This is a genomic window from Shimia sp. R9_2 (assembly GCF_017743735.1).
Taxonomy (GTDB): Bacteria; Pseudomonadota; Alphaproteobacteria; order Rhodobacterales; family Rhodobacteraceae; genus Shimia.
Genome location: NZ_JAGHRO010000010.1, coordinates 1 through 57,671, shown reverse-complemented (window position 1 = coordinate 57,671; position 57,671 = coordinate 1). Strand labels below are relative to the sequence as shown.

Annotated in this window: 49 protein-coding genes and 1 riboswitch (1 of these 50 running past the window's edge); of the genes, 26 read left to right on the top strand and 23 right to left on the bottom strand. The window is 54.0% G+C overall.

Annotated features, from left to right (window positions below; all coding sequences use genetic code 11):
- Positions 1-863, top strand: partial view of an ATP-binding protein gene (locus tag J7400_RS18600; RefSeq protein WP_209065602.1) — the 3' portion only. 514 nt of this gene lie to the left of the window's left edge; the window shows 863 of its 1,377 coding nt (coding positions 515-1,377); its start codon lies beyond the left edge, outside the window; it ends in the stop codon at positions 861-863.
- Between the two features lie 63 nt (positions 864-926).
- On the opposite strand, the gene J7400_RS18595 is transcribed toward J7400_RS18600, so the two are convergent.
- The 3 genes from J7400_RS18595 to J7400_RS18585 all read right to left on the bottom strand — a co-directional run bounded on the left by J7400_RS18595 (position 927) and on the right by J7400_RS18585 (position 4,038).
- Complete coding sequence (locus tag J7400_RS18595; protein ID WP_209065601.1) at positions 927-2,510, bottom strand: trimethylamine methyltransferase family protein; 1,584 nt, start codon at positions 2,508-2,510, stop codon at positions 927-929.
- Positions 2,511-2,674: 164 nt separating this feature from the next.
- Positions 2,675-3,466, bottom strand: coding sequence for a tryptophan synthase subunit alpha (gene trpA / locus J7400_RS18590; protein WP_209065600.1), 792 nt, complete (start codon positions 3,464-3,466; stop codon positions 2,675-2,677).
- Positions 3,467-3,552: 86 nt separating this feature from the next.
- Positions 3,553-4,038 carry an acyloxyacyl hydrolase gene (locus J7400_RS18585; protein WP_209065599.1) on the bottom strand — a complete coding sequence of 162 codons (486 nt, stop codon included), beginning with the start codon at positions 4,036-4,038 and terminating at the stop codon, positions 3,553-3,555.
- Positions 4,039-4,374: 336 nt separating this feature from the next.
- Here J7400_RS18585 and ychF point away from each other — a divergent pair, with 336 nt between their 5' ends.
- The 15 genes from ychF (at position 4,375) to J7400_RS18515 (ending at position 20,815) form a co-directional block, all read left to right on the top strand.
- Positions 4,375-5,472: a redox-regulated ATPase YchF gene (gene ychF / locus J7400_RS18580; RefSeq protein WP_209065598.1), complete on the top strand. Its 1,098-nt coding sequence runs from the start codon at positions 4,375-4,377 to the stop codon at positions 5,470-5,472.
- A 472-nt stretch (positions 5,473-5,944) separates the two neighbouring features.
- Entirely contained in the window at positions 5,945-7,225 is a 1,281-nt protein-coding gene (gene urtA / locus J7400_RS18575; protein WP_209065597.1) for an urea ABC transporter substrate-binding protein, read from the top strand.
- 64 nt (positions 7,226-7,289) lie between these two features.
- Positions 7,290-9,257, top strand: coding sequence for an urea ABC transporter permease subunit UrtB (urtB, locus tag J7400_RS18570; RefSeq protein WP_209065596.1), 1,968 nt, complete (start codon positions 7,290-7,292; stop codon positions 9,255-9,257).
- 3 nt (positions 9,258-9,260) lie between these two features.
- On the top strand, positions 9,261-10,442 hold the full coding sequence (gene urtC, locus J7400_RS18565; RefSeq protein ID WP_209065595.1) for an urea ABC transporter permease subunit UrtC: 1,182 nt from the start codon (positions 9,261-9,263) through the stop codon (positions 10,440-10,442).
- Entirely contained in the window at positions 10,439-11,179 is a 741-nt protein-coding gene (urtD, locus tag J7400_RS18560; RefSeq protein WP_209065594.1) for an urea ABC transporter ATP-binding protein UrtD, read from the top strand. The genes urtC and urtD overlap by 4 nt, the downstream gene beginning before the upstream one ends.
- 1 nt (position 11,180) lies before the next feature.
- Positions 11,181-11,876 carry an urea ABC transporter ATP-binding subunit UrtE gene (gene urtE / locus J7400_RS18555; RefSeq protein ID WP_209065593.1) on the top strand — a complete coding sequence of 232 codons (696 nt, stop codon included), beginning with the start codon at positions 11,181-11,183 and terminating at the stop codon, positions 11,874-11,876.
- A gap of 201 nt (positions 11,877-12,077) precedes the next feature.
- A complete protein-coding gene (locus J7400_RS18550; protein ID WP_247738913.1) occupies positions 12,078-12,974 on the top strand; it encodes a Gfo/Idh/MocA family oxidoreductase in 897 nt (298 codons plus the stop codon).
- A gap of 62 nt (positions 12,975-13,036) precedes the next feature.
- Positions 13,037-13,153, top strand: a complete 117-nt coding sequence (locus J7400_RS21435) for a hypothetical protein (RefSeq protein ID WP_348540214.1) — start codon at positions 13,037-13,039, stop codon at positions 13,151-13,153.
- Positions 13,154-13,277: 124 nt separating this feature from the next.
- A complete protein-coding gene (locus tag J7400_RS18545) occupies positions 13,278-14,303 on the top strand; it encodes a LacI family DNA-binding transcriptional regulator (RefSeq protein ID WP_209065592.1) in 1,026 nt (341 codons plus the stop codon).
- A 90-nt stretch (positions 14,304-14,393) separates the two neighbouring features.
- The gene (locus tag J7400_RS18540) at positions 14,394-15,710 is read left to right on the top strand and encodes a sugar ABC transporter substrate-binding protein (protein ID WP_209065591.1); all 1,317 of its coding nucleotides are present in this window, start codon (positions 14,394-14,396) and stop codon (positions 15,708-15,710) included.
- 109 nt (positions 15,711-15,819) lie between these two features.
- Positions 15,820-16,698 (top strand): sugar ABC transporter permease, encoded by an 879-nt coding sequence (locus J7400_RS18535; protein ID WP_209065590.1) that lies wholly within the window; start codon positions 15,820-15,822, stop codon positions 16,696-16,698.
- Positions 16,699-16,710: 12 nt separating this feature from the next.
- Positions 16,711-17,541, top strand: coding sequence for a carbohydrate ABC transporter permease (locus tag J7400_RS18530; protein WP_209065589.1), 831 nt, complete (start codon positions 16,711-16,713; stop codon positions 17,539-17,541).
- Between the two features lie 12 nt (positions 17,542-17,553).
- Complete coding sequence (locus tag J7400_RS18525; protein WP_209065588.1) at positions 17,554-18,558, top strand: ABC transporter ATP-binding protein; 1,005 nt, start codon at positions 17,554-17,556, stop codon at positions 18,556-18,558.
- Positions 18,555-19,328, top strand: a complete 774-nt coding sequence (locus J7400_RS18520) for an L-iditol 2-dehydrogenase (protein ID WP_348540209.1) — start codon at positions 18,555-18,557, stop codon at positions 19,326-19,328. The genes J7400_RS18525 and J7400_RS18520 overlap by 4 nt, the downstream gene beginning before the upstream one ends.
- A complete protein-coding gene (locus J7400_RS18515) occupies positions 19,328-20,815 on the top strand; it encodes a mannitol dehydrogenase family protein (protein WP_209065586.1) in 1,488 nt (495 codons plus the stop codon). Before J7400_RS18520 ends, J7400_RS18515 begins: the two co-directional genes overlap by 1 nt.
- A gap of 38 nt (positions 20,816-20,853) precedes the next feature.
- Here J7400_RS18515 and J7400_RS18510 read toward each other — a convergent pair whose 3' ends face one another.
- Positions 20,854-21,819 (bottom strand): sterol desaturase family protein, encoded by a 966-nt coding sequence (locus tag J7400_RS18510; RefSeq protein WP_209065585.1) that lies wholly within the window; start codon positions 21,817-21,819, stop codon positions 20,854-20,856.
- 44 nt (positions 21,820-21,863) lie between these two features.
- Entirely contained in the window at positions 21,864-23,264 is a 1,401-nt protein-coding gene (locus J7400_RS18505; RefSeq protein ID WP_209065584.1) for a DUF4856 domain-containing protein, read from the bottom strand.
- A gap of 382 nt (positions 23,265-23,646) precedes the next feature.
- Between J7400_RS18505 and J7400_RS21360 the strand changes: the two genes are divergently transcribed.
- Positions 23,647-25,743: a Hint domain-containing protein gene (locus J7400_RS21360; protein WP_280638029.1), complete on the top strand. Its 2,097-nt coding sequence runs from the start codon at positions 23,647-23,649 to the stop codon at positions 25,741-25,743.
- 126 nt (positions 25,744-25,869) lie between these two features.
- Here the strand turns inward: J7400_RS21360 and J7400_RS18495 are convergent, their stop codons facing one another.
- Positions 25,870-26,988, bottom strand: a complete 1,119-nt coding sequence (locus J7400_RS18495) for an aminotransferase (protein WP_209065582.1) — start codon at positions 26,986-26,988, stop codon at positions 25,870-25,872.
- A gap of 227 nt (positions 26,989-27,215) precedes the next feature.
- On the opposite strand from J7400_RS18495, the gene J7400_RS18490 reads away from it, so the two are divergent.
- Positions 27,216-28,694 (top strand): DNA polymerase Y family protein, encoded by a 1,479-nt coding sequence (locus J7400_RS18490; protein WP_209065581.1) that lies wholly within the window; start codon positions 27,216-27,218, stop codon positions 28,692-28,694.
- 59 nt (positions 28,695-28,753) lie between these two features.
- Positions 28,754-32,071 carry an error-prone DNA polymerase gene (locus J7400_RS18485; protein ID WP_247738917.1) on the top strand — a complete coding sequence of 1,106 codons (3,318 nt, stop codon included), beginning with the start codon at positions 28,754-28,756 and terminating at the stop codon, positions 32,069-32,071.
- Between the two features lie 89 nt (positions 32,072-32,160).
- Here J7400_RS18485 and J7400_RS18480 read toward each other — a convergent pair whose 3' ends face one another.
- The 7 genes from J7400_RS18480 to J7400_RS18450 all read right to left on the bottom strand — a co-directional run bounded on the left by J7400_RS18480 (position 32,161) and on the right by J7400_RS18450 (position 39,627).
- On the bottom strand, positions 32,161-33,525 hold the full coding sequence (locus tag J7400_RS18480; protein WP_209065579.1) for an ArsB/NhaD family transporter: 1,365 nt from the start codon (positions 33,523-33,525) through the stop codon (positions 32,161-32,163).
- Positions 33,526-33,582: 57 nt separating this feature from the next.
- Positions 33,583-34,068 carry a CBS domain-containing protein gene (locus tag J7400_RS18475; RefSeq protein WP_209065578.1) on the bottom strand — a complete coding sequence of 162 codons (486 nt, stop codon included), beginning with the start codon at positions 34,066-34,068 and terminating at the stop codon, positions 33,583-33,585.
- 333 nt (positions 34,069-34,401) lie between these two features.
- On the bottom strand, positions 34,402-35,421 hold the full coding sequence (locus tag J7400_RS18470) for an endonuclease/exonuclease/phosphatase family protein (protein WP_209065577.1): 1,020 nt from the start codon (positions 35,419-35,421) through the stop codon (positions 34,402-34,404).
- Positions 35,418-36,458, bottom strand: coding sequence for a sn-glycerol-3-phosphate ABC transporter ATP-binding protein UgpC (gene ugpC / locus J7400_RS18465; protein WP_209065576.1), 1,041 nt, complete (start codon positions 36,456-36,458; stop codon positions 35,418-35,420). Before ugpC ends, J7400_RS18470 begins: the two co-directional genes overlap by 4 nt.
- 11 nt (positions 36,459-36,469) lie before the next feature.
- Positions 36,470-37,366, bottom strand: coding sequence for an ABC transporter permease subunit (locus tag J7400_RS18460; RefSeq protein WP_209065575.1), 897 nt, complete (start codon positions 37,364-37,366; stop codon positions 36,470-36,472).
- Between the two features lie 11 nt (positions 37,367-37,377).
- Complete coding sequence (locus J7400_RS18455; RefSeq protein ID WP_209065574.1) at positions 37,378-38,259, bottom strand: ABC transporter permease subunit; 882 nt, start codon at positions 38,257-38,259, stop codon at positions 37,378-37,380.
- 72 nt (positions 38,260-38,331) lie between these two features.
- The gene (locus J7400_RS18450) at positions 38,332-39,627 is read right to left on the bottom strand and encodes an extracellular solute-binding protein (protein WP_209065573.1); all 1,296 of its coding nucleotides are present in this window, start codon (positions 39,625-39,627) and stop codon (positions 38,332-38,334) included.
- Positions 39,628-39,868: 241 nt separating this feature from the next.
- On the opposite strand from J7400_RS18450, the gene J7400_RS18445 reads away from it, so the two are divergent.
- The 6 genes from J7400_RS18445 to J7400_RS18420 all read left to right on the top strand — a co-directional run bounded on the left by J7400_RS18445 (position 39,869) and on the right by J7400_RS18420 (position 44,738).
- A complete protein-coding gene (locus tag J7400_RS18445; protein ID WP_209065572.1) occupies positions 39,869-40,882 on the top strand; it encodes a substrate-binding domain-containing protein in 1,014 nt (337 codons plus the stop codon).
- A 107-nt stretch (positions 40,883-40,989) separates the two neighbouring features.
- Positions 40,990-41,190, top strand: a riboswitch (cobalamin riboswitch).
- A 131-nt stretch (positions 41,191-41,321) separates the two neighbouring features.
- Complete coding sequence (locus tag J7400_RS18440) at positions 41,322-42,107, top strand: DUF4198 domain-containing protein (RefSeq protein WP_209065571.1); 786 nt, start codon at positions 41,322-41,324, stop codon at positions 42,105-42,107.
- A gap of 6 nt (positions 42,108-42,113) precedes the next feature.
- Complete coding sequence (cbiM, locus tag J7400_RS18435; RefSeq protein WP_209065570.1) at positions 42,114-42,725, top strand: cobalt transporter CbiM; 612 nt, start codon at positions 42,114-42,116, stop codon at positions 42,723-42,725.
- Positions 42,722-43,303, top strand: coding sequence for a cobalt ABC transporter permease (locus tag J7400_RS18430; RefSeq protein ID WP_209065569.1), 582 nt, complete (start codon positions 42,722-42,724; stop codon positions 43,301-43,303). Before cbiM ends, J7400_RS18430 begins: the two co-directional genes overlap by 4 nt.
- Positions 43,303-44,085, top strand: coding sequence for a cobalt ECF transporter T component CbiQ (gene cbiQ, locus J7400_RS18425; RefSeq protein WP_209065568.1), 783 nt, complete (start codon positions 43,303-43,305; stop codon positions 44,083-44,085). Before J7400_RS18430 ends, cbiQ begins: the two co-directional genes overlap by 1 nt.
- Positions 44,082-44,738, top strand: coding sequence for an ABC transporter ATP-binding protein (locus J7400_RS18420; protein WP_209065567.1), 657 nt, complete (start codon positions 44,082-44,084; stop codon positions 44,736-44,738). Before cbiQ ends, J7400_RS18420 begins: the two co-directional genes overlap by 4 nt.
- Positions 44,739-44,766: 28 nt before the next feature.
- On the opposite strand, the gene J7400_RS18415 is transcribed toward J7400_RS18420, so the two are convergent.
- From J7400_RS18415 to J7400_RS18370, 10 genes are all read right to left on the bottom strand, one after another.
- Positions 44,767-45,825, bottom strand: coding sequence for a 3-carboxy-cis,cis-muconate cycloisomerase (locus J7400_RS18415; RefSeq protein WP_209065566.1), 1,059 nt, complete (start codon positions 45,823-45,825; stop codon positions 44,767-44,769).
- Positions 45,826-45,854: 29 nt separating this feature from the next.
- Positions 45,855-46,691 (bottom strand): 3-keto-5-aminohexanoate cleavage protein, encoded by an 837-nt coding sequence (locus J7400_RS18410; protein ID WP_209065565.1) that lies wholly within the window; start codon positions 46,689-46,691, stop codon positions 45,855-45,857.
- 34 nt (positions 46,692-46,725) lie between these two features.
- Complete coding sequence (gene pcaG, locus J7400_RS18405) at positions 46,726-47,340, bottom strand: protocatechuate 3,4-dioxygenase subunit alpha (RefSeq protein WP_209065564.1); 615 nt, start codon at positions 47,338-47,340, stop codon at positions 46,726-46,728.
- Positions 47,340-48,068 carry a protocatechuate 3,4-dioxygenase subunit beta gene (pcaH, locus tag J7400_RS18400; RefSeq protein WP_209065563.1) on the bottom strand — a complete coding sequence of 243 codons (729 nt, stop codon included), beginning with the start codon at positions 48,066-48,068 and terminating at the stop codon, positions 47,340-47,342. The genes pcaG and pcaH overlap by 1 nt, the downstream gene beginning before the upstream one ends.
- An 18-nt stretch (positions 48,069-48,086) precedes the next feature.
- Positions 48,087-48,491, bottom strand: a complete 405-nt coding sequence (pcaC, locus tag J7400_RS18395) for a 4-carboxymuconolactone decarboxylase (RefSeq protein ID WP_209065562.1) — start codon at positions 48,489-48,491, stop codon at positions 48,087-48,089.
- Positions 48,492-48,535: 44 nt separating this feature from the next.
- The gene (pobA, locus tag J7400_RS18390) at positions 48,536-49,705 is read right to left on the bottom strand and encodes a 4-hydroxybenzoate 3-monooxygenase (RefSeq protein ID WP_209065561.1); all 1,170 of its coding nucleotides are present in this window, start codon (positions 49,703-49,705) and stop codon (positions 48,536-48,538) included.
- Positions 49,706-49,786: 81 nt separating this feature from the next.
- The gene (locus J7400_RS18385; protein WP_209065560.1) at positions 49,787-51,100 is read right to left on the bottom strand and encodes a TRAP transporter large permease; all 1,314 of its coding nucleotides are present in this window, start codon (positions 51,098-51,100) and stop codon (positions 49,787-49,789) included.
- On the bottom strand, positions 51,097-51,681 hold the full coding sequence (locus J7400_RS18380; RefSeq protein ID WP_209065559.1) for a TRAP transporter small permease: 585 nt from the start codon (positions 51,679-51,681) through the stop codon (positions 51,097-51,099). Before J7400_RS18380 ends, J7400_RS18385 begins: the two co-directional genes overlap by 4 nt.
- Before the next feature lie 57 nt (positions 51,682-51,738).
- A complete protein-coding gene (locus tag J7400_RS18375; RefSeq protein ID WP_209065558.1) occupies positions 51,739-52,791 on the bottom strand; it encodes a TRAP transporter substrate-binding protein in 1,053 nt (350 codons plus the stop codon).
- Positions 52,792-53,027: 236 nt separating this feature from the next.
- Positions 53,028-55,673: a molybdopterin-dependent oxidoreductase gene (locus tag J7400_RS18370; RefSeq protein ID WP_209065557.1), complete on the bottom strand. Its 2,646-nt coding sequence runs from the start codon at positions 55,671-55,673 to the stop codon at positions 53,028-53,030.
- 557 nt (positions 55,674-56,230) lie between these two features.
- On the opposite strand from J7400_RS18370, the gene J7400_RS18365 reads away from it, so the two are divergent.
- Positions 56,231-57,671, top strand: a 1,441-nt coding sequence (locus tag J7400_RS18365; protein WP_209065556.1) for a family 16 glycosylhydrolase, incomplete at its 3' end; no start/stop codon positions are given.

Here is a 57,671-nt window from a genome sequence, read left to right as displayed (position 1 = left end):
AGGGGCTGGCCTTTCATGTCAGCCTGTCTGAAGCGGCCCAGGCGACAATACGTGCAGACCCAATGCGGCTTCAGCAGGTGGCAGGCAATCTTCTGTCAAACGCTATTAAGTTTACGGACATTGGGAGTGTGTCGTTGCATATAGATCTGCGAGAGACTTTGGCTGGAGGATCTGTTCTGGTTCTGCGGGTCAAGGACACTGGGCGGGGCATTTCAAGATCGCAACAGCCGAGACTGTTTCAGAGGTTCAGCCAAGCCAATGCAAGCATAACGCGCATGCATGGTGGGACCGGTCTGGGTCTCGCGATATCCCGGCATATTTGCGAGCTGACTGGTGGGTCCATCAAGTTGCGAAGCGAGGAGGGCCAGGGAGCGGAGTTTCAGGCGAATCTTCTTGTTGAGAAAGCCCAGTCACACGACGATGCGCCCGGTCACATCGCAGAAGGCGATCAAGCTGCCAGTTTGGCAGGGCTTCGCATACTTGCGGCTGAGGACAATCGTACAAATCAAATAGTTCTAAAACACATGCTCAAAAAGGCAGGTCCACCCAAACTCACCATTGTCGACGACGGAGAAAAAGCCGTGCAGGAATGGCAGCGCGGGCGGTATGATATGATCCTAATGGACATCAACATGCCGGTCATGGATGGCATGGAGGCGACGCGGCGTATACGGGAACTGGAGCATGAAAACATGCTTGAGCCCATCCCGATCATTGCTGTCAGTGCCAATGCAATGGTGCATCAGGTGGCCGGCTACCTCAATGGCGGCATGACGGGGCATGTGCCCAAGCCCATTAGCCGGGATAAACTTGTTGGCGCCATGAAAACCGCACTCGCAAAATGCCAGCGCGGGTTAGATTAACCACCCGCTGGATCGCGGGCACCGCGTTCGCGTAGGGGAGTCGGCTTGGGGCAAGAGAGGCGCCTAGATGGTCTCGACCTTACCTGAGTAAACTTCGACGATATGCTTGTCCGCCATCTGTGTGAGCTCGCTGATCTCTGTCATTTGATCGCGCGACAACAGTGGCGCTTCGGGGGCTTTTTCTATTGCGGAAAGGGCTTTGTCGCGAGCGAACTCAAAGGCTGCCTTGCGATCGCCAGCTTCATAATCGTCGCGGCCAATGCGTTGGAACACTTCGGGGGTAAACTGTTCTCGACAGCCCAAAACCGTATGGTCACTGTCCAGAAAATGCCCGCCAACGGGGACCTTCAGCATCTCATCAAAATTAAGCGCGGCATCCGAGATGTCGGGGACACGCAACAGGCGTCGTGCCATCGCACCGATTTCATTGTCCAGCACCGCCTGAACTGGGCAAAATACGGCAGCGCACTCAAGCTGACCGATCCCCCCCAAGATGTCTGCGCCGGACAGGGCTGCGGTTTGCATCAACATGGCCCGCTCCGCCATGGATTGGTGGTCTGAATCTGGTGTGTCGGACCCTGAGCCATAGGTGTGCGCCATCAGCCCGAAGCCATGCTTCACGAGTTGGATTGACAGAGATGCTGCTTGCATCGCTTCCACAGAAGATTGCAGGGCGCTTCCGGTGAGCATATCAAGCGCAATCATTAGCGGGGTTGCAATGATTGGCAAGCCTGGTGAAAGCACATGTGCCATGGTGATCATGCCGACAACTTCCGCAACTGCCACAATAGCCAACGCAGCCGGTGAAAGGGGCGCGGTACCGCCAGCACTTGGCAGCGAGCAGGCGTGAACGGGCAAACCATATTTGCCGCAAGCTATGATCACCTCCGTGTCCATGTACTTGAACTCAAGTGGCGAGAATGAACAGGTGATCGTGCTGGTTGACGGGTTGGCGCGCAGGGCCTCCTCTCCTCCTGCCGCAATGGCTGCGATCTTCAGCAGGTAGTCGATATTTTCCTTCTGGTAAGGTTGCATCCAAACGTGCTTTTGAGTGCGCGCGGTGATGGTTGCATAGGAGTGAATGTCCGCTGTGACCTCTGGAACGCCATGCACAAAAGGGTGGGCAATAAATCCAACCTGATTGAGAGTGTTGGCCACCGCTGTGATTTCTTTAACCGCGGTGAGATCCATATTGCGATAGCTCGCGTCTCGTGGATCGACATACCCGTGGGCTCCCGTGCCAGTACGTAGAATGAAACCCTGATCCATGCGAGGTACAGTGAGATCAAACGATCTGTCCTTGCCCGCAAGGCGACAGGATTTTGGCGTCGCAGCCAAAGCTTCTTGCACCATTTCGCGCGGCATTCGCAGGCGTCCGGCTTCGCGGCCTTCTAGCGCGCCAGCTTTCACAAGAGTCTCTCGTGCCAGCGGATGCACAATCATGACGCCGTATTCTGAAAGAAGATCAAGAACCCGCTCTTTCAGCGTCTCCATGCGATCGCTGTCGAGAAAACCAAAGCCCGCGCGAGGTCCGATGGTGTGCTCCAAGCTGAACGCATCCGCAGAGGCCCTGCTGACAGGTGGGGACTTACGGCCGCGGCGCTTGCGCGTTTTGGGGGTGGGGGATGTGTTTTGGTCGACGGGCATGTGTTCCTCCTTCGGGTCTGTAGCGTCAGGACCGTTAGGGCACACACCGATTTAGCTCACTGCCTGCTGACTTGAGCAAAACCAGAATAGCGGGGGCTTAGGCCCCCACCAAGATTTTTGTTGCGTCAATTGAGGCCTGAAAACTTGCGGCCTGGAAGGGTGGATTAAGCGCGATGAGCCCCATCCGCCAGAGATTTTACAAACTCCAGCACTTCGGTTGTGGATTTGCCTGCGCCAATTTGGCTGACAATGGCCGAGCCAACCACAGCACCATCTGCCACTGTGGCGATATTCTGTGCTTTTTCTGGTGTGTTGATACCAAAGCCAACGATGACGGGAAGATCCGTGCTGGCTTTGATGCGCGTCACCTCGGGGCCCACATCAGTGGCCTCTGCTTCTGCGGCACCGGTAATGCCGGTAATGGAGACATAGTACACAAATCCGGATGTGTTTTGCAGCACTTTAGGGAGGCGCTTGTCGTCTGTCGTCGGGGTTGCCAGGCGGATAAAATTCATCCCTGCTGCCTGTGCGGGAATGCAAAGCTCACCGTCTTCTTCCGGCGGAAGGTCAACAACGATCAGCCCGTCAATCCCCGCAGCTTTGGCATCGGTAAGAAACGCCTCAACGCCGCGAGAATAAATAGGGTTGTAGTAACCCATCAATACGATTGGCGTGGTGTCATCGGTCTTGCGAAACTCAGCCGCCAGATCGAGCGTCTTCTGGAGTGTCATGCCGCCATCAAGCGCGCGCTGACCTGCCAACTGAATGGTTGGCCCGTCTGCCATAGGATCCGTGAAGGGCAGGCCCAGCTCAATGATGTCAACACCAGCGCCCGGTAGCCCTTTCACGATTTCCAAAGAGGTATCGTAGTCTGGGTCTCCAGCCATCACATAGGCCACAAAGGCCTTTTTGCCTGCGGCATTCAGCTCAGCGAATTTGGCGTCGATACGAGTCATCGGCGGATCCTTGTTTTTCGGTCACCTTCATGTGCCGGAAGGTGCGTGGGAAATCAATCCCACGCAAGACCGTTCGCAAGGTCGCCCTAAAAATTGTAGTGGTAACGCAAGCTCAGCGTATTCACACCGGGATTGTCATCCCCAAGGCCGCCATTGGATTTGTGCTGAAGCGCAAGTGAGATAGCGGCTATGTCAGTGACCTTGCGTCCAACCGCAAGCAAGCTGCGGAATTCCAATGTATTGCCGAGGTCATTGCGCCGGTCGCCATCGGTATAAAGGCCAGGCATAAAGCTGAATTCAGCGAACCACTTTTCGTTGAAGTCATAGACGCTGGAAATACCAGCCCCTAGAAAAGCGTCACCCTCTTCATCCACCGTCAAGACGCCGCCAGCGGCAAGTGTCCATCGACCGAAATCTCTAAAGGGGTCAAAGTGATATTCAATGTCGAGTTCGACCGTATCGTTCCCGGCGCCGTCGGAGAAATCTGCGTATCCCAATCCAACGACAAGTTGCTGCGAAGCCACTGGAGTGGCGATTAAAATTGCAGCGGCTATTGGTGCCAGAAGTTTCATGTGCGTGTCTTTCCGTCTAAAGAGTCGCCTCCTGTCTTCCCCAAGGTCACCTGTGCGAGAATTCATCTCAGAGGTCAAATTGAAAAAGCATCGCATCACGTGGACTTGAAGTTGTGTGATGCCTGCTGGCTAAGTGTTTCATTTCTAAGCGTAAGCATCAGTTCACTTGGTGTCGTTGCGGGTCGAGAGCTCGAAAGGAGGCTCCTGAAGCGCCCGTTGAAAGCGCGCCATTTTTGTCCAGAAGTCGTTATTTTGAAGGGCTGCTATGTCACGTGGCTTGCGTCACCGCGGGACTCTGCCTATGAGCAGCACAAACAAGAGATCAGGAGACCGGATATGGGTTTCAAAATGGGCATCGTTGGATTGCCGAATGTTGGCAAATCCACGCTTTTTAACGCGCTGACCAAAACCGCAGCTGCGCAGGCGGCAAACTTTCCGTTCTGCACCATCGAGCCCAATGTGGGCGAAGTGGGTGTGCCGGATGCGCGCCTTGATAAACTGGCAGCCATTGCGCAATCCAAACAGATTATCCCGACCCGCATGACTTTTGTGGACATTGCTGGCCTGGTGAAAGGCGCCTCCAAGGGGGAAGGCCTTGGCAACCAGTTTTTGGCCAACATCCGCGAAACCGACGCGATTGCGCATGTGCTGCGCTGTTTTGAAGACGGCGACGTGACCCACGTGGATGGCCGCGTTGATCCAGTGGCGGATGCAGAAACCATTGAGACCGAGCTGATGCTTGCCGATCTGGAAAGCATTGAGAAGCGCCGCGCCAATCTAGTGCGCAAGCTCAAGGGCAATGACAAAGAGGCTCAGCAGCAGGACCGCCTGCTGCAAATGGCACAGGAAGCGCTGGAAAACAGCCAACCCGCCCGCGTGGTTGAGGTTGACGACGAAGACGCCAAAGCCTGGAAGACGCTGCAGCTTCTGACCACCAAGCCGATCCTGTATGTCTGCAACGTGGGCGAAAGCGAAGCCGCAGAAGGCAACGCCCATTCCGCAGCCGTGGCAGAGATGGCCGCCAAACAGGGCAACAGCCATGTGATCATTTCCGCGCAGATCGAAGAAGAGATCAGCCAGCTTGAAGATGAAGAAGCGGCCATGTTCCTTGAGGAGATGGGGCTAGAGGAGGCCGGTCTGGACCGCCTCATTCGTGCTGGCTACGAACTCTTGCAGCTGGAAACCTATTTCACAGTCGGGCCCAAAGAGGCGCGCGCCTGGACCATTCGCCGAGGTACCATGGCACCGCAGGCGGCCGGGGTGATCCATGGTGATTTTGAAAAGGGATTCATTCGCGCGGAAACCATCGCGTACGAGGATTATATCAACTGCGACGGTGAAAGTGGCGCCAAGGAGGCCGGCAAAATGCGGGCCGAGGGCAAAGGTTATGAAGTGAAAGACGGAGACGTCATGCACTTCCTGTTTAACACCTGATTGCGACCGCCCCATTCAATACGAAGATTGGCCCGTAGATTTCTACGGGCCTTTTTTTGTGGATGAACGATTTATTGACCGGCCTAAGGTTCGAGCAGAGATTGACCGGGAGTGATGAAGAATTAGCGTCCTTACGTCAGTTATGCTGTCAAAACACGCATAAGATGTGCGGTGTGCCACTTGGCGCGATCATTTTTTGTGCTTTCCGCGGATGTTTGCTCAATTATTGATCAACATCACTGGAATTTTTGCCTCTCACCCGCGTGAAAATTGCCAACACGCCGCGCGTGTCAAAGGGTGATGTCGCCAACCGCAGGACGGGATGTCTTAAGAAAGCGGAGGGTGTGTGACGGCCCACGAATTGGACCTCGGTAAAGCCGCCACACGGATGCAACAAAAGTTGCGGGATCAGGTAATGGAAACGCGCGCTTGAGCGCAAGCGTTTCTGTGCCATCCCCGCAGGGAGAAATTTATGACCTTTCTGAAATCCACGCTCGCCGGATCTCTGGTTTTTGCTTCGCTCGCAGGTGCAGCGATGGCGGCGGAAGACACCATTAAAGTTGGCGTGCTGCACTCGCTGTCCGGCACCATGGCAATCTCGGAAACCACGCTGAAAGACACCATGCTGATGCTGATTGATCAGCAAAACGCCAAAGGCGGTCTGCTGGGCAAGCAGCTGGAAGCGGTCGTGGTAGATCCTGCGTCTGATTGGCCGCTGTTTGCGGAAAAAGCCCGCGAACTGCTGACCGTGCACGAAGTTGACGTGATCTTTGGCAACTGGACGTCCGTGTCCCGCAAATCTGTGCTGCCAGTGATCGAAGAGCTGAATGGCTTGCTGTTCTACCCGGTCCAATATGAGGGCGAAGAGAGCTCCAAAAACGTCTTCTATACCGGCGCAGCTCCAAACCAGCAGGCGATCCCGGCAACCGACTACTTCCTCGAAGAGCTGGGCGTTGAAAAGTTCGCGCTCTTGGGCACCGACTATGTGTATCCGCGTACCACCAACAATATCCTTGAGTCTTATCTGAAAGACAAAGGCATCGCGGACGACGACATCTTCGTGAACTACACTCCTTTTGGTCACTCTGACTGGTCCAAAATTGTGGCAGACGTCGTGGCGCTGGGTGCGGACGGCAAGAAGGTGGGCGTGATTTCCACTATCAATGGCGATGCGAACATTGGCTTCTACAAGGAGCTGGCAGCAGCTGGCATTTCTGCCGATGACATCCCTGTGGTGGCCTTCTCCGTTGGCGAGGAGGAACTGGCGGGTCTGGACACCTCCAACCTCGTTGGCCATCTCGCGGCGTGGAACTATTTCCAGTCCGCTGACTCTGAGGTGAACGCGGAGTTCGTGGAAACCTGGAAAGCCACCATGGGCGAAGAACGCGTGACCAACGACCCAATGGAAGCCCACTATATCGGCTTTAACATGTGGGTAAACGCGGCAACCGAAGCGGGTTCCACCGAAGTGGATGCTGTGCGCGCGGAAATGTATGGTCAAGAATTCCCGAACCTGACCGGCGGCACCGCCGTGATGTTGCCAAACCACCACTTGGCGAAGCCGGTTCTGATCGGTGAAATTCAGGAAGACGGTCAGTTTGACATCATTTCCCAGACCGCAGAAGTGCCGGGCGACGCGTGGACAGACTTCCTGCCAGAATCCGCAGTTCTGGTGTCTGACTGGAAAGAGCTGGATTGCGGTATGTACAACACCGAAACCAAAACCTGTGTTCAGACCCTGTCCAACTACTAAGGTTTGACCTTTTGGGGCGCGCGACGACCCGCGCGCCCTTAACCACTCGCGCGGACTTCCTCACATGAGACAACTTTTTTTGGCGGGCCTTGCCTTCTTGGCCGCTTGCCTGATTTCGCCCGGCTTGGGGCAGGCGCAAGACGCCTTGATCCAACCCATACTACAAGAGCATCAGGCGCTTATTGTGAAGAGCTCGCGCAAGACCATTGGCCCGGCAATCAATGCCGTGGCCAGCTCTGGTTTGCCACAGGCACAGACCGTACTTGAGGTTTGGGCCGCCAAAAATATGTGGCAGCGTAAATCAGATGGCCTGTTTTTCATTGGTGAGAAAATTGACAGCAAGATCTACACGCTGACGGATTTTGACAGCGGCGAGCTGCTCGGTGAATTTCTCAAGTCGGACCTCAAACAGCTTAAGCCTAATAGCGGCATTCGCGCGCTGATCGGCACGGCATTGGTGCAGTTCCAGCTGAGCGATCCCGATATTGAGGCTCGCCGCGCGGCACTCCTGTCGATCGAGCGCGATCCAGAAGCCAGTTTGCTTGCGCCGCTGCGCGCCTCGATTGAAGGGGAAACGGACGCTGCGCTTAAGGCACAGAAGCAACGTCTCGAACGGTTGCTGACCATTGGCTATGATGAAGACGAGGCCGCGCGTTTGGCCGCCATTTCCGATATGTCGGGTGATCTGGGCGTGGATGTGCGCGCAACGCTCAATCCGCTGCTCACAACCAAGCGCGATGTGGTTGTAGGTGCTGCGCCAGAGGGCGCGAACATCGCTGCGCTTCTGAGACCGGGGCAGGGGGAGTTTGATCGCCTCGCTGCCTATGACATGCTTGTCGCCAAAGACCTCGCGCCCGCACGCATCAGCAAGGATGACATCCGCACCCAGCTTGCCGCCCATATCGACGGCGCGCGCGTTGGCGGTGTGCCGGTGGCGCAGCTCAACACCGATGCCAACCGTCTCGCGGCTTACAATGCGCTCGCAGAGGCAGGCACTGTACCCGCCTTTGTCTCTGACACCGCAATTGAGGCAGCACTTGCCGCGCACACTTTCTTTGATGTCTATCTGGAACCGTCCAAGGCAGTGACCGATGCCGCCACGGAAGCGTTAAAAGACATAAAGCTGAAGGTGGGCCTCAATCAGATGCTCGATTTGACACTGGATGCAGTGTCGCTCGCATCGATCTACTTCCTCGCAGCCATTGGCCTCGCCATCACATTCGGCGTGATGGGCGTGATCAACATGGCACATGGCGAATTCATCATGATGGGCGCCTACACCGGTTTCGTGGTACAGCAGATCATTCCCGATCATACGGTTTCCATTATCGTAGCGATCCCAACCGCCTTTGCGGTGACCTTTGCCGCAGGTGTTGCAATGGAGCGGCTGGTCATTCGCTGGCTGCAGGCCCGCCCTTTGGAGACCTTGCTGGCCACATTTGGTATTTCGATTGCCCTTCAGCAGCTTGCAAAGAACATCTTCGGCACGCAGGCACGTCCACTTACGGCACCGGGCTGGCTGGACGGTGCTTGGGTCATGAACGATGTGGTGTCGATCTCCTATATCCGGATTGCGATTTTCATCCTCGCCCTTATCTTTTTCGCGGCCTTTCTATACATCATGAAACGTACACGCTTGGGGCTTGAGACCCGTGCAGTGACCCAGAATCCGCGTATGGCGGCCTCTATGGGCATCAATCCCGATCGCGTGAACATGCTGACCTTTGGGCTGGGTTCCGGGATCGCGGGCATCGCCGGCGTCGCCATCGGCCTGTTTGCCAAAGTAACCTCCGAGCTTGGCAGCGACTATATCGTGCAAAGCTTTATGACTGTTGTTGTAGGCGGTGTGGGCAATATCTGGGGCACACTTGCGGGCGCAACCATGATTGGCTTCCTGCAAAAAGGCATCGAGTGGATGAACCCATCCAACACACTTGCTGCGCAGACTTACATGATCATCTTCATCATCATCTTCATCCAATTCCGACCAAGGGGCATCATAGCCCTCAAAGGTCGCGCGGCGGGGGACTAAACCATGCAGCGTAGTTTCATTGCCAAAAACCCATCCGTTCTGATTTTCCTGTCGATCCTAGCGCTGTTCACGCTGCTTGTGACTGTGATGTCTGAGGGTTTTGGAGTGGGGGGCATCTCCACCAGCTTCATCAAGACGCTGGGCAAGACGCTTTGCCTGTGCCTCATCGCCCTCGCGTTGGATTTGATCTGGGGGTACACAGGTATTCTAAGTCTCGGACATTTCGCTTTCTTTGGCCTCGGCGGCTATATGATTGGTATGTGGCTGATGTATGAGCGGACCCGTTTGATTGTGGTCGACAGCCTCACTAGCACCGAAATCCCTCCCACAGACGGCGAAGTTATCGATGCCATCGGCAACCAGATTTTCGGCGTTGTCGGGTCCAGCGAGTTCCCTTTGATCTGGGCTTTTGCAGACAGCCTTTCGATCCAGCTGATACTTGTGCTGCTGGTGCCGGGCGTGCTCGCGTTGATCTTTGGTTGGTTGGCATTCCGCAGCCGGGTGACAGGGGTGTATCTGTCGATCCTGACCCAGGCCATGACACTCGCACTTGCGCTCTATCTGTTTCAAAACGACAGCGGCCTGCGTGGCAATAATGGTCTTTCCGGATTGCAAAACCTGCCCGGTGTGACCGCCTCACAAGACCATGTGTCGCTATGGTTTTTCTGGGCATCTGCGGCAGCTTTGGGGGCAGGCTACGTGTTGTGTGCTTGGCTGGTAAGCGGAAAATTTGGATCTGTCATTCGCGGTATCCGCGACAACGAAGCCCGTGCGCGATTCCTCGGGTACTCTGTGGAAACCTACAAGCTGGTGATTTTCACGCTTACGGCCTGCATCGCAGCAGTCGCGGGCGCGCTGTATTATCCGCAAGCAGGCATCATTAACCCTGCAGAAATTGCACCAATCGCTTCGATCTATCTTGCGGTTTGGGTCGCTATCGGCGGACGTGGACGGCTCTATGGCGCTGTCATTGGTGCGGCTTTTGTGAGCCTGCTGTCCACATGGTTCACTGGCGGGCAAGCTCCGGACATTAACCTTGGGTTTTACACCATCAAATGGGTCGATTGGTGGCTGGTTTTGCTGGGTCTCTCTTTTGTTCTCGTGACGCTATTTGCACCCAAAGGCATTGGCGGCCTTTTTGACATCGTTGTTGAGCGCCGCGCCGCAAAGGAGGCAAACCAATGAGCACACTTCTTGAAGTTTCCGGCGTCTCGGTTACCTTTGATGGCTTTCGCGCAATCAATAATCTGTCGTTCCAGATTGGCGAGGCTGAAATGCGCGCGGTGATTGGCCCCAATGGCGCGGGCAAAACCACGTTCATGGACATCGTGACCGGCAAAACCAGACCGGATGAAGGTCGGGTGATCTGGGGAGAGAAGTCGATTAGCCTTCTTGGCATGAATGAAGCCCGGATCGCACAGGAAGGCATTGGGCGCAAATTTCAAAAACCCACGGTTTTTGAGGAACAGACGGTACAGGAAAACCTGCTGATGGCGCTTAAAAAGCCCCGGGGCTGGTTTTCAGTGCTCACCTATCGACCGAGCGACGCTGATCTCGCCAAAGTCGATGCACTGGCAGGGGAAATCGGTCTGCGTGATCAGCTGACGCGGACTTCTGGCGAATTGAGTCATGGGCAAAAACAATGGCTGGAAATCGGTATGTTGCTTGCGCAAGAGCCACGCTTGTTGCTGGTTGATGAGCCGGCTGCAGGGATGACGCCTGCAGAGCGTGAGCACACCACCGATATCTTGGTGGAAGCCGCTAAGACCCGAGCGGTCGTGGTTGTTGAGCATGACATGGAGTTTGTCCGCCGTCTCAATTGCAAAGTGACGGTTTTGCATGAAGGCGCTGTTCTGGCTGAGGGCAGCCTTGACCATGTGACCTCCGATCAAAACGTGATCGACGTCTATCTGGAGCGCTAAGATGCTGACACTAAAAGATATCACTCTGCACTATGGCCACTCTCAAATCCTGAACGGGATTTCCATGGAGGCTCAAAAGGGTGAGGTGACCTGTGTTATGGGCACCAATGGCGTGGGCAAAACCAGTTTGATCAAGGCCATCTCAGGCACCCATCCGCGTTCTGGTGGGTCGCTCTCGCTTGATGGCGAAACCCTTCCATCTCTACCCGCGCAGAGGCTTGCGCACAAAGGCGTCGCTTACGTTCCACAAGGGCGTGAGATATTTCCTCTGCTGACAGTGCGGGAGAATATGGAAACCGGATTTAATTGTCTGCCGAAGGGGGAGAGGGCTGTTCCGGAAGAGATGTTTGAGCTCTTTCCGGTACTCAAAGAAATGCAGGGACGTCGTGGTGGGGATCTATCTGGCGGCCAACAGCAGCAGCTTGCCATTGCGCGGGCACTGATCACAAAACCCAAACTCCTGCTGCTGGACGAACCGACAGAGGGTATTCAGCCAAATATCATTCAGCAGATTGGCGAAGTGATCAAACTCCTGCGTGACAAAAGTGAAATGGCCATTGTTCTAGTGGAGCAATATTTCGATTTTGCCTACGAGCTGGCGGATCGCTTTGTGGTTCTGCGGCGCGGGGAGGTGATGCTTTCAGGCGCCAAAGAGGAGTTGAACCGTAAGGAATTGCTGAGCAGCGTTTCCGTTTGAGGCAGGTTCGAGGTCAGAAAATTACTGCAGTTGGTTGCCAAATCGAGAGCTAGGCGTTGCTGTACTGGGCCGTTGGGGAATGTTTGCCAGATACTGGCAGGGCTTGAAGAGCCAGATTCTATTGATTTGCCAGATATCGCTTCTTAACATTGGCAGCGCTCTACTAATGGGGAGCAATATTTGCCTTGATTAGGAGCTGCCTTGGCGAAATCTCAGCCAACAAACGGGCAAAAGGCCCGAATAGCAATTGCAGGTTTTGGTTTGGTTGGGCGCCGCCATGCTGCGGCGAACGGGTTCAGCCGGTCGGCAACTCTTGTGTCGGTGGTCGATCCTCGTAAAGACGTGGCGGCGGAAGTTACGTCATTTGGGGCGCGATATTATCAAAACTTGGCGGATCTCATGTCTGACGACAAACCAGATGGGATCATTTTATCGACGCCCACCAAGTTGCACGTTGAACAAGCAATTGAATGTGTCAAAGCGGGCGTGCCTGTACTGATAGAAAAGCCACTTTCAGACGACCGCGAAGCAGCTGCAAAACTTGTAGCGGACGCAAAAAGGGCAGGCGTCGCGGTATTGGTCGGCCATCACCGGCGGTTCAACCCCATCATCCGGCAGGCCAAAAACCTTATCGCGCAAGGCAAAATCGGGGAGCTGCGCGCTGTGCATGCCACTTGTTGGTTCTACAAGCCGGATGACTATTTCGAAGAAGCCCCTTGGCGAAAGCAAAACGGGGCTGGACCAATTTCTGTCAACTTGGTGCACGACATAGATTTGTTGCGTTACCTTTGTGGTGAAATTGAATGCGTTCAGGCTCAAACCGCCCCTTCCAAGAGAGGCTTTGAAAACGAAGATCTAGCTAGCGCAATATTGAGATTTAAGCAGGGCGCGCTGGGAACGCTGAGTGTGTCGGACAGTGTCGTGTCACCATGGAGCTGGGAACTGACTGCAAAAGAATACCCGATTTATCCCGCGACTGATCAAAGCACCTACCTTTTGGGGGAAGTGAGGGAGCACTATCTGTCCCGGATTTGCGCCTTTGGCGGCATGAGGGACATGCTGACTGGTGGTCACCTATATCGGCAACGTACTATCTGACCGAAGCCTCTGACCCGCTAGTCAATCAATTGGATCATTTTGTCGAAGTCATCGCAGAAGGTGTGACGCCGCTCGTTTCTGGAGAAGAAGGTCTGCTGAGTCTACACGTGGTAGATGCCATTCAAAATGCCGCACGTTCTGGAAAAGCGGTGACGTTGAGAACCTCTAAAGCCCTGTGACGCCGGTTTTGGTGAGTGCGAACAACAGCACATTTTGGCAAATTAAAAATTTCCGCGCGCAAAATAATTTGATGCATCTGGAAATTTTTGTATCTTACCTGTCAAAGAATTTGGAGTGTAATTCATGGCAGGCGAGAAAGTTCGAAACATGGAAGAATTCGCACGCATGAGCGGGATTTCTCGGCCGACGCTTTCGAAGTTCTTTAATGATCCAACCAGTGTCAGAGCAAGTACGCGCTCCCGGATTGAGGCGGCGCTAGAGCAGTTTGATTATCGCCCGAATATCTATGCGATGAACCAGAACCGTAAGCTCACAAAGAACATCGGGATCGTGGTGCCATTGCTTTCAGATCCCTATTTTGCCGAAATTGCGCGCAATCTTGAACAGCGCTGCATCGCGGCTGGCTACCGCCCGACATTGTTCAGCTCGCACGGCGATACGGCGCTTGAAGTTGAGGTGTTGCAAACCTTACGCTCATTGAAACCTGCGGGTGTGTTGCTGGCACCATTGGGGCGGGCATCCGACAATAAGGCGTTAGAGGCGTTTTGCGCTGAGGTCCCGACGCTCATTTTTGACAGCAGTGTCGAGGAAATAGGACTCTCCTTTGTCGGATCAGACAATGTGCAATTCACCACGCACATCACGGATTATTTGTGCCGGACGGGTGAGCCGCCCTGTTTCTTTGAAATGAAGACCCCAGCCAACCCAAATGCGCACCGTCGTCGCCAGGCTTATATCGCGGCTATGGAGAGCTTTGGCCATACACCCGAAGTGGTGTCTGTCGAAGGAGAGGGGTGGGGCTTTGAGGAGATTGGACGGCTCGGAGGCCATGAAGCGCTCACAAACAAATGGTTTTCGACAAACACTATTCTCTGCAGCAACGACCGCCTTGCCATTGGTCTTTTGACTGCATGTTACGAGCAGGGCGTGCGTGTCGGAAGAGGACAGGACTGTGCGATTCGGGTCGCTGGCCAGGACGGTCATCCCCATTCTCGCTATACCTGCCCGCCGCTCACCACAATTTCTCACAACTATGATGCGGTGTCTCAAACGGCTGCAATTGCTTTGTTTTTGGCCATAGAAGGCCAGCTATCTCCCTGGAAAAGCACGCGTTTGGAAGGGCAGCTCATACTGCGAGATTCAGCTTGAGAGCTAAATTTTACGCGCGTAAAAAATTTATTGACGCCGCGTCGCGTTGAGGGCTAGCCTGTTTCCACATCCAAACAGGGAGGAAACCGGATGTCCTTTAAAAGCACACTTTGTGCTGCGACCGCGCTTTCGCTGATCACAGCAAGCAGCGCTTTCGCAGACGGCCACTCCAAAACGATCACAATCGCCACCGTTAACAATGGCGATATGATCCGCATGCAGGGCTATACAGACGAATTCACCAAAGCGACCGGTATCGACGTCGAGTGGGTGACGCTCGAGGAAAACGTCCTGCGTCAGCGCGTAACAACGGATATCACCACCAAAGGTGGGGCTTTCGACATCATGACAATCGGCATGTATGAGACCCCGATTTGGGGCGAGAACGGTTGGCTCGTCGCACTGGATGATCTTTCCGAAGAATATGATGTTGACGACATCCTGCCTGCGATGGCGGGCGGTCTTTCCCACAACGGTACGCTCTATGCCGCACCATTTTATGGCGAAAGCTCCATGATCATGTACCGCACAGATCTGATGGAAAAAGCCGGGCTGGACATGCCTGAAGCGCCAACTTGGGAGTTTATCGCTGAAGCCGCGGCTGCAATGACCGATCGGGACAACGAAATCAACGGGATCTGTCTGCGCGGTAAAGCGGGCTGGGGCGAAGGCGGAGCGTTCATCACCGCGATGTCCAATTCCTTTGGTGCCCGTTGGTTTGACGAAGACTGGAATGCCCAGTTCGACACTGAAGCTTGGGCCAACACGCTGAATTTTTACAAAACCATGATGGATGCGGCGGGCCCAACTGGCTACGCAACCAACGGTTTCAACGAAAACCTGTCGTTGTTTCAACAAGGCAAGTGCGGAATGTGGATCGATGCGACGGTCGCCGCAAGCTTTGTGACGAACCCAAAAGACTCGACCGTTGCGGACAGTGTGGGTTTTGCGCTCGCACCGGATACGGGCCTCGGCAAACGGTCCAACTGGCTCTGGGCTTGGGCGCTCGCCATTCCGGCTGGTACACAACAACAAGCAGAAGCCAAACAATTCATCGAATGGGCAACCTCAAAGAGCTACATTGAATTGGTTGCGGCCAACGAAGGCTGGGCGAATGTACCGCCGGGCGCACGTACATCTCTGTACGAAAACCCGAACTACCAATCGGTGCCTTTTGCCAAAATGACGCTGGACTCCATTCTTTCTGCCGATCCGAACGACTCCACGGTTGATCCCAGCCCGTACGTTGGCATTCAATTTGCCGCAATTCCGGAGTTTGCGGGCATCGCGACTGAAGTGAGCCAAGAGTTCTCTGCGGCTTATGCTGGCCAGCAGAGCATTGCCGTCGCGCTTGAAAAAGCACAGGCACTCACAAACGATGCGATGGAAGCTGCGGGTTACCGTTAAGCTCCCCATTCAGGTGGCAGCTCACAGCTGCCCCTGATCTCTCTCATCAATTGCCTAACATTTGCTAAGGTCACAGGCGAAATCATCGCCAACAGGAGAGGTCCATCCAATGTCCACCAAAGCCTCCAGATCTGCTGCCCGCGTGATGATGGCGCCAGCGGTTGTCCTGCTTCTGGGGTGGATGCTCGTGCCCTTGATCATGACGCTGTGGTTTTCCTTTACAAAATATCTACCTTTGAGAGGCGATAGCATCCAACGTGGGTTGGATTGGGTCGGCTTTGCCAATTACGGCCGCTTTCTCTCTTCCAGTTCATTTTGGCCTGCGGTGCAAACCACGCTTGTGATGGTGGGCGGCGTCCTGCTTATCACAGTTGCCTTGGGCATACTGCTTGCGTTGCTTCTGGATCAGCCGATCTGGGGGCAGGGCGTGGTCCGCATTCTAGTTATTGCGCCTTTCTTTGTCATGCCAACGGTCTCCGCATTGGTATGGAAAAACATGCTGATGGACCCTGTGAATGGCATTTTTGCACATTTATGGCGGTTCTTCGGAGCAGAGCCTGTGGCGTGGCTCCAAGATGTTTCGCTTGGCTCTATCATCCTCATTGTTTCGTGGCAGTGGTTGCCCTTCGCAACGCTCATTTTGCTCACCGCGATTCAATCGTTGGACCGGGAGCAGCTTGAAGCAGCCGAAATGGATGGTGCTCCCACCTTGAAGCGCTTTTGGCACATCATCCTGCCGCATCTGGCTCGGGCGATCACGATCGTGATACTCATCCAGACAATCTTCCTACTGTCTATCTTTGCGGAAATCTTTGTTACCACCGGTGGGGCCTTTGGAACTCGCACGCTGACCTATCTGATCTTTCAGCGCGTCATTGACAGTCAAAATATCGGCCTTGGCTCTGCCGGTGGTGTTTACGCAATCATTCTTGCCAATCTCGTTGCGATCTTCCTGATGCGCATCGTCGGCAAAAATCTCGACGCTTAAGAGGGGCGCAACATGGCACGCTCTGTAACACCGCACCGCAAGATCGTCACCACAGCTGCTGCTTGGGCTGTTGCGCTGATCATCTTCTTCCCGATCTATTGGACAATTTTGACAAGTTTCAAAACGGAAGCCCAAGCCATCAACGATCCTCCGCTTTTCTTTGCATTTGACTGGACGCTGGAAAACTATGCCATTGTGCAAGAGCGTTCTGACTACATGAAATTCCTTTGGAATTCGGTGATTATCGCTGGCGGCTCTACCATTCTGGGCATTCTGATCGCGATCCCTGCTGCTTGGTCCATGGCGTTCGTGCCCTCCAGGCGCACCAAGGATATCCTGCTCTGGATGCTGTCTACGAAGATGCTACCTGCGGTGGGTGTTCTATACCCGATTTCGCTCATCTTTGTGGAATTCAACCTTTTGGACACTCGAGGCGGTCTTATGGTCGTGCTGATGCTGATCAATCTGCCGATCATTGTCTGGATGCTCTACACATATTTCAAGGAAATCCCCGGTGAGATACTGGAAGCGGCCCGTATGGACGGTGCCACGCTGAAAGAAGAACTGCTCTATGTGCTCACACCGATGGCTGTGCCTGGCATCGCATCGACCCTTCTTCTGAACTTTATCTTAGCTTGGAATGAAGCCTTCTGGACCCTCAATCTCACCGCAGCAAATGCGGCTCCGCTCACGGCATTTATTGCGAGTTATTCCAGCCCCGAAGGTCTATTTTTTGCGAAGTTAAGCGCGGCGTCCACGATGGCGATTGCCCCCATCCTCATTCTTGGCTGGTTTAGCCAGAAACAACTCGTCCGCGGCCTCACATTCGGCGCTGTTAAATAAGGAAGCTAATACATGGGACAAATTCAACTCAAGCAAGTCTCCAAAAGCTTCGGCAGCACCGAGGTGATCCCGCCACTCGATCTGACCATCCAGGATGGAGAATTCACCGTTTTCGTTGGCCCTTCTGGCTGCGGTAAATCCACTTTGCTGCGTCTGATCGCCGGACTTGAGGATATCACCAGTGGACATATCGATATTGACGGAGAAGACGCAACTGGCGTGGTGCCTGCCAAGCGCGGTCTTGCGATGGTCTTTCAGTCGTACGCGCTTTATCCGCATATGACGGTGCGCAAGAACATCGCCTTCCCATTGCGGATGGCGAAACTTGAAAAGGCGGAAATCGACAAGCGCGTAGAAGCGGCTGCTTCGGTCCTGAACCTTAGTGATTATTTGGACCGCCGCCCCGGCCAGCTTTCCGGTGGTCAGCGCCAGCGTGTCGCAATTGGCCGAGCCATCGTGCGCGAGCCGGCCGCATTCCTCTTTGATGAGCCGCTTTCAAACCTGGACGCAGCGCTGCGTGTGGGTATGCGGTTGGAAATCAGCGAGCTGCATGAGCGTCTGAAAACTACCATGATCTATGTGACGCATGATCAGGTTGAAGCAATGACGATGGCCGACAAGATTGTGGTGCTTCAGGCAGGCGTTATCGAACAAGTCGGTTCTCCGCTTGAGCTCTACCGAACCCCCCGCAATACCTTTGTGGCAGGCTTCATTGGCTCGCCGAAAATGAACCTTCTTACGGGCAGTGAAGCGCAAAAACTCAACGCTCATACCATTGGCATCCGCCCCGAGCATATCGATGTGGTCGAAACGGATGGCCAATGGCAAGGCACCGTTGGTGTCGCAGAGCATCTGGGCTCGGATACGTTTTTCCACATCCACAATACGGGATTGGCGGAAACACTGACGGTGCGCGCTATCGGGGATGTCAGCCTTAGACATGGCGACACCATTCATCTTAACCCGCGCGCCGAAGAGATTCACCGCTTTGGTGCTGATGGACTGCGGATTGTGTGATGAGACTTTCTGGGAAAAACGCTTTGATTACCGGGGCTGGGCGGGGCATCGGATTGGCATTTGCAAAAGCATATGTCGATGAAGGTGCTCGCGTGGCCATTGCAGATATCGACGTAAATTTGGCGGAAGCGGTAGCCCAGTCCATTGGCGATGCTGCGATCCCCGTTGAGATGGATGTTTCAGAACAGGCGAGCATTGACGCGGCGGTTGCTGCGACAATTGAAGCCTTTGGCAAGATTGACATACTGATAAACAATGCCGCGATCTTTAGCGCAGCGCCCATCTGCGACATTACCCGAGCAGATTATTCTCGTGTGTTTGACATCAATGTTGCCGGCACATTGTTCACGCTTCAGGCTGTGGCACGCCATATGATCGAAAACGGTGTGAAGGGCCGTATTATCAATATGGCCAGTCAAGCCGGGCGCCGCGGTGAAAGCCTAGTGGGGGTCTACTGTGCGAGCAAAGCCGCGGTGATTTCTCTGACGCAATCTGCTGGCCTGAATTTGATAGAACACGGCATCAACGTGAATGCGATCGCACCTGGTGTGGTCGATGGCGAGCATTGGGTGGGCGTAGATGCTCTTTTCGCCAAATACGAAGGTAAGCCTCTCGGACAAAAGAAGAAAGAAGTTGGGGATGCGGTGCCATTTGGCCGGATGGGAACTGCTGAAGATCTTTGTGGCATGGCTGTCTTCCTAGCCAGCGAAGAGGCAAACTACGTTGTTGCGCAGACTTACAATGTTGATGGCGGGAATTGGATGAGTTGATGAAGACACCGGCTTCAAAAACGCCCGCAGTTGATTTGACCAATGGTGCGCTTGGACGCCTGCCTGCCAACGTCATCACCCCAACCTATGACCGGAGCGCGATCACGCCCGGGATTGTTCATATCGGGCTTGGAAATTTCCACAGAGCGCATCAGTCTTGGTATTTGCACCGCCTGATGCAGCAAGGGCTTGCCATGGATTGGGGTATCATCGGGGCAGGTGTTCGGTCAAATGATGCAGAGATGCGAAAAAATCTGCTGGCACAAGACTGTCTGAGCACACTGATTGAGTTGGATCCCGAAAGTTCAGCCATCGAGGTCGTTGGACCTATGATTGACTTTGTGGAAGTGGCCCCAACCAACGGACCGCTAATCAAAGCAATGAGTGACGCGCGCATCCGTATTGTATCGCTCACCGTCACTGAAGGGGGATATTATCAATCTGAGGACGGCGCTCTGAATACAGCGCATCCTGATATCATGCACGATGTTGCACACCCAGATCAGCCAAAGACAGCGTTCGGAGCCATAGTTGCCGCCTATCGCGCCCGCTATTTAGCCGGGATGCTCCCGTTTACCGGGCAGAGTTGTGACAATCTCCAAAACAACGGTGATGTTTTACGCAGCACAGTCGTTGGGTTGGCAAGGCTGTCTGATCCGGATCTCGCAGATTGGATCGACAAAAACGCGGCATTTCCCAATGCGATGGTCGATTGCATCGTGCCAGCTACCGGCGACGCCGAGAGGGCAATGACACGGAGCATTGGCATTAATGATGCCGCTCCTGTTACGCATGAAAACTTTCGTCAATGGGTACTTCAGGATGAGTTTTGCGCTGGCCGCCCGCCTTGGGAGCAGGCCGGTGTCACCATCACCGAGGATGTTCATGCCTATGAACGCATGAAAATCCGCATGCTCAATGCCGGGCACCAGATGCTTGCCAATGTTGGGGAAGTGCTGAACCTTTCGACAATCTCGGATTGCATGGCGCACCCAGAAATCTCCGCATTTTTTTACAAAGTACAGGCACAAGAGGTGCTGCCGCATGTTGAGGGGGTTGATGGGATGACACCCTCAGACTACCTTTCTCTGATTGAGGCTCGCTTCGCAAACCCTAAAATAAAAGACACAACACGACGGGTCGCCTTTGATGGGTCCTCACGTCATCCCGGGTTCGTGCTTCCGACTGTGAGAGATGCTGCGGCGGCTGGCGGTTCTATTTCAGGCCTTGCTCTGGTCGAAGCGCTTTGGGCGCGTATGTGTCTGGGAGCCCGCGAAAACGGCGAGACCATCTCACCAAACGATCCCAATTGGGACCGGCTTACAGAAATGGCGCAAAGAAGCAAAGCCGACCCATCGACATGGCTTAGCATGCATGAGATTTATGGAGATCTGTCGAAGAACAAGGCTTTTTCTGAGGCATTTACGCATTGGCACGCGTTGATTTTTCAGTCGGGCAGCCTAGCTGCTCTCAAGGCTTATGTTTAATCCTTGCAAGCCTCATTCTGTCATTGATACCGAGTGTCTCAACGCACTTTCAGCAACCGTTGTCCACGTTTTTTGAGGTAGCGCCAGATGTCTGAAAATGGTCGAAAGTAGATATCGATCAGATCTGTTGCGCTGGCCTCTTTTTCCGGAAGACCAAAAGTGAGATCCTCATCTTTCTCTGAGAGATGTAGTGAGCCAAACAGCCAGTCCCAGATAGCCAGTGCTGCCCCGAAATTCTTGTCGAAATGTCTTCCGGCTGTGGAGTGGTGCAGCTGATGCTGTGCAGGGGATATCAACAGGCGCTCAAGCCACGGCCAATAGCTGATGTTGATATGCGAATGGCGCAGGTTTGATCCCGTGACGTGGAACAGGAACACCAGCACGTTGACGCCTACAACCGTATAGAGATCCACAGTATTGCCGAAACCGAAGATAAACACTGGCAATACAAGCCCCTGCGCAAAAGCGCTTCGCAATGCATAAAGCACACCTTCAAATGGGTGCACGCGATAAACGGTGATTGGGGTGAGCGTTTCGGCGGAATGGTGCACTTTGTGGATGGCCCAGAGTGGTGGCCATCTGTGCATCCAGCGGTGCAGCCAGTATTTGGTCAAGTCATCGACCATAAACAGCGCGGTGGAGAACGCAGCAACCACGAGCGGTTTGTTTGCGTCTTCAAATAGACCCGGCACAACGAAGCTTTGACGGTGCAGCGCAAAGTATATTGCTGTTGCGATGGCCAGCTGCGTAATGAGCAGCGGAGAAACAAACAGCGTAAAGACGCGGTTGATGAAGAAAATCTGGTAGTCCGCCAAAGCGGATTTCGAGAAGAAAACCTTTCGATCAAACACGCGGGCAACGGCGCCTCGGAACGATTGGCGTTTGACAAAAAGTAGCCAAAGGAAAGCGATCAGCAGAGACAGCCCAAGGTAGCCGACAAAAATCCGTTTTTTCGGGTCGGCAAAATCAGCAAAGAAGGGCGTAAGTGTCTGTATCCAATCCATTGAGTTAGAACGGGCGGCACCTCTCAGGTGCCGCCCTGATAAGTTTAGTCAGTTTCAGCGCTGTCCGCAGAGTTCAGCTTGCCTGCCAGTGTTTCCAGATCGGCAAGCGCATCATTGGCGCGGGATTTCAGGCCAAAGGTGTCAGCTAGAAGCTTCTGGGTTTCAAGCATCTGCAGCTGGTAGTCGCTCCAGGTTTTGCGACGCTCACGCACAAAGTTCCCGTCCGCATCGACACCGGTCACATAGGTGTTGTCCAGCGTCACCGGACCAAAACCGATCAGTTTGTTCAGCTCGGTTGCAGTCGCACCCAGATTGTTTTTGCCGGTTTGCAGAGCCATGGCAAAACCTTTCAGCTCACCCCAGTGCTTGACATAGTTGCGATAGGCTTTGGCCAGCTCTTCGCCTTCCAGTTCACCCATCTTGCCGATGTCTTTGTAGACCGAACCCGCATATTTGAATGTGGCTTCCGCCAGCACTTTTTCCCAGTTGCTCTCGATGACTTCCGCATAGCCTTTCAGCTGCGCACGTTGATCATCGGTGAGCGCTTCGCCATTTGCATCCGCGATCAGCTGACGACCGTCGACGAAGGCTTGCATGATGGTGTGCATGTAGTTGGTGGACTTGGTGCCGCCTTTGTCTGCGCCGGCAGCGTAGTAAGCCGGGCCAAATACGTGCTCGGATTTCAGGTCAACCACACCGTCGCCATTGGCGTCTGCAGCAGTCAGGTCTTTCTGCTTGGCAATGCTGTAGGCCTGCTCTGGGCTCAGGCTCAGAGTGTGCGCGGGGCCACCCCAATAGCCAAAGGCCTCATCCCAAGAGTGCTCTTTACCGGTGTAGTAAGCGCCGTCTTTGTAAGGTTTGTTGTTTGGCTTGTTGTCGGCATCAAGCTTTTCGTCGAGATAGTTGTCGACCGCCTGATTATACATCATGGCGCCCATGGTGTATTTGGAGATCACCTGGCCCCAGTCATAGCCGTTCTCAGCGTCAAAGCCACCGTTTGATTGCGCGGCGTGTTTGATCATGTGCAGCATGGCTTCTTTGCCGCTCACATTGCCGGGCCACGCAGGCATCGCACCGTCGTAGAATTTGCCGGAGATGTTCTTGCCTTTGGAGATCGCGTTTACGGTTGCTTGTTTGACCGGGTAGCCATCTTTGGATGCGGGCGCCATGATTTCAAGGTCTGCGTCAGAGCCGTTGAAATATGCCAGCAGCATGGCTTCTACGTCAGCTGCATTTGCGCCGCCGTTGCCTTTGCCCGCTGCTTTTTTGAGGCTGTCGTGCAGCGCGTGACGTGCGATTTGGCCGGAATAGGAAACAGAGTTGGTCTTGTCGCCTTCATAGCCCTTTACGGTCACCGGAAACGGGCCATAGGTATCGGCACTCGCAATGCTTGCCGCCGCACACACTGCAAGCGCAGTGGTCAATTTCAAAGTCGTTTTGAACATTCGCGTTCCCTCCAATAAACCCGACAAAGTCTGTCGGGTAAAATCCTGAGCGAACTAATCAATTAAAAGTTTTGAGGTGTCAAGCGCTTGTCGCGCTGTTGATCTTCACGAATTTGGAGTGCGCTATCTAGCTGCTCAAGAGTGTCTTTTCAATGAATGGCACCTTGATCATTTTGCGCGCTACCGAGGGCATGGTGCGTTTTAGAAAAAATTTCGCCAATTAATTGTTTTTCAAACTTTTTAAGACTGCGACCAAATTAGGCCGCATTTAACGGTCAGAAATTAGCTCTGCTGTTCGGCTGGATTGCTTAGGTGATTCAGCCGTTTCAAGGACTTTAGGTGAGACATATGCCGTACTTGTCATATGTCTTGGAGTGGGCTGATGCCAAGAGAGACATTCACGTTTGACAGCAGCAATGAAGGCTGGCGTGTCTATGATAACAATTCCGACTCTTTCATTGGAGGGGCCCGGTTCAACTCCTTCTTTGGCGGCGCCCAACACGGTGACAACGAAACGGGTCCGTCTCCCTGGTTGACCACGCCAACCGATTTCGGAGGCGACAACAGCGCCCTCGTTGGCGGCACAGTCGATTTCTCCTACCGCAATGCAGACGCGCAGCCCTTTACGGCTGACGCTCCGATCAGCAGCATTGATGTGATGCTGGTGGCGAATGACGGAACCAAGCTTTTTGCCTCTGTTTCGTTCCAGCCCGAAACTGGCACGCTTGTAAAAAATGTTTCGTTTAATTTGGATTCTGCGACCTTCAAGACCGAGTCGGGCGGCAGTGTCACATCTGCACAGTTTGAAGCCGTGATGAGCGATCTTGCGTTCTTTGGAATCAATGCGGATGCGCGTAGCCTTTCTGAAAACACCCTCATTGATAATGTGCGTTTTGATGCTCCTCCGGATGGCACCGTTGATGGTGAACAGACCGGCGAGGACATGGGCCTTGGGTATAATGATGAAACCGGCGCCGAAGACGGCGGGGGAGATATCATTACCACTGGCGATGACCGGATCGAAGGCAACGGTGGCAATGACACAATCAATGGGGACAAAGGCAACGACACAATTGATGGCGGCACCGGTGACGACACTATCATAGGTGGGGATGGCGCAGATTACCTGTCCGGCGGCGAAGGTAACGATTTTATCGATGCCTTTGGTGGCAGTCAAAGCGGGTTTGAACGCGGCGGAACCGGAGGGAAAAACGCTGACACCATTTTTGGTGGCGCAGGTAATGACACAATTCGCGGGGGCTTTGGGCGCGGTGAAGTCATCGACGGTGGCGCGGATAATGACACGCTGACGTTTGAGTTCATGGGGACCGCGTCTTTTGTGAATGTTGATCTTTCCCAAGGGACTTACACCTCGGGAACCGGAGATTACGGCACGATTGCAAACGTCGAAAACATTCGCGGGACCTTTGGCAACGATAAAATCACCGGAGATAGCAATGACAACGTGCTGCACGGCGGTGGCAATCTGGGGCAGGGCAATGACGTCTTGTCTGGTGGAGCTGGCAAAGACACGCTGATTGGCGGACAGGGCAATGACACCCTCAGCGGCGGGGCAGGGGATGACACCTTTGCCCTCACAGATCTTGGCGAGCACGACGTTGTCACCGACTTTGACATGAGTGATGACGATGGCGATGGCTTCACCAACGACCAGCTCGACGTCTCGCTGCTTACCAACGCGAACTCCGATCCAGTCAAAACCACCGATGTGGTGGTTGGGGATGACGGTAATGGCAACGCACTGCTAACGTTTCCCAATGGTGAAACCGTCTTGTTGCGCGGCGTTACGCCGGATCAGCTGGACAATGGGATCAAGTTGAACTCAATCGGCATTCCTTGTTTCACCAAAGGCACGTTAATCTTGACCCCAAACGGTGAAGTGCCAATTGAAAGCCTCCGCGCCGGAGATCTCGTGATGACACGCGATCGCGGTGCACAGCCGATCAAATGGATCACGTATACCCATTTGGACCGGCAGACTTTGGAGGCCAATCCGGAATGGCGTTCCGTACGTTTGCCTGAAGGGTATCTCGGCAATCACAGTCCGCTTTTTGTCTCCCCGCAGCACTGCATGCTGATGCCAGATATTGCTGGCAACCCGGACGAAGCATTTGTGCGGGCAAAGCATTTGGCGCAAGCGCCAGGGCCTGTGCGGGTGGCGAACGGACGGCGTCAGGAGACGTATTTCCACATGCTCTTTGAGCACCATGAGGTCGTTTATGGCAATGGCGCAGCGAGCGAGAGTTTTTATCCGGGGCCAATGGCCCGCGCGATGCTTTCACCTGAGAGTCTGCGGTCTTTGGAGGACGTAATCCCAGCGATCCGCCGTCAGCCGGTGGAGTGTGCGTATGGCGCACGGGCGCGAAAATTGGTGTCCAAGAAAGACGTTTTGCGCCACCTCAAACGGCGGCAGAAAGTCGCAAAGAACACCCCGCGCTGCGTGGCTAATGCGGCTTGATCTCGGTTGAGTTTGGATACGGCTTTGATGTATGTGATAAGTCGCCTTAATGACATAACACTAATTATGCCCGAAATCTCCAAGAACTTACCTCAAGCTCGCAGATAACCTGTCTTCGCCTCGGCCTCACTGACGCGCAAGGAAGTTAGAAATCTTTTCCAATCCTTCACAAAGCACATTCGTGTTGTTGGCGAAGCCAAGTCGAACGTAACCTTCCATATTCAATGCGGATCCCGGTGTAAGCATAACCCCGCAATCTTCCAGCAACGCAACGCAGAACGCGCGAGATGTCATTGGCAGGTCGTACTTCAGAAGCGCTGTGGTACCAGATTGCGGTTTTACCCAGTTCATGCGTGGTTCCTTCGCGATCCAGCGCTCTACAATCGCAATGTTCTCTCGCGTGATCGCATGGCTGCGTTCCAGCACCGCATGCCTGTTTTCCAACGCGATACTGGCAAAATGATCGTCCAGCATGCCCACAGAGATGGTGTCGTAGTCCCGGTGGATGGCGATTCCGTGGATCAAAGCCTCTGGCCCTGCGACCCAACCCAATCTTAACCCTGCTAGAGAATAAGCCTTCGACATGCTCGCTGTGCTGATACCCTTTTCATAGAGGTCCGCGATGGATGCGGTTGTGCCATCCCCAGCTTGATCTGTCCCGCGATAGACTTCGTCGCAAAGTATCCAAGCATCTGCTTCGCGCGCGATCTCCACGATCTGCAGGAGCATGTTGCGATCAATCAGGGCGCCCGTTGGATTGTTCGGATTGTTTAGCGCGATCAGTTTTGTATCCGGTGTCACCGCTGCACGCAAAAGATCCAGATTGGGCAGCCAGTCATCTTCTTCTCTGAGCTGCACAACCTGTAGATCCGCGCCAATGCTGGCGGGTATCGAGTAATGCTGCTGATAAGTTGGCACGACGGCCACCACCCTATCGCCTTGCGATACCAGAGCTTTATGCACGAGCATGTTCGCACCAATGGTGCCATGGGTCGTGATGATGTTGGCGGGCGTTTGCTGTGCGTAGGTGTGCGCTATGGCTTGCCTCAGGCGTGGAGACCCTTCGATGTCGCCATATGTCATCTTCATTGACAGTAGATCGGACAAATCGGTGTTGTTTTTGCCTGAAATTTGCAAGAGTTCTTCGATTGTCAAGCTTTCCACGCAGGTTTCAGCGAGGTTCAGGCCGCATTTTGTTTCCCACTCGTTCATCCATTGCTCTACGCCAAATGGTTCAATGTACATGGGATGATCTCTCTGTGTTTCGTGGGCCTGTCCCACACGCATACAGCCTAGAGCGGGCGGCATCCAAGTGGTTTGTTTACATTCGTGCATCGAATAATGGTGGGCGTATGTTCCCTCACCCGCCATTCGCCTTCGGCGCAAGTTGCTTCTGTTAGCCACGTGCCATGACTCGACTCCATATAGGAGATCGACTATTTAGAACAAATAGAGAACATTTGGTGTCTGGCATGTTCGATGGGATACAGCGTCGCATTGTTTCATTATGGTTCCCCAGGTTGGCTAGTGACCGGGTTCTGCGTCGGCACCCGGTCGACGGCCCCTTTGCGCTGACGTTGAATCAGCAGAATTCCAACCGGATTTATTGCCTAAATGCAGCCGCGTCAGATCACGGATTGCATCAGGGCATGGCCTATGCAGATGCGCGGGCATTCTGCCCGGATCTACAAAGTCATGTGGCGGATCCCGAACAGGATCAGCGGTTCCTGCATCTGCTGTGTCGGTGGGCCACACGCTATTGCCCATGGGTTGGCTTGGAAGGTCGCGATGGCTTGGTGATGGACATCACAGGGTCAGCACATCTTTTTGGCGGCGAAGAGGCCCTGCTGGCGGACATACGTGCACGCTTGATGCGTGCCGGGCTGTCTGTTTGCATAGGTCTCGCAGACACCCGCGGTGCCGCTTGGGCCCTGGCGCATTACGGTGAGGGGGTGGCCACGCCTGGAGAGATGTTGCCAGCGCTCAGCAACCTGCCTGTTGCGGCCCTCCGCATAGATGAGCAAACCTCCGTCACGTTGCAGCGATTGGGGCTGCGCAGTATTGGGGCGCTGGCCCAGGCGGCCCGAGGCCCCCTCACGCGCCGTTTTGGTCCGGGCTTGCTGCTGCGGCTTGACCAGGCGCTGGGGGCGCAGGCCGAAGAGATTACGCCGCGCACCGATCCCCCGCATTACAGCATACGCATGACCCTGCCAGAGCCTATTGGCCTTTTGTCAGATGTCACGGCGGGAACAGAGCGCTTGCTGGCTCAACTCTGTGCAAAACTGAAGGCGCAGGAAACAGGCGCGCGTAGGCTTTGCCTTACGCTGCGCCGTGTGGATCAAGATCATCAGCAGGTTGAGCTACAATTGGCGCGCGCCCTGCGAGATCCGCAACGCATTTTGCCTCTGTTTGAACGTGGCTTGATGGAGATCGATGCGGGGTTTGGGATCGATATGTTGCGGCTGGCGGCCACACAGGTTGATGCACTGCCCGTGCAGCAAATCAGCCATGTCGCCATTGGCGGTAAGAATGAGTTGGATGACTTGATCTCGCGACTTGGCACAAGGGTCGGGCTGGATCACATACAGCGTGTCCTGCCGGCGGACAGCCACATCCCCGAACGCAGTTTTTTGATTGCATCGGCAGCCTATTCAGACCCGGCAAAGAGCTGGGGGCATACGCAATTGCGCCCTATCTGCCTGTTTCCACCAGAGCCGATTGGGGGAAGTGGTCACCGCCCCCCTGCCCGGTTCCACTGGCGTCGTATGCCTCTCACAACAGAGCGCATCGCCGGGCCGGAGCGCATCGCTCCGGAATGGTGGATGCAGGATGAAAATTGGCACTCCGGGCTGCGCGATTACTGGCGGGTATATACCGCGCAAGGACGGCGGCTTTGGTTGTTTCATACGCCGCAGAACCCAGGCTGGTTTGTGCAAGGGGAATTCGCATGAACGATATCCAGCACAGCACGGCACTATCGGAACGGCAACAGGATACGCGAACGCCGCGCATGTCGGGTCAGGCTTATGCAGAGCTTTGCATAACCACGAATTTCACGTTTCTGACAGGTGCGTCGCATCCAGAGGAACTGGTTGTGCGGGCCGCGGAGCTGGGGCTGTCTGCCATCGCGATCACTGATCGTAATTCCTTGGCTGGTGTGGTGCGTGCGTGGTCCGCCTTAAAAGAGCTGGAGCGAGAAACGCAGGAACAGGTGCAGATCCGCTCGCAACAGCAAATGGATTCCTCCTCCCGGCAGGATGTGGGGCAGAGCAATCCGCTTGCCAAATCGGACATCATATCCTTCCCCAAGCTGATTGTGGGCTGCCGCTTGGTGCTGCAGGACAGCGCTGTTGAGTGGATTGCCCTGCCCCGCAACCGCGCGGCTTACCAACGCTTGACCCGTTTGCTGACACTGGGGAAACGTCGGGCTGAAAAAGGACAATGTGTCCTCTATGTCAACGATTTGGTTGCTGCCTGTAGCGGCATGATCCTGATTGCCCTGCCACACAGCAGGCCGGAGGCAAGCATCGCAGATATCCAGCATATGCGGCGCCAGTTTCCCAATCATGTCTTTCTGGGCGCTGCGCCGCGTTATGACGGCAGCGACCAAGACTATTTTGCGGCTTGCGCGTGCGCAGCCCAAAAATCCTCAGCACCTCTGGTGGCTGTAGGTGATGTGTTGATGCACCACGCAAGCCGTCGACAGCTCGCTGATGTGCTTACATGTATGCGTGAGCATGTCACCATTGATGAAATCGGCACCCGCGCTTTACCTAATGGAGAGCGCCGGATCAAAGCCGGGGCAGATATGGCGCGGATCTTTCGCGATTACCCGGCTGCACTGCGTCGAACGCTCGAGATTGCGGACAGGTGTAGTTTTGACATGAGTGAGCTGTCTTATGAGTATCCGCATGCAGAAACAGAGGATGAAACGCCCCAGGAGCGTTTGGAGCGGCTTGCCAAAGAGGGCTTAGAGCGCCGTTACCCTGAAGGCGCACCGGATAGGGCGGTCGAGTTAATGCAAAAAGAGCTCGCTGTGGTCAAAGAGCTGCAATTTCCTGCCTATTTTCTGACCGTGCATGACATTGTGCAATTTGCAAAGTCGCAGGGTATTTTGTGCCAGGGACGTGGCTCCGCTGCAAACTCCATCCTGTGCTATCTGTTGGGCATCACTGATGTCAGCCCTGATATGATCGCCATGGTGTTTGAGCGCTTTGTTTCCAAACACCGTGGTGAGCCGCCGGATATCGACGTGGATTTCGAACACGAGCGCCGTGAAGAGGTGATCCAATGGATTTATGAAAAATACGGGCGTCATCGAGCGGGATTGTGCGCAACGGTCATCCATTTTCGCACCCGCGCTGCAATCCGTGAAGTCGGCAAAGTGATGGGCCTCAGTCAGGATGTCACAGCAGGTCTGTCCGGGCAAATCTGGGGCATGACAAATGGCGGTGTTGATCTAGACCGTGTGCGCGAGTTGGGTCTCAATCCCGAAGATCGCCGGCTGATGCAAACCCTCCGGCTGATTGGCGAGATCATCGGATTTCCCCGCCATCTTTCACAACATGTGGGAGGTTTTGTCATCACCCGTGGGCGATTGGATGAGCTTGCGCCCATTGAAAATGCGGCGATGGAAGACCGCACTGTGATCTGCTGGGACAAAGATGACATCGACGCTCTTGGCATTTTGAAAGTCGATGTGCTGGGTTTGGGTATGCTGAGCTGCATTCAAAAGGCCTTTGCCTTGATGCGCCAGCATGAAAACCTCAGTCATAGCATTGCTTCCATCCCACAAGGGGACGCTCCCACATATGATATGCTTTGCCGCGCGGATGCCGTTGGGGTCTTTCAGGTGGAAAGCCGCGCACAGATGAATTTTTTGCCGCGGATGAGACCTCGAGAGTTCTATGATCTGGTGATCGAAGTGGCGATTGTGCGCCCCGGCCCTATTCAGGGAGATATGGTGCAGCCCTATATCCGTCGACGTAACAGGCAGGAAAAGCCGGAACCTTTCGGGCCTGCTCTAGAAGAGGTGACCAGGCGTACTCTGGGCGTGCCGCTCTTTCAGGAGCAAGCGTTGCAAATTGCCATGGTTGGTGCAGGGTTTTCTGCGGAAGAAGCAGATCACTTGCGCCGCTCTCTCGCATCTTTCCGGCGTATGGGCACCATCGGCAAACATCGGGACAAATTCATCGCCGGGATGCTGAGCAACGGCTACTCTCCGGAGTTGGCCGAGCGCTGTTTTGGCCAGATCGAAGGGTTTGCGGATTATGGCTTCCCCGAAAGTCACGCTGCCGCTTTTGCGATGCTGGTCTATGTCTCAGCGTGGATGAAGTGCCATCACCCTGCTGTCTTTGCCTGTGCACTCCTCAATTCCCAGCCCATGGGGTTTTATGCCCCGGCACAAATCGTGCGTGATGTACGGGAACATGGGGTGGAGACCCGCCCGATCTGCGTGAACCACTCTGAGTGGGACAACACGCTGGAGCGCCGCCCTGATGGTGCTTTGGCGCTGCGGTTGGGATTTCGGCAGATCAAAGGTTTCAAAAAGGAGGATGCCAATTGGATCGTTGCGGCCCGTGGCAATGGATACCCTGATCCCGAAGCCCTCTGGCTGAGGGCCGGTGCACGACCTGATGTTTTGGCGCGATTGGCAGAGGCCGATGCATTCGCAGACACTGGCCTGACGCGGCGGGATGCCCTGTGGAAGGTCAAAGCCATTCAAAGCCGGAAACCCCTACCGCTGTTCAATGATCCGATTGATGGTGAAAGCGTTTCTGAGCCACAGGTGATATTGCCTGCGATGCGTTTGGGGGAAGAGGTGGTGGAGGACTATGTGTCCACCCGACTCACTCTGCGCGCGCATCCCATGGAACTGCTGCGCCCGTCTTTGCCGGGCATTATAACCCATGCGTCTTTGCCGCAGGTCGCCCTGGGCCGCTACAGCGTGTGCGGCCTGGTCATCACACGGCAACGTCCGGGCACTGCGTCAGGGGTGATTTTTCTCACCCTGGAAGATGAAACAGGTGTCAGCAACATTGTGGTCTGGCCCAAGATCTATGAGCAGTACCGGCGTATTGTTATGGGCGGACGGCTGTTGCATGTCACAGGCTATCTGCAACGCGAAGGGATCGTGGTGCATTTGATCGCGCAGGACATTCAGGATCTCTCTTATAAACTGGCAGAATTGGGCCATCCGGAGCCGAAAGCTTTGACCACCGAGGGACAGCGCACCGACGATACGCCCAAAGCGGCCCGTTATCCCGCACGGGCAATGCATCCCCGTGACCAGGCCAAACGGCTCTTCCCCAGCCGTGATTTCCACTAAGCCGCCTTTCGGAGCGGCCCACCGTAGGCAGGCCATAAACAAAAAGCCCGGCGCAATGCACCGGGCTTTTCGAATACTTTTACACAAACTTAGAAATAGCGCAGCCAGAGGTAAACATTGGCAATCATGAGCGTCAGGATCATGATGGGGAACGCGTATTTCATGAACGTCAGGAAGCCGATCGGCTGCTTTGCTTTTTCAGCAAAGGCTGCAACAGTCAGGTTGGCAGATGCGCCCAAGAGCGAACCGTTGCCACCCAGACACGCCCCCAGCGCCAGAGACCACCAGAGCGGTTCAATTGCTTCCGGGCCGCCAAATGTGTCAGCGGTGGATTCAATCAGTGGGATCATCGTCGCAACAAACGGGATGTTGTCGAGGATCGCGGACAGAATGCCGGACGCCCAGAAGATGAAGAACGAGGTCCACATCATATCGCCCTGTGTCAGCTCCAGCACTTTCTCACCGAAGTACTCCAGCAGACCCACCTGCTCCACACCGGCCACGATTACAAACAGACCGCCGAAAAAGAAGATGGTGACCCATTCCACTTCGCCAAAAATGTGGTGCACGCTTTCGGTCTGGTCTTCGCCATGCTGGTGGCCATAGGCCAGAAGCATCAGAAGTGCCGCGCCTGCGAGGGCAGAGGTGCCCGGCTGAACGCCGTAGCCGTGACCAACCACAAAGCCGAAGATCACCAGCGCCAGAACGGCCAGGGATTTCACCAGCAGAACTTTGTCGGTGATGGCTTCTTTTTCGTTGAACTGCATGATGCGCGCGCTGGCTTCCGGCGGGATCTTGGACAGTTCTTTGCGGTTCATGAAGTAGATGATGCCGGTCAGAACCACCAGACAGATCGCGGAGATGGGCGCGAGGTTGTACAGGAAGTCATTGAAGCTGAGGTTGGCAGCAGAACCGATGATGATGTTGGGCGGGTCGCCAATCAGCGTCGCGGTACCACCCACGTTGGAGGCCAGGATTTCAGCAAGGAAGAACGGGAACACACGTGTTTCAAGCGCATCAGTGATCAGCAATGTGATCGGTGCAATCAGCAACACGGTGGTGACGTTGTCCAGCATCGCGGAGAACACAGCGGTGATCAGCGTGAGCATGATCAAAATCCCTGTGGGATCCGCTTTCACCCATTTGGCTGATTTGATAGCCACATACTGGAAAAGGCCACTCTTACTGGTGATCGCAACCACCACCATCATGCCGATCAGAAGCGCCAGCGTGTTGGAGTCGACCCCGTCTACAGCTTGCTGTTGGTTCAAGATCCCAAACAGCACCATAAGCGAGGCGCCAAGCATCGCGAGGATGGCACGGTTGATTTTTTCGGTGATGAGTACGGCATAAACCAGAACCAGAATACCGGAAGCGATCCACAGGGGATCAATCCCAAGCATTTCCGCCAAGGAAAAGCCTGCCTCAGAGTGTGAGGAAGAATGTGCAGACAAGATACTGTCCCGTTTTCGTTTGATTTCAGTGAGTTGGGCTCAGCGGCAGCGCTGACCTTATAAGACTTTGTCCATCAGCGAGTTTGCACTCACTGTGCCCACAAAACGCTGGGTTTTGGGCTCCACAAGCATCACATGACGCTTGAATTTATAGACAAGGAAGATGCCTTCCATAATCGGCGTATCTGGGGCAGCCACTGGAATGTTGCTCGGATTGGACATGTTGTCCTCAACCTTCTCTTGTTTGAGGCGCTCGATCTGGTTGCGGAAGTCATCCTTGTCCAAGCTCATGAAACCAAGGTGGTCCATGGAGACACGCATGCTGTCCGTGTTCAAACCAATGGTCGCGGCTTTTGGTAGGATCAGCTTCAGCATTGTGGGAGCACTGAAAACACCACAGTATTTTCCGCTTTCGTCAACCACCGGCAGGAAACGCGCACGAGTTTCTTTCAGGATCGCAAGGGCATCAGCAACGCTTGCATCAGGACGAATGGTTTTCTGCAGGTCGGGCGAAACCATGACATCAAAACATGTCAGACCCATAATCGTGACCTTTCTTTGAGTGGCACGCTTGAAATCGCACCAGTGTTGCAACCGGCGGCGGCGCAAAGATAACGTGCAGAGTCGCAAAACGCACATCATCTATTGAATCGCCAGAGTCGGGCGCTTACTTCTAGTGTTTTTCCGGCAATTACCAGTGCAGAAATGATGAAAAGCCGTTTGGAAGGCTTAACCTCTACGTAGTTTTGTTGGTGAAAGCCTCTATTGGGGCCGCGCGAAACAAAAGCGCACAAACCATGCACGCAGCAAATGCATCAACAAACAAAGCCTCCCGAAGCCCGGAAGCGACGCTCAGGGGGGCTTTGCTATTCGGGATTACTTGGGCTGGGAAGGTTTAAGGCTCACAGAACACCAAACGCAATCATGGTCTGACAAGGGGCGTTTCGTTGCGTCAACGGAAGGCAAGATGCCCTTTTGATCACAGTGTAGCGCCCTGCCCGCGAACCAATCCAACTTCATCACCCGATCAGGGTGCGGGGTTATGAGGCTTGGTCGTGTGGTCGTCCCTTCGGCGGTAAACTCCCATGAATAACCCTGTGTTTCAGCCAAATCGAAAAGCGTTTCTCGCTTCCAGTCAAAATCCGGGGGAATGTGATTGCCTGTGTTCAGATCTCCGCCGATTAGAATGGGCATATCCGGGGCAAATTCTTCTACCGCAGCCAAAAGGTCCGCGAACTGCGTATGGCGATGTGCGGCGTTTGCATTGCTCTCCAAATGTGTGGAGACGACACAAAGAGGGCCAGCCTCTGTGGGCACAATGGCCGCAAGCGCCATGCGCCCACCGAGCCGAGGTTGATCAGGATCCGAAGCGCCAGCATCTGCGGCAAACCAATGACCGTCTTGGTCGAGCCTGATCATGCCAACGCGCTCAAACGGAACGGAAGACAAAATAGCATTGCCATGCCAGCCAAGGCTGTTGAAGGAGTCTTTGCAGAACTGCCGCTCGGTTGGGCCGCCAAGATCCAGCTCATGGAACTCGACGCCGAAGGCGTATTGCATGCCCAAAACCGCAGCCATGTCCTCAGTTGTGTGGCGTTGCCCTGTGCGGGACATACCGTGATCTACCTCCGACAACAGCACGATGTCGGGCGACACCGTTTTCAAATGGTCGGCAGTGTCTTCCGGAAACAGGCAACGCTCCACATTCCACGCTGCGACCGTAAGTGTTGTTGGCAGCACGGAGTGTGCGGCGGTCCCACCAATTTGCACGGCATTCATCGCGGGGGTTTGCGCTAGCAACGTCCTATGTGCTTGTGCGGTGCGAGGGGCCTCCAAAAGGTGTTTTTGTTCAGCAGCGGTGATTTTCGGCAGCGTCTCAACGGTATGAGTGATCATAGCGCTTTACCCGTTTCTACGTCAAAGAGACGCAGCGCATCGGGTTTCAGCGCCACACGTGTGGCACCCGGAACAGCCGCGATTTCTTTGCTGACGTGAATGGTAAAGTTTTGCTCTGCCAACTGACCGTGCAAGAGACGGTGCGCACCAAGCTCTTCGACGATGTCGACGTGAAAATCCAGCGGCCCTGCTGCATTGAGCTCGACATCTTCCGGGCGGATGCCCAGCGTCACAGCGCCTGCCCCCGGCGCTTTGGCCAATGGAGTACCACCGTTCACAAGCACCTGCCCTCCTTCCAGACGGGCGTTGATCAGGTTCATCGGAGGCGCGCCCATGAAGCTCGCAACAAAGGTTGATGCGGGGGAATGGTAGATCTCCGCCGGGGTTCCAACCTGCTCAATCCGACCTTCGTTTAACACGATAATCCGATCTGCCATGGTCATGGCTTCGACTTGATCGTGGGTTACATAGATCGAGGTAACCCCAAGGCGACGTTGTAGTGCCTTGATCTCGATGCGCATTTGGTTGCGCAATTTAGCGTCGAGGTTGGAAAGCGGTTCATCAAACAGGAACAGGGCCGGATCACGCACCACCGCACGCCCCATGGCGACACGCTGACGCTGCCCCCCGGACAACTGGCTTGGTTTGCGGTCAAGATACGGCTCAAGGTTCAGCATCTTGGCCGCTTCGACCACCTTACGCTCAATCTCTTCAGCCGGCGTTTTGCGATTTTTGAGGCCATAGCCGATGTTTTTGCGCACCGTCATATGCGGATAGAGCGCATAGTTCTGAAACACCATCGCGATGTCGCGATCCGCAGGATCAACGTCATTCACTACGCGATCACCGATCGAGAGGTGGCCTTCGGAGATGTCTTCCAGCCCGGCGACCATGCGCAACAAGGTGGATTTGCCGCAGCCAGAAGGGCCAACCAGCACGACAAACTCACCGTCGGCGATGTCAAAGCTGGTGCGGGTGACGGCTTCAAAGCCGTTAGGATAGATTTTGCGGATGTTTTGCAGAGAGACTTGAGCCATTTCTCTTGTCCTTATTTGTCAGATTCCGTGAGGCCCTTGACGAACCAGCTTTGGAAGAAAATCACCACGAGCACAGGCGGCAGGATCGCAATCAATGCGAGCATATTGGCGCGGCCGTACTCGGGAATATTGGTGCCTTCGAGATCTTGGGTGATCTGTTTGATCCCGCGCACCAGCGTGTACATGTGCTCTTCGGTCGTGATCATTGTTGGCCAGAGGTATTGGTTCCAGCCAAAGACAAACATTATGATGAACATGGCGGCGATCATCGTTTGGCTGAGAGGCACCAGGATATCGATGAAGAATTTCACCGGCCCCGCTCCGTCAATCCGCGCGGCCTCCACCAGCTCTTCAGGCACGGAACGGAAAAACTGACGGAAGAAGAAGGTCGCTGTCGCTGAGGCGATCAGCGGCACAATCAAACCGCTATAGCTGTTGAGCAACCCGAGCTTTTGCGCAATCTCATAGGACGGCAGAATGCGTACCTCGAGTGGGAGAAGCAGCGTTGTGAAGATTAGCCAGAAAGCGAAGGTTGCAAACCGAAGCCGGAAGTAAACTAGCGCATAGGCCGCCATCATGCCAATCGCAATTTTGCCAAGGGCAAAGCCGAGGCCAAGGATCAGCGAGTTTTTCAGCATCGACATGCCTGTATTCTCGCCAGAGAAACCGGAGGCTTCAAACATGGCTTTGTCAAAATTGACGCCAAACTGATCTCCGATCACCAGCTCGGGGCCGTTCTTGATGGTTGCGACATCGGTGGTTGTGGTGGTTTGCAGCACGATCAGTAAAGGCACCAGCATGAAGAGCGAGCCGAGGATCAGCACCAAGTGATCGCCCACATCGCTCCAGCGGATGCGGAACTTGCGCATGGGCATCGTAGTTGTCTGGATTTGGGTTACATCTGTCATAATCTGCGCCCTCAAGTGTAGTGAATGCGCCGCTCTACCAAGCGGAACTGAAAGATGGTCAATGCCAGCACAAGCACCATGAGCACGACGGATTGCGCAGACGAGCCGCCAAGATCGTTGCCGCGGAACCCGTCCACGTAGACCTTATAAACCAGCGTCATTGGGTTATTGCCGGGCTCACCTTTCACCAGCGTGTCGACGATGCCGAAGGTGTCAAACAGTGCATAAGTGATGTTGATGATCAGCAGGAAAAAGCCGGTTGGTGCCAACAGCGGGAAAGTGACTTCCCAGAAGCGGCCGCTGGCGGAGCGGTTGTCGATCAAGGCGGCTTCGCGCACGGCTTTCGGGATGGATTGCAGCCCAGAGAGGAAGAAAATGAAATTCACCGGCACCTGTTTCCAAACGGACACGATCACCATGGCGATTGCGGTGTCATTGAAGTTTACACCTAGTTTGAAATCCCAGCCGATGCTGCGTGCAAGTTCCGTCAAAGGACCCCAGCTCTGATCAAACATGATCAGCCCGATAAAGCCCGCAACGGGTGGCGCAACCGCGTAGACCCACATCAGCAGCGTCCGGTAACTGCGCGCTCCGCGAAGAACTTTGTCTGCCTTCACAGCAAGCAAAAGCGCCAGGGCAAGCGAGAAAAAGGTTACCAGTATCGTGAACACCAGCGTGAACCGCGCGATCTTCAGATATTCGCCGCTGCCTGCGAGGTCCGTATAGTTGTCGAGCCCCACAAAGGTTGAGCCAAACCCAAAGGGATCTTGCAGATAGAATGACGACTGCACCGCATGGGCGGCGGGCCAATAAAAAAAAATGGCGATGATAATCAACTGCGGCAAGAGCAGCAGGATTGGCAGCCATCTGGTGGTGAAACCGGCGCGTTTCATGGAAGGTGTCCTTTGAAAGAGGGGACGGCCGCGATCTCGCGCGGCCGCCCATTATCTGTCTGGAAGAGAAGCTTAACTCTGGGTCTTGGCGAATTTCGCCAGCAGATCGTTGGCTTCTTTTTCGATGGTCGCGAAGGCGTCTTCCACAGTGGTTTCGCCGGTCAGGATGCGGCCGTATTCGCGGTTCATCACGTCACGGATCTGCACATAGAAACCCATGCGATAGCCTTTGGTGTTGTCACCTGCTGGCAGGGACAGCTGTTTGATGCCGATCTCAGCAGCTGGCGCGCGCTCATAGTGGCCATCCGCTTTTGCCATTTCATAGGCTGCTTCCGTGATCGGCACATATCCGGTTTCCTGGTGCCAGAAATACTGGGTCTCAGGCTGGGTCAGGAATTCAAAGAACGCCGCGGTCGCTTCGTTGTCAGCCGCGTCGTGGCCAGCCATAGCGAAGAGAGATGCACCACCGATGAAGGTTTGCTTTGGCTCGGCAGTCACAGCTTCCCAGTAAGGCAGGTAGGTCGCGGAGAAATCAAACGGCAGGTCTTTCTTGGACAGGCCACCGAAAGAGCCGGAAGAGCCCAGCCACATGCCAACTTTGCCTTCTTCAAATGGGGTTGCGTTGTCACCCCAACCGGTGCCGAACCACTCAAAGTAGCCCGCATCCTGCCATTCGGTCACAGCGGTGAAATGGGCTTTGATCGCGTCGTTGTTCACGAGAATCTTGGTGCCTTCAGCGCCTTCGTAGCCGTTGTTGTTGGTTGCGAAAGGCAGATCGTGACGAGACATGAAGTTCTCGGTGAAGATCCATGGCAGATGGGATTGCGTCAGCGCGGTATAGCCAGCCTCTTTCAGAGCCGGAGCTGTGACAGTCTGAAACTCTTCCCAGGTTTTTGGTGGCTCAACACCCGCTTTTTCAAACGCCTGCACGTTGTAGTACATGATTGGCGAGGAGGAGTTGAACGGCATACCGATCATTTTGTCGTCGGCATCAGCATAGAAGTAGCGCACGCCGGAGATGTAGTCATTGATGTCAAAAGCAACACCATTGTCGGTCAACAGATCCTGCACCGGAACAGTTGCGCCTTTGGCGCCGATGACGGTTGCGGCGCCAGCATCAAACACCTGAAGGATGTTTGGCTGCTCGCCAGCGCGGAAAGCGGCGATGCCTGCGGTCAGGGCTTCTTCATAGGTGCCTTTGAAAACCGGGGTGATTTTGTATTCGTCTTGAGACGCGTTGAAGTCTTCGGCGATGGCATTCACAGTTTCGCCCAATGCGCCGCCCATGGCGTGCCACCAGGTGATTTCAGTTTCAGCAAAGGCGGAATTTGCCGCCATTGCGAATGCGGCCGCAGCCGTGCTTGTCATGAAATGTTTCACAATCGGTCTCCAGTTGAGTCGGCAAACCCCGTTTGGATTCACCAGCGTTTTCCGACCCCCATTGCCCACTGACAAAGGTGATCTGTGTAAATTCTGTGCGCCTGCAGATTGCTCAGCGCGAGGGTTGTGCAATATCTGCACACGTGTTCAGGTAGCGGAGATATGCGACAGTTCTGTGAAGCGAATTTTGCGTTTTTGTTAAGTTTCACCCGGGAGGCACCAAGCGGAGATGAATCATGGCGTTGACAAAGAGCGGCCCAAATCACGCCGGGTGACCGCCCAAGCGGTAGCAGATGCAGTTGGAGTGTCTCGTTCCGCGGTGTCCCGGGCATTTACTGAAGGTGCATATCTGGACAACGCGAAGCGTCGGGCGATTTTGCAGATGGCCGCGCAAATGGGCTATCAACCCAACGCTTTGGCTGCAGGGCTTCAGGGAGGCAGATCCCACCTTGTCGCCATCTTTGTCGGCAATATGCGCAGCGCCTATGACTCCATGTTTGTCAGCCAGCTGGTTCGAGAGCTCAATGGGATCGACAAATGGCCGGTTTTGATTGATGGCAGCGGAAAACGTGCAGCCGCGGCCATTGACGAAATCATGCGCTACCCGCTGGACGCTCTCATTCTGCGCGGGGGAAGCATGTCTGCCGACATCGTTACCCATTGCGCGCGCTTTGGCATTCCGATGATCTCCTCGGGTCGGCCAGTAGATGCATCCGGAGTTGATAACGTCTGCTGTCGCAATGCGCTTGGGAGCAGGAGGATCACAGAGCGCCTTATAGCCAGCGGGAGAAAACGGTTTGGACTTATTGCAGGCCCAAAGGATTTTCATTCAGCTGAAGGCCGCCGAGAGGGCGTGCTTGATGCCCTCGGTGAAGCAGGGCTGTCTCTGCAATGTGAAGCTTTCAGTGACTACACCGTGGATTCTGGTCACCAGATTGCGCTTGAGATGCTGGCTTCCAATTTCATTGATGCCTTGGTTTGCTCCAATGACGCCTCCGCCATCGGTGCTCTGACGGCTGCGCGCGAACTGGGGCGCTCGGTTCCGGGTGAATTGGCGATTGTTGGCTTTGATGATATCGACATGGCCAAGTGGCCGATGTTTGACCTGACCACGGTGCGCAACCCCATTGACGCCTCCGTGCGCGAGATCATTGCGCTCTTGGAGCGCCGACTCGCCAATCCGGTGAAAGACGATGAGACTGTCTACGTCGATCCCAGCGTCGTTGACCGCGGCACGCATTAATTTTTGGGCAATCTCGCGCCATTCCGTTTCATATTTATCTACTTTGATTCCGCAATTGTGTCCGCTGAGGTCGCAATCCGTTATTGACCCGCTCTCCCCGCATCTGGCAAGAACGCGCCATGTTCGGTTCCGGGTTAACCCGGAAGCAATAGGGAATGTAGTGCGGCGATATCGGTGCCAAATCTGCAACTGCCCCCGCAACTGTAAGCGGCGAGCACGGCTGAAAACGCCACTGGGGTTTCCCGGGAAGGCCAGCATCGTGTTTTGACCCGCAAGTCAGGAGACCTGCCGGACATGCGCCCTTGGAAGGGGCGTTCATTATCGGCGACGGGGTGTGCGCCGGGTCCACTTGGTTTGGAAGCTGAGTGGTTCCGTGCTCTCCGAAGTCACACAAAAATAAATGCGCCGGGGAAGGCGCAACGTGATAAGGACCAAACAAATGAAAAAGCTGCTTTTGGCGGCCACCGCTGCTCTTTCCATCCCTGCGATGGCGCAAGCGCATTTTCTTCTGGAATACACCGAAGACACGATGTTTGAGCGCCCCGGTGACGTTCCAGTCAAGCTTATTTTCTGGCATCCACACGAAGCGGGTCATGTGATGACCTTGGACAAGCCTGAAGAGTTTTTCGTTATCCACAACGGTGAGAAAACGGATCTCTTGGGTACGCTTGAAGAGACCACCTTTGACGGTCCTAACAACAGCGCAAAAGCATTTTTGGGATCGGTTCCGGTAAAGCGTTCGGGGGACTATGTCGTTGTGACGGTGCCTGCACCTTACTATGAAGAGTCCGAGGATATCTACATTCAGCAGATCACCAAGACCTATCTGAACCGCAACGAGCTGCCGACCGACTGGGATCAGCCCCAAGGGCTCGCAACCGAGATCCTGCCCCTGAACAAGCCGTACAACATTATTGCGGGTTCGACCTTCACGGGCCGTGTTCTGAGCGAAGGTCAGCCGGTGGCGGGTGCTGAAATCGAGATCGAATATATGGCAGCGGAGCCAGATCTGGAAGGCACCGGAGCCAAGGCAGCGACTGTGTCGCCTCTGCCAGGCGGCGCAATCGTCGCGATCTCTGACGACAATGGCTACTTCACTTTCGGTGTGCCAAAAGCAGGTTACTGGGGTTTTGCCGCTCTGGGTTCTGGGCCGGCAACCGAGCATGAGGGCAAAGAGCTGAGCCAGGATGCGGTGATCTGGATCCGCGCTTGGGATCTGGAGTAACGCTTCATGCACATTGTTGACGGAGCCTTGTCCAATCCGGTTGTCATCGGCGGCGCACTCGCAGCAGTCGGCGGCATCGCGATGGGGCTAAAATCGCTGGACCTTGACCGCATCCCCGCTGCTGGCGTTTTGTCGGCAAGTTTTTTTGTGGCATCTCTGATCCATGTCCCGATTGGCCCGTCATCTGTGCATTTGATTTTGAACGGTCTGGCCGGGCTCTTGCTCGGCTGGGCCGCATTTCCCGCCCTCTTTGTAGGGTTGCTTTTGCAAGCGGTATTCTTTGGCTTTGGCGGTTTAACCGTGCTCGGGATCAACGCCGTCAATATCGCGTTTCCTGCGGTATTGGCCTGGATGTTGTTTGGCCGTCTAATCGGCCGAGGCTCGCCTGTTCAAGGGGCGATCTGGGGCGGGATCGGCGGCGCCTTTGCAATTGCGGCCACAACCGCACTTGTCGCCGTTTCATTGGCACTTTCAGGCAAGGAATTCATTCCTGCGGCGAAACTCGTGTTTTTCGCCCATATTCCCGTGATGGTCATTGAGGCTGTTCTCACGGGGTTTGCGATCTTGCTTGCCCGCAAAGTCAAACCCGAGCTATTTTTGAAGGGGCGAGCCGCATGAAAAAGCTGATCTTAATGTGTGTGCTGGTTCTTTCACCGCTGCCTGCCCTGGCCCATAAGGTGATTGCCGGAGTGTTCCCGTCGGGTGATGCGATCGAAGGAGAATTAGGTTTTTCAAACGGTGACATGGCTGAAGATCAAGAAGTTGTCGTCACTGGTCCAGATGGCACCGAATTGGGGCGCACTATGACTGACGCAGATGGTTTTTTTGTGTTCACACCAAGCAGCCCGGTCGCGCATACCTTTTTTGCTGATCTTGGTGCAGGCCACATTGCTGAGGTCACTATGCCTGCCGAAGAAGTAGCGGAAATTTTGGGGCTTGCGGCAGAAACAGCAGATCCAGCACCAGCCGCCCTGTCAGGCTCAAATGTCAGCGGTGTGACCGTTGCCTCGCTTTCTGAGGAAGAACGTGCCGCTATTGCCCAGACTGTTAGAGACGAGATGCGCCCACTGCGTCGCGAGATTGCCGCGTATCGTGAGCACAATGACTTTCAGAGCATTCTGGGGGGGATTGGCTATATTGTTGGCTTGTTTGGTCTCGGTTTTTATATTGCCGCACGCAAAAAGTTGGCAACTTGATGGCGCACGCACTGGAACCACAAGCAAAAACGCTCTCTGAGGCTGGCAGCGCCAGTCTCTATGGCAAGCTTACAGAGCTTGATCCTAGGGTGCGTATTCTAGCGGTGTGTCTTTTTGCTGTGGTGACCGTCGCTTTGCAAACACTGTCAACTTTGGTTGCTGCATTTTCGGTCTCCCTATGCCTGCTTATTCTGTCAGGCCTTCCCAAACGTCGAACCTTGAAGCACATGGCGATGATGGACGGCTTCATCATATTCATGCTCGTGCTAATGCCATTCTCAATGCCGGGCGACGCGATGTTCACGGTTTTTGGCTTTCCGGCGAGCTGGCAAGGGCTTTGGAAGGCAATAGAGATTGCACTAACAGCAAACACAGTGATCCTTGCTCTCATGGTTCTGGTTGGGACAATGGAGCCGGTCACCCTAGGGCATGCTCTCCACCGTTTGCGATGCCCTGAAGTCTTGGTTCATCTCTTGATGTTCACCATCCGCTATATTGAGGTGCTGCGAGAGGAGTATCTCCGGCTCCGAGGGGCCATGAAAATCCGCGGATTTCGTCCGGGAACCAACTGGCACACATATCGAAGCTTTGGCTATCTGGTAGGTATGATGCTTGTGCGGGCCATCGAACGATCAGAGCGTATCCTTTCGGCAATGAAGTGCAGAGGCTTTTCAGGGCGGCTTTTCCTGCTACAAGACTACGCACTGACTCGGCGGGATCGCCTCTTTGCCGTTTCGATGTGCGCGCTTTGTGCGGGCCTTCTCATTCTGGACCACCTATGACGATCCTAAGGCTCGACGACATTCACTTTGCATACCCTGGCCACGCTCCAGTGCTGAGTGGTGCCTCACTGCATCTTGAACCTGGAGAGCGATTGTCCATTGCTGGGGCGAATGGTGCTGGTAAATCCACATTGTTTCGCATTGCGCTTGGCCTTCAGAAGCCAGACGCAGGTACGGTCACGATTTTCGGTAAGGAGCGCAGTGTCGAGGCCGATTTCCATGAGGTGCGCCAACGCATTGGCTTGGTGTTTCAAGACCCTGACGACCAGCTGTTTTGCCCCACGGTCGCTGAGGATATTGCCTTCGGGCCGCTCAATTTGGGGCGCAGTAAATCCGAAGCAATTGCCATCGTAGATCGTGTCCTCGCCGACCTTGATCTAATGCATCTGCGCGATCGCATCACGCACAAGCTTTCAGGAGGCGAGAAACGTCTGGTAACCTTGGCGACGGTACTTGCAATGGAGCCCGAGGCGCTTCTTCTTGATGAGCCGACAAATGCACTGGATACGAAGAATGAAGCGCGGCTTCTGGAAATCCTTCAGGGGCTGCCGCAAGCAATTTTGTTGGTCAGCCATACGCCCTCATTTCGCGAAGTCCTGGCTCCAGATACGCTGGAGTTGCGTGAAGGACAACTCGTGGACTTGCGCACTTAACCAGCCATCGTGTGTGATCGGGATACTGTTAGGCCGCTCCTATTCGCTCAACGTTTTTTAACAGCTCAGATGCTGTTTTGAGCGCGCTTCCCGTGACCAAAGCCATGTCGGGCAAGAGCATCCATTCCAATGTCCAAGAAACACCAGAACGTTCCTGTTCATGCAATGCCGCCAAGTGGATGCCCGACATCTGCGTGGCGTTAAACTGTGCAGAGGCGACGAGTAGCTCAGCTTGTATCGGATTATGTTTGTGCGGCATTGCCGAGGAGCGGCCGCTACCCGAAATCTTAATTTCTTCAATACCTTGCTGCGCCATCAGTGTGATGTCCTGGCCAATCTTTCCGAGCGCTGTAGATATGCAGGACAGCAGGTTGGCGAAATCTACAATGCTGTTCCGATTGGTATGCCAAGGCTGCTCTGGGACGGTTAGACCTAGTGCCTTTGCCATATGCAACGAAATCTGATCGACTTTATCTCCCAAGCTACTTTGATCCCCGACTGGTCCCCCTAGCTGCAAAGTAAACCCATTGGACTTCTGCGCGTGTAGAAGGTTTAGGCAATCCGCCAATCCATCCCTCCACTCCATCAGCCGATGTTCTGTGGAAATGGGCAGGGCTGCCTGCATGCGCGTACGCCCCATCAGAGGAGCATCTCCAAATTTTGATACCAGCGTATCGACTAGTGAAACAATTTCATTAAGGCGGTACTCAAAGAGATCGCAAAGGCGGCCCAGTGTCATCATCAATGAGGTGTCCACCACGTCTTGGGATGTCATGCCGATATGCAGAGCGGCGTGACTCCTTTGAGGGAATTGAGACCGCAATTCTTTGACAAGCGTAGGTACAACAACACCGTCAATCGCGGTGCCAGCTTTGAGCACCGACCAATCAGGGACAAAAGAATCTATAGCGTCGCATGCCTCTTGAACCGCGCTGTCAGGAACCAAGGCGTTAGCGCGCAGAGCGGCCGAGTAAGCCCGTTCTACTGCAAGCATATGATCCAAACTGGTCTGACCGGAAAGCATAGTGGCTGTTTCGTGGTCATCAAAGAGTCCAAATAACCAGTGATCTTGATCCTGAAAAATCATGTTTGAGGTCTCCCAGTGACCCGAGCTTGTTACGCAAACACAGGTGTGAGTTGCAGCATCTCGCGCGCTTGTTGCCATGTGGCGACGGGGCGTTGGTATTTTTCACAAAGTTCTGCTGCGCGGGTGACCAACGCTGCATTTGATGGCGCGAGCGTGTTGCTATCAAGGCGCACATTGTCTTCAAGACCGGTGCGTGTATGACCGCCAGCGGAAATCGCCCATTCATTCACCACGAGCTGGTTGGCTCCGATCCCGGCCGCGCACCATTCCGCGTTTGGCGCGCGGCTTTGCATGGTTGCAACGTAGAAATCGAACACGTCTTTATCGACTGGCATGGCATTTTTTACACCCATCACAAACTGCACGTAGAGCTTGCCGGGCAACATGCCTTCAGCGTTCATTTGGATTGCGTGCAGGATGTGGCTCAGGTCAAAAGCTTCGATTTCCGGTGTCACCTTGTACCGTCTCATTTCTTCTGCAAGCCAGGCGACCAGATCGGGCGCGTTAGGATAAATTCTTGTCGGGAAGTTTACAGAACCGACCGAGAGTGAGGCCATATCCGGTGACAAGGGCAGCATGCCGCCGCGTTCCTTGTCGGCCCCGGAGCGTCCACCGGTCGAGAACTGAATGATGAGCCCCGGACAGTGCTTTTTTATCTCTTCTTGAAAACGCGCGAATTTATCCGGGTCGGAAGTGGCTGTTTGATCGTCATTTCGAACATGTACATGAACGATACTCGCTCCTGCTTCAAAAGCTGCTTGCGTGCTCTCGACTTGCTCTGCAATGGAGATCGGCACTGCCGGATTGTTCTCCTTCCGCGCCACGGACCCCGTTATAGCGCAGCAAATGATGCAAGGTTTGCGCATCGTGTTTCTCTCCCTCACTCCTCACACCCGGTATCTAAATGTCAAAAAATACTGTTTCGCCCTCACCTTGAAGCGTGATGTCAAAATTATAAACCACCGCATCGCTTTGAATAATGCGCGTCGCAAGCAGGGAGGCGCGGCGTTCTTCCTGTTCGATCAGATTGAGGGTAGGATCAGCCGCATTGGCCGGTTCTTCATCATCAAAATACAGCCGGGTATTCAGACCTAGATTGATACCTCGAGCGACGATCCAGAGATTGATGTGCGGAGCCTGAACTCTGCCATTTGGGGCTGGCGTCTGGCCGGGCTTAATGGTCTCAAAACGCCACAGGCCAGTTTCAAAATCGGTGACCGCTCTGCCCCATCCCCGAAAACCCTCTTCTACGGCGCTGTCAGAACCCGCGTAGTTGCCCTTTGAATTGGCTTGCCAGACCTCGATAAGCGCGTCTTTAACCTTCGCGCCTATGCCGTCTTTGATGTGGCCTTCTACTCTTATGCGTTCCCCTTCGGCATTTGGGCCAGCGATGTCAAATCCCAGGTCTTTATTGTAGATTTCAATGCCGGTGGCGCGAGGCGCGAAACCAATATGGACATAGGGCCCAGCAGTTTGAGAGGGGGTTTCCTGTAAGTAGGTCAGTTTTTGCACCATCAGCTACCCTCCAGTCGATTTTCAAATAGCGTAGAACGCTGTCCTCGTAGCACCACGTCGAATTTATAGGCCAAGCAATCAAGCGGAATGGCCGCATTGAGGTCGAGCGGTGCGATCAGTTGCTCAATCGCTTCCGGATCAGGAACGGCATTTACGATTGGGCATTTGGCGATCAGGGGATCACCCTCAAAATAGCACTGTGTAACCAGACGTTGCGCAAAGCCTGTGCCAAATACCGACAGATGAATATGGGACGGGCGCCAACTGTTAACCCAATTGCGCCAAGGATAAGCACCTGGTTTTATGGTGCGAAAGGCATAGTACCCATTCTCATCGGTGAGGGTTCGACCGCATCCACCAAAGTTAGGGTCAAGTGGCGCAAGATAGCTGTCGTTCTTGTGTCGATAACGGCCACTTGCATTTGCCTGCCAGATTTCAACCAAAGTGTTTGTTACAGGTCGGGCATTCTCATCGAGCACTTGGCCATGCAAAATTATTCTTTCGCCCAGTGCGGTTTCACCGTGTTGAGCGAAATTTTGGAGCAGATCGTTGTCCAGCGGACCGATTTCATGATGCCCAAAGACGGGCCCAGTCATTTCGCCGATCGTATTTTCCAGAGCAATCCGGGGATAGTTCGGTGAACGGCTGACACTGGTTTTGTATGCTTCTACACGCGCGGGCGGTTGGCGTTGCATATCTCTCTGATAGAAACTCCCTGGTTTGATCATGGGTTTGGGCCTCGCTCACTAGTTCGTACTGTGCACAGGTGCAGGTGGATCGCTTTCCATTTCAGCATAAGTCTGTTTTGCAAGCTTCAAAGCATGATTTGCACGTGGCACCCCTGCGTAAATCGCCACATGTTGAAAGACTTCCAAAACATCTTCTTCCGATGCGCCTGTGTTGGCCGTCGCCCTGATATGCATGGGGATTTCATCGAAGTTTCCCAGCGCAGCCAATAATGCCAATGTAAGCATGGACCGTTCGCGGTCTGATATGCGACCGGATGCCCAAACATGGCCCCAAGCGGCTTCGGTGATAAGTGTTTGAAACGGATGGTCGAATTCGGTTTTGTCCTGCTCAGCTTGGTCCACATGGGCGTCTCCCAAGACTTTGCGCCGCGCTGTCATACCTTCTTCAAAACGGTCCACCAAAGCGGGCCTCCCTCCTCCAAAACGTCATGCATTTTACTTCAAATTCAATAGGGTAGCCCAACATAGTTCTCGGCGAAGACGGTCTGAGCCGCGCTATTTTCTGCCAGAAACGCCACATCAGCTTGCTGCATCTTTCGATCAAATTCGCTGTCATCAGGAAAGCGGTGCAAGAGCTTTGTTGTTGCCCAGCTGAAACGTTCAGCCTTCCAAACACGTGCTAAGGCCTTGGCAGAATATTCGTCGATGCCCCGGCTATCGCCCCCCTCATAGAGCTGTCGAAATCCATTAAATAGATAGTGAACATCTCCCATCGCGGAATTGAGCCCCTTAGCGCCTGTGGGGGGTACGATATGCGCGGCATCTCCGCACAAAAACAGTCTACCCCAGCGCATAGGTTCGCTCACAAATGAACGAAGAGGAGCGATAGATTTCTCAATGGATACACCCGTCATAAGTTTATCTGCGTATTCGCTTGGTATCCGGCGCTTTAGTTCTTCCCAAAAAGCTGTATCGCTCCAGTCTTCAGGCTTATCTGTCAAGGAGCATTGAATGTAGTAGCGGCTCAGGTTGGCATTGCGCATGGAACAAAGCGCAAAGCCGCGGTCAGATCCTGCATATATGAGTTCATCATGAACCGGCGGCGTTTCGGAAAGAACACCTAGCCAGCCAAAAGGGTAGAGCTTTTCATATTCCCGCCTCAGCTGAGCTGGGATTGTTTTGCGGCTTACCCCATGAAAGCCATCGCATCCGGCGATGAAGTCGCATTTGATCGTATGTGAAAGCCCGTCCTGTTCATAGCTGACCGAGGGTGTGTCGGTATCTGCGCCGTAAATAGCGACATTTTCAATATTGAAGAGGGTTTTCGCGTTTGCAAGCTCTCGGGCTCCGTAGAGGTCGCGCGTGAGCTCTGTTTGCCCATAAACCACCACGTGTTTGCCCGCGCGTTCAAAGAAGTTGACGCCAAATTGCATCTCACCATGGCAGATTACGGTGCCATCATGACGAAAGCACTCTTTTTCAAGCCGCTGACCAACCCCCGCCTGATGCATCAGTGCGACGGTGCCAGTTTCAAGAATACCCGCGCGAATGCGGCTTAGGACATGCGCTTTGGACTGTCGCTCAAGCACCACGGTGTCAATCCCAGCACCATGAAGCAATTGCCCCAGCAAGAGCCCAGACGGTCCTCCTCCAATGATGGCCACCTGCGTGCGCATCGTTATCCTCCCTGCCCCTTCTTTAGATATTGGTTAACAATCGCGGTAAAGTAAATTGATGTTCCGCCCTGTCGCCTTTGACTAAGGTATCAGAAACAGCGTGATTGTCGGGAAAAGCACCAGCAGGATAACGCGCAGTATGTCTGAGGAGACAAACCAAAGCACAGATCTGTAGGTTTCCATCATCGGTGTAGATCGATCCATTGCGTTGATGATAAACAGGTTCATTCCAACAGGCGGGGTGATCAATCCGACTTCCACCACAATCAGTACCAAGATCCCAAACCAGATTGCGACATGTTCCGCGCTCATGCCGAAATCAAGGGCGCTGATCACAGGAAAGAAGATTGGAATTGTCAACAGGATCATCGAGAGGCTGTCCATGAGGCAGCCAAATACCAAATAAAAAACGAGGATCAGGCTCAACACCATCCAGGGGCTAAGGCCCAAACTCACCACCCAGTTTGAAAGCTCTTGCGGCATTTGGGTGAGCGCGAGGAACCCATTGTAGAGCGCGGCTCCTAAAATGATGAAGAAGATCATTGCCGTACTGGTGGCCGTCGCGATGATGCTATCAACAAAGACCTTCCAACTGAGACTGCCAGACATCAAGGCAATGATACCGGTTCCTGCGGCACCTACCGCTGCACCTTCTGTTGGAGTGAACCAACCAAGATAAATTCCTCCGACGACCAGCGCGAAGATCAGCAGGACGGGCCAAACGTCCAACAATGCTTTCATGCGATCTGCATATGGAATAGCCCGCCGTGTACCAGCGGCATCAGGGTTGACCCTAACATAGATTGATATGGTCGCAATATATCCCAACGCAGCCAAAAGGCCTGGGACAAAAGCCGCCAAGAAGAGCTGCGCGATATTTTGTTCGGTCAGTATGGCGTAAATCACTAAGATCACTGATGGCGGTATCAGAATGCCCAGCGTACCTCCAGCAGCCAAAGTCGCCGTTGAGAACCCGCCTGAGTAGCCATATCGACGCAACTCTGGCAGGGCGACGCGGCTCATCGTGGCAGCTGTGGCCAATGAAGATCCACATATCGCACCAAAGCCAGCGCATGCGCCCACCGCGGCCATTGCGACCCCACCTTTGCGATGGCCGAGCCAGCTCTCAGCAGCTTTGAAAAGCGCTGAGGACATGCCGGACAGCGTTGCAAACTGCCCCATGAGCAGGAACATCGGGATAATTGTCAGTGAGTAACTGGAAAAGGTGGAATAGGTCTCTGTTTTCAGGCGCGCCATGAACATATTGGTGCCACCCATGGTAAAATAGAGGCCGCCTATACCGCACAAGAACATAGCCAAGCCAATCGGCGCGCGCAGAAAAATCATCAAAAGGAGGACAGGAAAGGACAGATAACCCATCTCTAGCATGCTCATTGGCCGCTCTCCTCGGAGCCGAGCAAATGGTCTCGCCCTGCAAACATTTCAATCAAGCGCATGGCCGCACAATAGATGCTCACGATTGAGGCGACGCACGCAGCAATGAAGCTCAAGCCGTAGGCCCACCAGATCGGAAACTGAAGGATAAAGGTTGTTTCCCCATAACTGAGCTTGTTCTGCATCCCGACAAATAGGCGCCAGGTGATCAGCAAAATCACAGCGGACAGTACCAGTTCCCAGAATGCTGTGAGAATTCGATTGGCACTAGGAGGTAGACCATTGGTGAAGATATCTACCGTCGCATGCGCTTTGTAGAGTTGGCAGATAGGTAAAAAAGAAAAGATGGCAAAGGCCACTCCCGCCTCGACCAACTCAAAGTCACCATTGATCGGCCCGACGCCGCTGCTGATCAACCCACCTGCCACCCTCTCCGACAAGCTTCCAAGAAGATCGGAATGGCCTAAGGTATTAAGCCCGCGGCCCAAAACACTCAGGCAAGTAAGCCCAACCAGTAGCGTGAGCACCACTCCGCCTGCCACGGCCATCAGCCGCGCGAGGCGTTCCACCCATTTGTACATGCCCGTATCCTCAATTTACGCCCCCGTTTTTACAGACGGGGGCATGTGCCTTCGCGCTTAGTTTTTGGAATTTTCGACGATCAATTCGAGCGCCCGCGCGCGCAATCCCGTGCCATCCAAACCCTTGCCGTCCATTTCTGTTACCCAAGCTTCCGTGGTGGGCTGCGCAGCAGCTTTCCATTCATCCACTGCTGCCTCAGAAAGTGTGATGATATTGTTGCCGCGCTCCTTGGCTGCCTTAGCGGGACCGGCATCATCAGATTGCATCTGTTTGCCAGCAAAACCCGAAAACTCGAGCCCGGAATTTGCGTCAATCACGGCTTTCAGATCATCGGGCAGTGCATTCCAGCGATCTTTATTCATCGCGAAAATAAAGGTGGTTGTGTAGAGGGTTTCGTCTCCAAAAGTCGTATGATTGTCCACCAACTCGTTGACCTTGAGAGCCCCTGTGACCTCCCAGGGGATTACAGTCGCATCAATCACACCTTTTGAAAGCGCTTCGGGTACAGCGGGCACGGGCATACCGACAGATGTTGCTCCCATGGAGCCAAAGAGCTGTGTGGTGACACGCGTTGGCGCGCGCAGTTTGATGCCATTGAGATCAGAAACGCTTTCGATTGGTTTTTTGGAATGGATCAAACCTGGCCCATGCACCCACAAACCAAGCACTTTGAGCTGCTTAAAATCTGCGTCCATCATGGTTTCTTCGGCAAGCTGCCAATAGGCCCGTGAAACCGCTTCTGCACTGGTCATCGTGAAAGGAAGTTCGAACACTTCGGCACGTGGAAAACGCCCAGGCGTATACCCAGCAACGGTCCAGACAATATCTGCCACGCCGTCAATCGCCTGATCAATGAGCTGTGGCGGGGTGCCGCCAAGTTGCATCGACGGGAAGCGCTGAATTTCGATCCGGCCCTCTGACGCTGCTTCGATTTTGTCCGCCCAAACATCCAGAATATTCTTTGGCACATTTGCCTGCGCAGGCAGGAACTGATGCATCCGCAATGTGACGTCAGCGGCAAACGCAGGCAGTGCTGACAATCCCATTGTGATCGCCGCACAGGCCGCCGCTCCAGCCGCTTTCACGAAAGTTCTTCGCATTTTGGTCATGTTATCCTCCCATTATGACCTAATGCGATGTTGGGAAAGCTGCGCGTGCGATGCAATGTTTTTTATCTATCGTCGTACCCGCAACTGCTGCCACCGCCTGTAATTTCGCTGTTTGCGGTTGCAATTTGGCGCCAATTCGCAGCGACTCCGGTGTTTCTTAGTTTGATTATTGCTAGCGCTGCGACAGTCCACATCCGCCGGATCATACAAAGCCCACGAGATCCACTGAGATGATATCAATCCGGCTTTGCGTATTTATCCAAGAACTCCAAAATCAACGCTTGTTGTTCTTCGTCTACCCCGGCATTGGGGAACATGCTTGCGGTAATGCTGCGCCATTGCGCCTTGGTATGTGCCGCGGGATCCTGAGGTACGTGACAAAGCGTACAGTATTCATAGAAGAGCTTCTCACCCGGATCCATGTTTGAGGTGAATTCTTCTTGGAGTCCGTCGGCCCTTTCTAACCCAAAGCTTGCCACATCCAGTGAAACTACTTCCGAGATCGTGGCTGGCCCGTTGTAAGCCATATTGGGTCCCTCAACATCTGTAGCCTTTCGCAATCGCGCCAGACAGCTATTGGCAGTGGTCGCTTGACTGAGGCCCGAGGAGCGGCGACTCGATGTAAGCATATTGATAGCCCCTGAGTTGCAGCGCCCTCTACTGTCAAACGAGAACCACGCCCCTTCATAGAGCGACACCACACCGGGCATAATATTGTCTGTTACGCGTGCGCCAACAATCACTGCGCCGCGGTCGTTGTAGAGCTCGACAAGGTCGCCATCTTGAATATCGCGATCCAAAGCATCGTCAGTGTTGATCAATAGGAATTCGCGGTCTTCAATATTGAGCTCATGACGAAGATCGGACTGTGCAAACTGAGAATGAATGCGATTGTAAGGATGCGGGCTGACAACGTGCAATTGGTCCGGCTCCGCGTTCCCAAGATACTCTGCTGGTTCAAGCCATGTTGGCATTGGCGGGCAGTCTTCTAAGTTCATATCTGCGATCGTCTGGCTGAAGAGCTCAATTTTCCCTGAAGGCGTCGCAAGAGGATTTGCAGCGGGATCTGTACGGAATGCGCCGTGCCGCACCCAATCAAATTCTTCAGGAGGCTGAGGGACGCGCGCCACCCCGGTTTCCCAAAACTCCTCAAAATCCATATATTCGGAAGCTGTCGATTTGTCGTAAGATGTCTCGATGATCTCCATCCGGTCTTGCTTGTTCGTGAATTGCTCTTCCACATTGAACATTGCAGCTAGCCGCCGAAAGATCTCAAAATCGTCTAAACTCTCACCAAGGGGTTCGATGATTTTTCGCATCGCATACACTTTATCCTTGGAGTATGTGCCACCCGAGCTGATCTCATCGCGCTCTACAGTTGATGTTGCAGGCAAAACAATATCAGAAAACTGTGCTGCGGCTGTCCACCAAGGGTCTTGGCAAACAACCGTTTTGACCTTCTCCATCGCTTTCAAGAGCTCGTTGGTGTCTTGTTGATGTGAGCCGAAGTTGTTTCCGGCATTATAGATCATATGGACATCTGGGAATGTGAAAGTACCGCCGTTGCGTGTGAATTCCTTCCCAGGATTGAGAAGCATCTCATTCAGGCGAGAGGCCGGGCAGATCCCCACGACGCGATTGCGCCCTTGAGGGAGGCCTCCTGGTGCGCGTGCCTGAGCAAAAAGCGCGCCACCTTGCCCCCAGTGCCACGAGAAGCCAACCCCGCCGCCCGGCAATCCGATCTGCCCCGTCATCGCGGCAAAGGCTGTTATCGCCCAGTAGGGCATTTCGCCATGATGTGCTCTTTGGATTGCCCAAGAGCCAGCAAACTGCGTGCGCGTGCGGGCGCAGCGATTGGCCAGCGCGCGGATACGATTGGCTGGAATTCCCGTAATGGCCGCCGCCCACTCAGGCGTTTTGTGAATGCCGTCATCTTTGCCTTGCAGATAGTCGACAAAGCGCTCCCAACCCACGGTATATGTTTCAAGGAAGTCTTTATCATACGTGCCTTTCTCATAGACGTGGGTCGACATCGCGAGAAAGAGCGCAGAGTCTGTGTTTGGAATGATTTTCAACCACTGCGCTCTGAGCCATTCATCAGTCGTCGTGCGTTGAGGGTTGATTGAAATAAACCGAACGCCAGCTTCTTTAATGACTTCCCATCTTGGGAACATTGAATGGTCGGTTGTGCCGCCTTCAGCCCGGCCATTCTTGTGTGGGTCGGTACCGATCAAGACAAAGGTTTCACAGTGTTTGAGTATTTGCCACCAAGCGGTCTGACGTGAATAAACCTCCATGTCTCCAAGAACATGCGGCATGATGATTTGACCGGCGCCACCGGAAAAATCGCCGACGGTGACAGACGCCCCACCAATTAGGTTAAAGAAGCGGCCCTGCAGAACATTGGGCGTTAGCACCCCTCCATGCGCCCAGCCACCATAGGAAGTTGAGAAAATCGCCTCATTCCCATGCTGTTCAATGGTGTCCAATATGGCTTTAGCCGTAAGGCCAAGGGCGGTATCCCAATCGACACGCACAAACTCTTCTCGAGCGCGACGTTCTGGTTTTACATCTTCTACGCCATTTTGAACCGCTTCCAAATAAGACTTACGGACATGCGGATAAAGAACACGTGTCTTACTGTAGGTTCGACTGACAATTCCCTCGGATATCATTTTGGTTGGGCGCGGATCAAATTCAGTACGCGGTAAAGCTTTTACCAATTCCCCATTCTCAACCATTCCCCAGAAGACACCGGCTTGGCCGGCGTGCGGAATGAATTGCACATCGCGATCCGCCTGAGCATAGGCACTCAATGGAGCGAGGGAAGAGAGGGCAATGGATGACGTCGACTTCAGAAAGTTCCGGCGAGAAATATGCATTTTTGCCTCCAATTATTGCCGAATAACAGAATTGGGTCGCACGTTTTGAATGCCGGCAGACTAACACAGCGTTTAGGCGGTTCCTACCGGGAGGCTCGGAGCCTTATAGGTTTTCATATAGAGCCGAAAACAAAGAAGATGCACCACCCATAAATTACAACGCAGTAAAGTACTTTGCTTTGTTCTTCGAAGAAGCGCCATTCACGGGTTATTCAAATAGATCATTCAACACATTGGTTTCGAGCATGCTGTAGAATTGAAGAAATAATCGCGTTGAATTTTGAACGGTTCGTTGATTCTTTTTTACTGACGAGGGCGGACTCAAAATCCGCCCAAAATGCGCGCTCTGTCCTCACAATGCGAACTTCGACGGCTCACTGTTGCAGCTCCGGAAACAACTCTCACTATCTTTACGTAGAGTTGATTTGCTAGGTTCTCGACATTTGTTATAAATGCGTTAACAAGGTTCAAGACTATTTAATTATATTAGCAATTTAAGCGACATTTCTTGTTCCTTAATAAGTCGTATTTTTGTGGGATTTTATGGGTTTGGATGCATGTCTAATTTTTCTGATGACTTTAACAGCCAGTTAGATTCGAACGTCTGGCTGATTTCAGATTATGCACTGCCAGGAGGGTGGATCGACACTGCTTGGTCTCCGGGCAATGTTGCTGTTTCTGCAGGGCAGCTGACCCTGACACTTGATGATCAACCGTCTGACGGGAAATCATATAGCGGTGGGGAAGCTCGCACGATCAACGAGTATAGTTTTGGGCGTTATACCGTCGAAATGCAGACCGCATCTGGCAGCGGTGCAAATTCGACATTTTTTCTCTATTCTCCGGAAACAGAGATAGATTTTGAGTTTCTAAGCGAAGATCCTACAAAAGCCTGGCTGACCTACCACTTTGAGGGTGACAGCGTTGGAACAGTGGTCGATCTCGGCTTTGACTCCTCCGCTGGTTTCCACACTTATGAAATTGAATGGGGGCCGGACTCAATTTCATGGTACGCGGATGGCGTTCTTTTACATTCAGTTGTCGACCCTATGGATCTGGATGTACCGACTGCTGACGCTCAAATATTCATGAGCATTTGGCACGGTACACCTAGCTGGATGGGGGACCCGAACTTTGCTCCGTCCACCACGGCATCTTACGAAAGTGTCAGCTTCACTGCGCGTACTGCTGCGATCGCACAAAACGATTGGTTCTTCAGCGAAACAAGCAGCCCCATTGAGCTCGACCTACTCGCCAACGACTATGATCCAGATGGTCTCGCCCTAGACGATTTAGATATCACCATTACCCAAGCTCCGGTTTACGGAAGTCTGAACCAGGATCCTACTTCTGGAGTCTTTACTTACACTCCTAATAGCGCAGATTTTGTGGGTGTTGACCGTTTTGAGTACTCAGTTGTTGATGCTAATGGTGAGACATCCAATACCGCATGGGCCGTCGTACAAGTAGGCTTGGACACCATTGATCCCAATGCGACGCAACTGACAAATGCTGATGATGACGGTCTGCCGATCCTTACTGGCGGCAATGATGCGATCGACGGGCTGGCCGGCAATGACACGCTCTATGGCGGTGATGGTCTGGACACGCTTTATGGCAATATTGGTGATGATGCCCTCTATGGTGGCAGCAGCGCGGATATTATTTATGGCGGTTCCGGCAACGACAGCCTGTACGGAGAGAAGCAGAACGACACTTTGGATGGCGGTGCCGGTGCGGATACGCTGACCGGCGGCAAGGGCAACGACACCTATAAGTTCTCTGTTGTGGATGGCGCGGTGGATACGGTCACCGACTACGCCTGGTGGAACTTCATTGATGTGAGTGATGCACTGGTCGGCTACAACTCTGCGACCGATGACATCACGGATTTTGTACGCTTCAGCACCACCGGCAGCGACACGCTGATGGAAATCAATCCGGATGGGGCCAGTGGTTTTGTGCCCGTCGCCATCCTGCAAGGCGTGCGCAATCTCC

Excerpts from the sequence above, each read along its gene's own strand:
- J7400_RS18595 (WP_209065601.1), bottom strand. The coding sequence starts at position 2,510 with ATGCCCGTCGACCAAAACACATCCCCCACCCCCAAAACGCGCAAGCGC.
- trpA (WP_209065600.1), bottom strand. The coding sequence starts at position 3,466 with ATGACTCGTATCGACGCCAAATTCGCTGAGCTGAATGCCGCAGGCAAA.
- J7400_RS18585 (WP_209065599.1), bottom strand. The coding sequence starts at position 4,038 with ATGAAACTTCTGGCACCAATAGCCGCTGCAATTTTAATCGCCACTCCA.
- ychF (WP_209065598.1), top strand. The coding sequence starts at position 4,375 with ATGGGTTTCAAAATGGGCATCGTTGGATTGCCGAATGTTGGCAAATCC.
- urtA (WP_209065597.1), top strand. The coding sequence starts at position 5,945 with ATGACCTTTCTGAAATCCACGCTCGCCGGATCTCTGGTTTTTGCTTCG.
- urtB (WP_209065596.1), top strand. The coding sequence starts at position 7,290 with ATGAGACAACTTTTTTTGGCGGGCCTTGCCTTCTTGGCCGCTTGCCTG.
- urtC (WP_209065595.1), top strand. The coding sequence starts at position 9,261 with ATGCAGCGTAGTTTCATTGCCAAAAACCCATCCGTTCTGATTTTCCTG.
- urtD (WP_209065594.1), top strand. The coding sequence starts at position 10,439 with ATGAGCACACTTCTTGAAGTTTCCGGCGTCTCGGTTACCTTTGATGGC.
- urtE (WP_209065593.1), top strand. The coding sequence starts at position 11,181 with ATGCTGACACTAAAAGATATCACTCTGCACTATGGCCACTCTCAAATC.
- J7400_RS18545 (WP_209065592.1), top strand. The coding sequence starts at position 13,278 with ATGGCAGGCGAGAAAGTTCGAAACATGGAAGAATTCGCACGCATGAGC.
- J7400_RS18540 (WP_209065591.1), top strand. The coding sequence starts at position 14,394 with ATGTCCTTTAAAAGCACACTTTGTGCTGCGACCGCGCTTTCGCTGATC.
- J7400_RS18535 (WP_209065590.1), top strand. The coding sequence starts at position 15,820 with ATGTCCACCAAAGCCTCCAGATCTGCTGCCCGCGTGATGATGGCGCCA.
- J7400_RS18530 (WP_209065589.1), top strand. The coding sequence starts at position 16,711 with ATGGCACGCTCTGTAACACCGCACCGCAAGATCGTCACCACAGCTGCT.
- J7400_RS18525 (WP_209065588.1), top strand. The coding sequence starts at position 17,554 with ATGGGACAAATTCAACTCAAGCAAGTCTCCAAAAGCTTCGGCAGCACC.
- J7400_RS18515 (WP_209065586.1), top strand. The coding sequence starts at position 19,328 with ATGAAGACACCGGCTTCAAAAACGCCCGCAGTTGATTTGACCAATGGT.
- J7400_RS18510 (WP_209065585.1), bottom strand. The coding sequence starts at position 21,819 with ATGGATTGGATACAGACACTTACGCCCTTCTTTGCTGATTTTGCCGAC.
- J7400_RS18505 (WP_209065584.1), bottom strand. The coding sequence starts at position 23,264 with ATGTTCAAAACGACTTTGAAATTGACCACTGCGCTTGCAGTGTGTGCG.
- J7400_RS21360 (WP_280638029.1), top strand. The coding sequence starts at position 23,647 with ATGCCAAGAGAGACATTCACGTTTGACAGCAGCAATGAAGGCTGGCGT.
- J7400_RS18495 (WP_209065582.1), bottom strand. The coding sequence starts at position 26,988 with ATGTACATTGAACCATTTGGCGTAGAGCAATGGATGAACGAGTGGGAA.
- J7400_RS18490 (WP_209065581.1), top strand. The coding sequence starts at position 27,216 with ATGTTCGATGGGATACAGCGTCGCATTGTTTCATTATGGTTCCCCAGG.
- J7400_RS18485 (WP_247738917.1), top strand. The coding sequence starts at position 28,754 with ATGTCGGGTCAGGCTTATGCAGAGCTTTGCATAACCACGAATTTCACG.
- J7400_RS18475 (WP_209065578.1), bottom strand. The coding sequence starts at position 34,068 with ATGGGTCTGACATGTTTTGATGTCATGGTTTCGCCCGACCTGCAGAAA.
- J7400_RS18470 (WP_209065577.1), bottom strand. The coding sequence starts at position 35,421 with ATGATCACTCATACCGTTGAGACGCTGCCGAAAATCACCGCTGCTGAA.
- ugpC (WP_209065576.1), bottom strand. The coding sequence starts at position 36,458 with ATGGCTCAAGTCTCTCTGCAAAACATCCGCAAAATCTATCCTAACGGC.
- J7400_RS18460 (WP_209065575.1), bottom strand. The coding sequence starts at position 37,366 with ATGACAGATGTAACCCAAATCCAGACAACTACGATGCCCATGCGCAAG.
- J7400_RS18455 (WP_209065574.1), bottom strand. The coding sequence starts at position 38,259 with ATGAAACGCGCCGGTTTCACCACCAGATGGCTGCCAATCCTGCTGCTC.
- J7400_RS18450 (WP_209065573.1), bottom strand. The coding sequence starts at position 39,627 with ATGACAAGCACGGCTGCGGCCGCATTCGCAATGGCGGCAAATTCCGCC.
- J7400_RS18445 (WP_209065572.1), top strand. The coding sequence starts at position 39,869 with ATGAATCATGGCGTTGACAAAGAGCGGCCCAAATCACGCCGGGTGACC.
- J7400_RS18440 (WP_209065571.1), top strand. The coding sequence starts at position 41,322 with ATGAAAAAGCTGCTTTTGGCGGCCACCGCTGCTCTTTCCATCCCTGCG.
- cbiM (WP_209065570.1), top strand. The coding sequence starts at position 42,114 with ATGCACATTGTTGACGGAGCCTTGTCCAATCCGGTTGTCATCGGCGGC.
- J7400_RS18430 (WP_209065569.1), top strand. The coding sequence starts at position 42,722 with ATGAAAAAGCTGATCTTAATGTGTGTGCTGGTTCTTTCACCGCTGCCT.
- cbiQ (WP_209065568.1), top strand. The coding sequence starts at position 43,303 with ATGGCGCACGCACTGGAACCACAAGCAAAAACGCTCTCTGAGGCTGGC.
- J7400_RS18420 (WP_209065567.1), top strand. The coding sequence starts at position 44,082 with ATGACGATCCTAAGGCTCGACGACATTCACTTTGCATACCCTGGCCAC.
- J7400_RS18415 (WP_209065566.1), bottom strand. The coding sequence starts at position 45,825 with ATGATTTTTCAGGATCAAGATCACTGGTTATTTGGACTCTTTGATGAC.
- J7400_RS18410 (WP_209065565.1), bottom strand. The coding sequence starts at position 46,691 with ATGCGCAAACCTTGCATCATTTGCTGCGCTATAACGGGGTCCGTGGCG.
- pcaG (WP_209065564.1), bottom strand. The coding sequence starts at position 47,340 with ATGGTGCAAAAACTGACCTACTTACAGGAAACCCCCTCTCAAACTGCT.
- pcaH (WP_209065563.1), bottom strand. The coding sequence starts at position 48,068 with ATGATCAAACCAGGGAGTTTCTATCAGAGAGATATGCAACGCCAACCG.
- pobA (WP_209065561.1), bottom strand. The coding sequence starts at position 49,705 with ATGCGCACGCAGGTGGCCATCATTGGAGGAGGACCGTCTGGGCTCTTG.
- J7400_RS18385 (WP_209065560.1), bottom strand. The coding sequence starts at position 51,100 with ATGAGCATGCTAGAGATGGGTTATCTGTCCTTTCCTGTCCTCCTTTTG.
- J7400_RS18380 (WP_209065559.1), bottom strand. The coding sequence starts at position 51,681 with ATGTACAAATGGGTGGAACGCCTCGCGCGGCTGATGGCCGTGGCAGGC.
- J7400_RS18375 (WP_209065558.1), bottom strand. The coding sequence starts at position 52,791 with ATGACCAAAATGCGAAGAACTTTCGTGAAAGCGGCTGGAGCGGCGGCC.
- J7400_RS18370 (WP_209065557.1), bottom strand. The coding sequence starts at position 55,673 with ATGCATATTTCTCGCCGGAACTTTCTGAAGTCGACGTCATCCATTGCC.